The sequence below is a fragment of the Streptomyces sp. NEAU-YJ-81 genome (genome assembly GCF_017592595.1).
GTDB classification, from domain to species: domain Bacteria; phylum Actinomycetota; class Actinomycetes; order Streptomycetales; family Streptomycetaceae; genus Streptomyces; species Streptomyces hygroscopicus_B.
Genome location: NZ_JAGFNO010000049.1, coordinates 1 through 40,727, shown reverse-complemented (window position 1 = coordinate 40,727; position 40,727 = coordinate 1). Strand labels below are relative to the sequence as shown.

The window sequence follows — 40,727 nt, the reverse complement described above, 5'->3', positions numbered from 1 at the left end:
TCCCACACGCACGGCGCGTTCACGATCGAAGCAATCCACTGACACTTCCTGGCAGTACCACTGACGTTCTCGTGGCAGACGACATCGGCTACCGTCACTTGCGCTGCTTCAACGCCGACGTCGCTGCAACGCCTTGTGGATCGCTTCTTCCGCCGCGCGGCGGCCGCCGAGCTGGGTCTCGGCGTAGTCGTGGAAGAGCTCCTGGTGCCCGAGGTAGAAGGCCTCGAAGTCCAGCGGGAGCTGCAGCGGAACGCGCACCGGCTGAGGCGCTCCTGCGTCCGGAGACGCGGCGCTTTCGGACGTGCTGTCACCGATCACATCGGCCTCCCGGCAGCGTCACGCATCGCGGGGACATGCATCGCACGGTTCCTCTTCGTCGAGGTTGGGGTGGACACGGCGCACAACAGGTGTACGTCGAAGGCTTCTTGGGCCTCGTGTTCCACCTAAGCGATTTCCGGGGCGGAACACGCATCCGCAACCCGAGAAAAACTACTCAGTGATCTCCATCAGGCACGGTAAGTAGTTTTATGTGAAATACATGACCTGTGATCAAAGCCCTGACCAGTGCAAATGCGGATGCGCCACTTGCGGGGATGGCCGGGAGCGGTCACGTAGGTGGCCGACGTCACACGTGAGCAGGCGTCGCACAGACCGGAACGAGCGGCATCGGTCGTCGTCGGGCGACAACGCCGGACACAGTGCCCAGGTTGCCGCTGAACCTCGGGCAGTGACTGACAAGGTCTCACCTCCCCGTCGTCCATCGGAGAACCGAAGAAATGCGGCTTCAGGATCGCGGGAGGTGACGGGCCTCGCAGGCGGCACATGCCTCGCTGCCCGGACGAGCGAGCTCGCGCAGCGCCTGGTCGAGCATGAGGTCCGCGCCGCCGGTCGGTATCCAGCACGACTCATCGTGGATGACCCGGCGCCCGGGGCCGCCCGCGGCCGCGGGCAGGTGCTGCACGCTCCACCGGCCTCCCGGGGTGGCGGGGAAGGAGCAGGGTGGTCGGCCTGGCGGGCGTTCCCGCCGGGTCGGCACGCCGGAGTAGTCGATGTCCTCGATGGGAGTGACCAGGCGAGCGGGGACGCGAAAGACAACCTCGTCGGGTACGACGGTGATGCGGTCGGAGCTGCGCTTCGGCCCAGATGGGCAGGCGGAGCTCGTACCACCAGCCGCCTCCGGGGCCGGTACGGTGGATACGGCCGATGACCTGGGCCGTGACGCTCTGGCCGTCAGCAAGCTCGTGCCATGCCGGCGGCCCGGGAGCGTCCGGGTCCCGACTGTCGGGGCTGAAGGGGTCCGTCACCGCTATGCGGCGGGCGCGTCGACAGCTGGAGTGTCGTGGACGTACTTGAGCACCGTCCGTGCGGTGACGAGGTCCAGACCCTCCAACTTCGCCCAGAAGGGGTGCGTGACGACCTTGATGCTCAGCTCCTGCTGCTGGGCCCGCAGCCGGTGTACTTCCGCCCGGCCTTCCTCGGACCAGCCGTCAGTCGCGGGGCGCTGTCGCGGGCGCCAGTACTCCGGGTCGTGGAAGCCGGGATGGGGTTCGACGGACCACGGGAGGCGGTCGTACAGCGCCTTGAGGGCGTGGACGACCTGGTGAAGCTGTTCCTGCGCGGTGAGCAGGTCCTCAGGGAAGTCGTAGGCTCTGACCATGACCGAATCATAAACCTGTTCGATTCTTGGGGTGGTGGTGCAGCGCTCGGAGTGTCGTCGTGTGACTGAGCGCCGTAGTTGGCGAGTGAGCGCTTTAGCTGGCGGGCCCTGAGCGTTGTACTTGGCGGGCGCCGGTGGGGCGACTTTGGCCTCAGCGCCGACGCGCCTGCTCGCCAAGATGGGTCAGGGAAGAGCGCCGGTACTCATGCAGGTCCCAGCCTGCCCCAGCCGCGCACGGCAGCGAGTTCGCGCACCGTACAGATCACATCCACCTGGGTCGTCCCCGTGCCGCTGTCCACCGTCGCGACCACCCTGGGCCTGTCTTCAGCTGCCCGGCCCCCTCAGCGCCGACGCGGTACGGAACCAGAAGATCATTGAGCCCCCAGGTGTGCGACCACACCAGTCCGAGCTCGACCTCGCAGGTACTGGCTGATCGCCGCATGGATCCAGCACAGCGCTCAAGGCCGCCTGGGCAGCCGTGTTGCCGGGGCGGCCTTTCGAGGCGGGATGGCTGAGCTCAGTGGCTGGCTGACAGTTCGCCGCTGAGCTTGCCGTGGAGGTGGGCGCTCGGCTCGTTCAGGCCGGTGATCTCGACGGTCTTGCCGCGCTGGGCGTACTTGGTCTCGATCGTGTCAAGGGCGGCGACGGAGGAGGCGTCCCAGATGTGGGCGGCGGACAGGTCGATGATGATCTTCTTCGGGTCGGTGGCGTAGTTGAACTGGCCGACAAGGTCGTTGGAGGAGGCGAAGAACAGCTCGCCGGTGACCCGGTAGACCACGGTAGCGCGGTCGGGGTCGGTGACAGCGGTGACCTGGGCGAGGTGGGCGACGCGCTTGGCGAAGACGACCATGGCGGTGATCGAGCCGACGACGACACCGATGGCCAGGTTGTGGGTGGCCACGACGACCGCGACCGTGATCGTCATGACGGTGATCTCCCCGGCGGGGAGACGCTTGAGGGTCTTGGGGGCGATGGAGTGCCAGTCGAAGGTCGTGAACGACACCATGACCATGACGGCGACCAGGGCGGCCATGGGGATGTCGGAGACGACCGGGCCGAAGACGATGCACAGCACCATCAGGAACGTGCCCGCCAGGAACGTGGACAGGCGGGTGCGAGCGCCGGAGACCTTCACGTTGATCATCGTCTGGCCGATCATGGCGCAGCCGCCCATGCCGCCGAAGAAGCCGGTGACGATGTTCGCGATGCCCTGGCCGATGGATTCGCGGGTCTTGCTGGAGTGGGTGTCGGTGATGTCGTCGACCAGTTTGGCAGTCATCAGCGACTCCATCAGGCCGACCAGCGCCATCGCGAAGGCGTACGGCGCGATGGTAGTCAGGGTGTCCAGGGTGAAGGGCACGTCGGGCAGGCCGGGGACCGGCAGGGAGGACGGCAGGTCGCCCTTGTTGCCGACGGTGGGTACCGCGATCCCGGCCGCGACCGTGACGACGGTGAGGATCACAATGGACACCAACGGGGCCGGGATCACGGTGGTGATCTTCGGGAAGAACACCATCAGTGCCAGCCCGGCCGCGATCAGCGGGTAGACGGCCCAGGGCACATCGGTCATCTCGGGGACCTGGGCTGTGAAGATCAGGATGGCGAGGGCGTTGACGAAGCCGACCATCACCGAGCGGGGGACGAACCGCATCAGCTTCGCCACGCCCAGGGCGCCCAGCGCGATCTGGATGACACCGGCGAGGATCACGGTGGCGACCAGGTAGCCCAGGCCGTGTTCACGGTTCATCGGCGCGGTCACGAGCGCGACGGCGCCGGTCGCGGCGGAGATCATCGCCCGGCGACCGCCGACGATCGAGATGGTGACGGCCATGGTGAAGGAGGCGAACAGGCCGATGGCCGGGTCGACTCCGGCGATGATCGAGAACGAGATCGCTTCGGGGATCAGCGCGAGCGCGACCACCAGGCCGCCCAGGACTTCGGTGCGCCAGACCTTGGGATCTTTCAGCCAATTGGGTTTCAGGCCGCGCAGGCGCGCGGCTGGGGACACAGCGGAACCGGACAAGGGGAGTTGAACCTCGTGCTCGGGCACGCCCCTTCGGCAAAGCCGGGGCGTGCGGGAACGGCGCGGAGCGCCGGGGCAGGCGCCCCGCGGGCGGCCCTGTGAAGAGGGGTGGGCCGGAAGTCGGCGTAGAGGACGAAGCGGAGGCGCGGGTGCGGCCGGGCTCACGTCCAGGGGCGAGGCGTCACGGCGGGAAGGCCGCGGCGGCGGGCGTCATGGGCTCGCGCACGCGGTTCTCCTGCAAGAATCGGATCTTCGCCGGGGGCGACATCGGCCCCGGCACGACAGCGGCGGGCAGCGGCATGAGGCCCTCGCCACCGGAACTCTACCCTAACGTTAGGGTAGAGATCGGCCGGGGATGACGGGGATGAGAAGGACCAAAGGATCACGGGCGTGGACGGCAAGCACATGCAGATCGGCGAAGTCGCCGCGCGGACCGAGCTGTCCCTGCGCACCATCCGGCACTACGAGGAGACCAGCCTCGTCGTCCCCTCCGCCCGGTCCCAGGGCGGCTTCCGTCTCTACACCGAAGCCGATGTCGCCCGCCTGATGGTCATCCGCCGCATGAAGCCGCTCGGTTTCACCCTGGATCAGATGCGCGACCTGCTGGAGGCCACCGACCGCCTCGACTCCGGTGCCGAGTTGCCGGCCGGTGAGCGGGAGGGCCTGCTGGACCGGGTGCGCGGCTACCAGGAAACTGCGCGGCAGCGGGTGGCGGATCTGCGGACCCAACTGGCGCGAGCGGAAGAGTTCGCCGCCACGCTGGACGAGCGCCTCACGTCGGCGCGGCGTCCCTGAGGACAAGGCTTCAGTGTCCGGCTCGTTCGCCGCTTCGGGAGGCTCCCGGTTCGGCCGGCGTTCCATGTCCATGGGACGGACGGCACCTTGCGGCCTGGGCGCGATGGGGACCGGCTTGGCGGTGACACGGTGGGGATATGGGCCGACCCGCACTAGAGGCCGGTCCGCGCGGTGAGAAGGGCGTCAGCATGTCGGAGTTCGAGCACGAGCTGGCCGAGGTCCAACGTGAGCATTGGCAGCAGACCTACGGCGAGCATCCGGGCATGTACGGCGTGGAGCCGTCCAAGCCCGCGGTCCGCGCCGCGGCGGTCTTCCGCCGCCGCGACCACCCTGGACCTGTCTCCAGCCGCCCGGCCGCCTCAGCGCCGACGCGGTACGGAACCAGAAGATCATCCAATCCACAGGTGTGCGACCACACCGGCCCAAGCTCGACCTCGCAGGTACTGGCTGACGGCCCCATGCACCCAGCACAGCGCTCATGGAACACCTGGTTGCCGATTTCGCCCGAATCGGGGGCAGAACCATGGCCCCGGCGCTACTCTGCCCGCCAACTACGGCGCTCAGGCTCGCCAACTACGGGGCTCAGTCACACGCGGGCAGTGAGCCGAAGCACGATAGTTGTCACAAAGGCGCGCTTGTTGTCATCGAGACCGCGGGGAGCTGACCACGGGAGCCGAGCGCACAGCCCGACCACGCCGACTTACCCCGTCGTCGGCCCCAGAGGGCGCCGCGCAGCTTCCCGCCCGCTTCCCGGAGCGGAACGTTCCGTCACTGGATGAGGAGGGTGCTGGGCACCCTGGTGCCGTAGCCGTGACTGTGGTTGCCTCAGGGGTTCGACTGGACACGGGGGGTGTCGCATGGATGCGGCAGGGAGCATGGCGTTATCAGCCGTACAGATACTGACCGGCATGGCGGCAGGGGCGGCTACGGCAGTGGGGGCCGAAGCGGGCCGGGCGGTGGGCGACCTCGTGCGGGCGCGGCTCGGCACTTCCGAGGACGGTCGTGCCGCCCTCGCCGGGATAAGCGCCGATCCGGCGGATCCCTTGGCGACACAGGGACTCCAGGAGGCGATCCGGGAGGCACTGGCGGCCGATCCCGATTTCCGGGACCGCATGGCGGCAGTGCTCGCCGGTCCGCCTCCGGCCGCTGCGCCTGTGTACACCGTCACCCCCTCGTACAACGGCAGCATCGTCATCGGAAGCGGCAGCACGGTGCGGCGCAGCCAGATCTCGCTGGGGCCGCTGACGATCACCAACACCCGCACCACCCGCGCCTCCCTCACCGGAATCGCCGCCATACTGCTCGCGCTGATGTCCCTGGCGGTCTACGGCGGAGTCCAGATGGTCACCGGCGACGACTCCTCCCGACATTCCAGCGGCACATCCTCGCGACACCCCCGCGATGCGGTGTCCTCCGCGCCGGCTTCCGGTACATCCGACGGGCCAGCCCCGGTCGTCCTTGACGCCGCGCGGGCCAAGCAGATCCTCCCGGGCCCGGCAAGCCTGCCGGAGGGCTGGAACCTCGCGAGCGACTCGCCGACGACGGAGCGGTGTCGTAGCACCCGCGTCGGTGGCCTCAGCCAAGGGGAGCGCCACGACATCTGCAAGTCGACCTCGCAGCTCGACCTGCGATCGGTGTACGACCCGGGGCCGGCTGTCAGCTTCGAAGAGGTGCAAATCGAAGTCCTGCCGTACACCAGCACCGACGCGGCGGCCGAGGGGTACCTCGGACTGAAAATGGAACAGGCCGACTTCGCCGGCGATACGGAGCCGGCGGAGCTGGCGCGGCCGCTCTACGGGGACGAGTCAGCCGCCGTCACGCTGACGTACACCGGCGTCACCGACGCCGTAGACAGGTCGCAGGGACGGGCGGTGGTCCGCTGCGGGACCGTAGTGGCCGCCGTCTACGTCATGAACGAGAACGGCAGCACTGTCGATCTCGGCGCGCTCAGCGCCCTCACCCAGGCGGTGGCTGCCCGCGCCCAGCAGGCGCCGGACGGTGAGGCTCCCACTGCCGCCGTCGAACTGTGAGGCAGGTTCCCCGATCGATGCTTGCCCCTCCCCTCGCCATCCCCGCCTTTCCTCAAACGGACTGCGCCGACGGCGCCGCACGGCAGCCCGATGGCGGGAACCGACCAAGGGCCGCTGCCCAGCTCAGCTCGCGATTGGTGACAAGCAGCATGCCGACCCGGTGACAGCTACGCTGCGTCGCTGATACGTCGTCGCAGGTCAGCAGGTATCGGGGGTGACAACTATTGCGCTTCGGCACAGGCAGCCGGAGACCACCATCGCGGCCGCGCACACCAGCGGTGGTGCCGCTGGACTTTCGGAGCGGGTGCTCACGCACGGGATCGCGCGCACGCCGAGGCGACGTCTCGTCCGGGGAGCGGTCATCGCGAGCCAAGGCCGGCCAGCGCCCACTCGGGCGCGTCAGCGGCCTGAGCAGGGCATCCTGCTGCAGGCGTGTCTACGCTGGAAGGCCCCAGGGGGGCGGAGGAGGTGTCTCATGCGCCCTGTCTGGTCCGGAGCCGTCAGTTTCGGCCTGGTGACTTCTCTGAACCAACTTCTGCAACCGGCGTTCGGGTTCACCAGCTCACCTCCAAGACGAGGTTCACTCCTGACTCTTCCCTCCCAGTTCAGCCAACATAGGGCTGAGTCTTGCAGCGAGCCGGGAGTCCGTCTGCTCAAGTTCGTCGGTCAGGACAGTGACGGCTGCTTTCAAGGCCCGTCGTAGCTCTGACTCCGCGATCGAACGGACGAGCGTTGCTTCAAGTGGCGCAGTCATGATCGCGGGAAGCAGATGAGCGCCCTTCGCGTGGACAGCCGCATAGCCGAGACGTAGGCACGCCAGTGCCACGACGTGATCACGCAAGGCGCTGATCCAGTATTCGGCCTGCCATTCCCGGCCTCGCCGGATGCAGATGTGGGCGTGTAAAGCGTGATGCCAGGCGAGGCCAATCAGGGTGTCGCGATCGGCTTGCGGGAAGGGGGTCTGGGTTCGTTCCTCGCCGAAGATGGTCCGCCACTGCGGGCCTCGCGGGCCGAACTCCTCTTCGGGGCAGAACGTGAGGTCGACTTCCAGCCAGCCGGGCAGGAGGAACACGCGAATGATCCTGCGGTCGGCTGGCAGGTCCCAGTGATGCAGGGCGCCGAGTTCGCCGTGGAGCCACTGCGTCCATCGGCTCAAGGGCACCGTGAGCTCGCCATGGACTGCGAGAACCAGGTCAGTGTCCGACCATCGATCGCTGTGTCCGGTGGCTTGTGAGCCGGTCAGGGCCGCTCCAGTGACGGCCTCGTCAGCGTCGGCAAACTGGATCAAGCGATCTCTGAGGCAGTCCCGTTCTTCGACGGAGAACATGTGTGGGTCCTTTCCGCTGCTGCCACGGGAGCTCTCGCCTGCTGGTTGATCGTGTCGTTTGCCCGGAGGACCGGCTTGGAAGTTCGCGGGCAGCAGCGTCTTGTGCACGCAAGCAGGCGGCCGGACTCAGGTAGCTCGTGCGGGGCTCTCGCCGAACGCGAGGGCATGCCCAGGTCGACCATCTCTCGTTCTCGTGCTGTCTGCACATCGCGTTGAGCGATTTTGGGCTTGGTACCGGTGAGACTCACGCGAAGACATCTGCAGCTCTTTGAAACCGAATCGGTGATGCCAGAGGAATCACAGCGAAATGTTCCGGAGCGAGAGCCGCTCCGCCTACCGCCTCAGTACTGTGACATTGCATGACCGATACCGAGATCGAGATCACCGCAGACCTGGTCCGCGACCTGCTGCAGGAGCAACATCCAGACCTTGCAGGGCTGGCCATCCGCGAGGTGGCGGGCGGCTGGGGCAATCAAATGTGGCGCCTCGGGGATGAGTTGGCCGTGCGCATGCAGCGCATGGACCTCACCCCGGAGCTCCAGCTCAAGGAGCGGCGGTGGCTACCCGTGCTGGCTCCGCGCCTGCCGCTCCCGGTTCCGACTCCGGTGCGGTTCGGCGAACCGTCCGCGCGCTTCCCCAAGCACTGGACCGTGATGACGTGGGTTCCCGGCGAGCCGCTGGACCACGGCTCGATCAGCCGCGGCGACCACGCGGCCGACACGCTGGCGGGTTTCCTCCGGGCGCTCCATGTGGAGGCGCCCGCCGAGGCGCCGATCGCTACGGACCGCGGTGCCCATCCCAGGAACTGCACGGACGGCTTCGAGAACTTCTTCCAGGCCGTTGCCCCCGACGACATCGCTGCCGACGTCCGGGTCGTCTGGGACGACGCCGTTGCGGCCCACGCGTGGGAGGGCCCGCCGGTGTGGGTGCACGGCGACCTCCATCCCGCGAACGTCGTCGTCTCGGGCGGAACGCTCTCGGGCATCGTCGACTTCGGTGACATGTTCGCCGGCGATCCGGCGTTGGACCTCGCCGCCGCATGGGTGCTGCTGCCCGCGGGCACGGCCTCACGGTTCTTCGACATGTACGCGCATGCAGACGAGGCCGCGATCCGGCGCGCCCGCGGGCTGGCCGCTATGAAGAGCCTCTTCCTGATGCTCATGGGGCAGAACGGAGATCGGGGCCTTCCCGGCGGCAAGCCGAACTGGGGACCTGCAGGCCGGGCGGCACTTGATCGTGTTCTGAAGGGCGTTTGATGCGCGCTTCTTTGAACTTGTTCTCGATCTTGGTTGAGGGCCAATGCGGCAGCTCACCTTCGTGGGTTCATCGATCATCACGCGTCGTGGGGATGCCAAGGTCCACGGCCGTATGCTGTCCGTGGCCCCGATCGAGCTGGCGGAGCTTCTCTTCGGCGCCAGCCAGGCTGACCTGGAGACCTTCGACCTCGCCGAGCCAGCCTTCCGTCTCGGCTTCGGCGATTCGGGCGATCAGGTTGTCGCGGATCTCGGCAAGCCGTGCCCGTTGGGACGGGTCAGGTCGGAGGAGCGAGCATCTGACACAAGCGTGCTCGTGAATGCAGGCGGTGCCGTAGGCACGGGCGCAAGTGCCGACGGAGAGTTTGCGGCGTTCGAAGTGGCCGAGGAAGTCTTCCCATTCGGTGTCGGTTGGGGTTCGGTACTCCTCGGCCGGGCGCAGTGCTCTGCGGCGGGAGATGAACGCGCGGTGGGCTTCGATGGTCTCGCTGGGATAGATGGCGTGGTAGCCCATGGTGGTGTTGATGTTGGTGTGACCGGCGATGGCCTGTGCGATATGGGGCGGCAAGCCGGAGCGGATGGCGTCGGTGATGAACATGCGGCGGAAGTCATGTGGCGCGAAGTCCAGAGGCTGGCCGGTGGAGTCGGTGAGGCCGAGGAAGGCCAGGACTTCGGCGAGGGCCTTGCGGATGAATTCGCCGCTCATCCTGGAGTTTTCGCCGCTGCGGTCCCACTGGAAGAGCAAGGGGGTCGGCGGGTTCCAGACGCGTTCCTCGTAGTCGTAGGCGGACAGGAGAGGGATGACGCCGGTCTTCGGGTTGCGGACGCGGCGGATGATCGTGGCCAGGACGTCGGCGAGTTCGGGGCTGACGAGCAGGACGCGTTCCTGGTCCGTCTTGGACGGGGCGATCTGGAGCAGGGGGACGATCTCGCCGGTGGTGGGCAGGCGGTACTGGATCACCGCGTGATGGCTGAGTTCCAGCATCTCCTCGATGCGCATGCCCGTGTGGCGCAGGACCTCCACTGCGGCCCAAGCCCAGAAGGCCCGGTGTTCGGCGAGGTCGAAGTACCGAAGGGCTCCGTCCTGGTCGCGGGCGGTGGCGGTGGCGGCGTTTCCCGTGCGGACAAACATCGCGCCGTGGACGGTGAAGGCCGCGCCGGGCGGCGCCGCGAGAAGGGTTTCCAGGCCCGTTAGGTGGAAACGGTGGTGGTCGGCCGCTGCCTTCGCGAACGGTTCCAGGGCCCGGAGACGCTCGCGGGTGCGCTGATCCATGCGGGCTTTGACCCGCTTGACGCGCTTGCGGTCCGTGGTCTCGGCTTCCCTGATCGGGCACGGCGCGGCCCACGGCCCCCACCGGGCCGGCTCTTCCACCGCCCAGCGGGCGATGTCCAGGTAGAAGGCGCGCACCGTCATGAGCAGCGGGGCCCGGTCGGCGCGTTCGACCACCGTCTCCTTGATGGTGCCGTCCGGCTGCCTGCGCCGCTGGACGCGGGTGCGGAAGCGCTCCTTCCACGCAGCGGCGACGCCGGAGGACAGGTCGAGGGAATTGATACCCGGGTGGTGACGTTCCAGGTCCGACCAGAAGTTGCGGGTCAGGTTACGGGCGAGGCGGTCGAGGGTGCTGTAGTCCAGCTGCGGCCGGCGCTCTTCCAGGTAGTCGATCAGCAGCGCACGAATCGGAGCGCTAGCCACGCCGTGACGGTCGATGAGCTGCTCACAGCTGAGCTGACCTGTGATGCGGTGGAGGAAACGGAGGGTTACTGGGGCGTCGGCGGGCAGATGGCCCAGCTCTCGTAGCCACGAGTAGAAGAGGGTGCTGCTCACCGTGTCGTGGCTGGCAGCTCGAACTGTGGCCACGTACTCGAAGGCGTCTCCGGGGGTGATGTCCGCCAGGCCGCCCCCCTTTGCCAGCATGATGCGGGTCAGCACCAGGCGGGACCGGTTACCTCCGTGGGATGTCCAGTGTTTCGGAGGGACGATCCCCTCAAGACGCGTGAAGCCCTCGGGATCACGACTCCGTTCGGTCAGCGCGCGCAGGTGCCCGCTCGGGTTGCTGAACTGCCACTCCAGCGGCAGGCGGAGCACATCGGCGACAACCAGCAGCCACAGCCCGGCTCGGATACCGCACCACCGCGCGTCGGCCGCAGTACGGACCCAGACATGCCCCTCCTCCGCCCAGCGACCGGGCTCGGCGGACCCGGGAGACGCCTCCCACCTCTCCTGCCAGGTAGCGCCGGGGAAGCCCGACAGCCAGGCCAGGATCGCGCGCGCTCCACTTCTGCGCTCCCATTGCGTGTGTCGCTTCTCCGCTCTGAACGGCTGGCGGTCCAACGCGGAGATCACCTCCTCCGCCGAGGCACTCGTCATCGCCCAGCGGGTCCCCGCGAACCGGGCCGGGAATTGGACCTGGGCCTGGCGCATCACGCTGCCTACAGCATGGGGAGCACGAGGCTGGTCAGCCGCGCGCATCCGCGCGGCACCTGTCATGTCGTGCACACGGGACTTCACCGGGCGGCTCCGAACAGGTCACTCAGGGACTCGGCCCGGTACCCAGCCGCCGGTGGGGCCGGAACCCTGGCCACCTGAGCCTGGCGCTCGTGGTGGGCGCGGATCGCTTCGACGATCTCTTCTCGTCCGGCCGCGAGGTAGAGCTGAGTGGTGCTCAAGTGCGCATGCCCCAGAACCCACTGCACGTCCGTCAGAGCCAGTCCCGGGTCACGAGCCATCCGGTACGCGGCGGTGTGGCGCAGGTCGTGCAGCGTCCAGTTCGCACCCAGCAGCCCGTTGGCCCGGTTCAGCATCGCTCTTGCCGCGTGGTACGTCAGCGGCCTGAATGGCCGCCGCAGGGTCCACCACAGCGCCGCGTGCCCGGCCCGCGGCACACCCGCGCGCCATGCCTCGTCCTGGTAGAGCAGCAGCCACACGAACGCGTCCGGTGATGAAGGCAGTTGCTGGAAGACCGCTGACCCTTTACGGACGACTCCGAGCAACTGCTCGCCGGGCAGCGAGTCGCGCTGTCGGCTTGTCAGCAGCTCGCTCGCCCTGGCACCGTTCGATACCCAGAAGGCGAGCAAGGCTCGGTCCCGGTGGTGTCGCAGCGCGGCGAACAGGTCGTTGAAGCGGCCGTCGGGAATTCGGCGCGGCAGACGTTGGGGCACCGACGGCCGGTATCGGCCCCCGGCGGATTGTCGAGCGGACCGGCCCGCCGTGGCCGGGAGCCGACGGCGTTCCCGTGCGGCGGGGAACAGATTGATGATTGGTCCGGTGCCTTCCTCCAGATGGAAGGCGTAGAACGACCGCAGCACGGCCTCGCAGTGCGCTCGCGTCGATACCGAGTACAAGCGCCCCGGACCGGGACGGCCCGTTACCGCGTTCGGCACTACGGCTCCTCCCCGGACTGCTGGCGCGGACGCCGCAGAGTCGGACAGCCGACGGCGCCAGTGAGCCCGGACGAGTTTCGGCGCGACCTGCATCCAACGGGCGAAGTCCCGCGCGTCCAACCGCGTCGCCCGGTCCCACTCCACACCCCACCCGGCCAAGAACCGCCACCACCGCAGCAGGTCCATCCCATACGAACGGATCGTCGCCGCTGGCCTCGCGCACGCCTGAAGTTCGGCAAGGAACGCCGAAACCGGGACGACGACAACACCGTCCGCGTCAACCAGCACGTAGGGCCGAGTGGTGTCCGCGGTCTTCACCAGCTCACCGGTCTGCGGCGGCACGAAGCATGCCAAATCCCGGGCAGAACCACTTGTCTCATGCACGGCCCGGAAGCTAGCAGATACCCGCCCTGACCTGCGAATATTCTTCTCTTAGTTCAGTCAACGGGACGATTCCGATCAAGGTCATGCCCGCGACCGAGGACCACTCGATCAGCTTCCGGCAGATCCACACCGTCGACGGCGGCCGCATCCGCTACCGCAAGGTCTGCGAGATCGAAGACCGCGTACTCGACCCGGACGAGATCGGCCGGGCCTACGAAGCCTCCAAAGATCAGCTCGTACCCATCAGCGACCAGGAACTCGACGATCCCCTTGCCCACCGCCAAGGCCATCGATGTCGAAGCCTTCGTCGAGGCCGAACGACTGGACCCCATCCGCTTCGGCAAGCCCTACTTCCTCCAAGCCGACGGCGCCGTCGCCGCCAAGCCCTACGTGCTGCTCAGGGAAGCGCTCCAGCGCAGCGACAAGGTCGCCGTCGTCAAATTCGCGTGGCACAACCGCGAGAGGCTCGGCGCGCTCAGGGTCGTCGGCGACGCCATCGTCCTCCAAGTCCTCCATTGGCCGGATGAGATCCGCTCGGCCGAAGGACTCGCCCCCAGGGCCGTCGACATCTCCGACTCGGAGGTCGACGAAGCCATCACATTGATGGAGGCCATCGGCGGCACCGACATCAGCCAGTACCGCGACCAGTACCGCGAGGCGATGGAAGCCGTCATCGAGGCCAAGACCGCGGGCGTCGAGCCGCCCGAGATGGAGGCACCGGCCGAACCCAAGGGCAAGGTGGTCGACCTCATGGCCGCCCTACAGGACAGCGTGCGCGCCGCCAAGAAGAGCCGCGGCGAGGACACCGGCGACGAGGCCGAGGTGCACGAGATCAGCGGACGGCGGCCGACTCCGAAGAAGACCGTCGCGAAAAAGACCGCGGCCAAGAAGACAGGCGCCAGCGGGAAGAAGGCAGCCGCGAAGAAGTCCTCGAGGAAGAAGCCTGCGTCGTAACCGAGCAGGAAGTGCTGCCGGATCCGCGTAGCGGCGCGCCCCGCCCCTGCGACAGTGGGTAACACGGCGGGGCGTCGCGGGCAGTCCGGCCGCGAAGTCTCAGGTGGGGTTCAACGGGGTGATGCCGCTTCCCGCATAGAGCTCGGGCTGGAGCGAGAGGACCGTCACCGGCTCACCCGCCTTGGCCGCCTGCCAGGCGATCGCCGCGGGGTGCGTCACAGCCCAGTCCAGGCCCGGCCATGCCATCGCCTCAGCAGCATGATCTGAGGTGAAGGGAATGGCCCCCGCGAAGCGCAGGGTCACGGCATGCGCCCCGGCCCCGGATACATGCCGCTCGGCAGCCAGAACCGAAAGCGATGGGATCAGAACGCGGCCCGTGCCGCGTGAGGCTTCGATGTACAGGCCGGTGAAGAAAGGGTCCGCCCGGTATAAGGCGGTCAGCGCGGTGTGGTCCAGGACGGCCGTCAGACTCATGCGGCGGCGCCGCCCTGGTGAGCACGGATCCGCTCCCAGGCATCCTGCCCGACGCGCTGAACCTGCTCGGTGTAGTCGATACCGAGCTCGCCGGCGGCCTCGAGGGCCCGCTGCTCCCGCTCGGTCTCGGTCAGCTCACGGCCCGCAAGCTCTTCCAGCAGGTCCGTGATGGTCGTACCGCGCTCCTCCGCGAGGGTACGCAGCCGGTCACGGACTGCCTCACTGGTCTTGATGCTCGTCGGCTTACTCATACTTGATTCTACCGCCGGTAGAACCCAGCGCGGAACGGTCGGCACACACTATGAGCGTGCCCCCGCCGCTTGCGGCGCCGGGGGCACCATTGCATTCAGCGCTTCTTTGTCTTCTTCACCTGCAGCTTGTTCCATTTCCCGCGAGGCCGCTGGCAGCGGGAGTAGCCCACCATGGCCGGCCTCTGGCAAGGCCTGCCCGTTGCGGTGTCGGTCGATCCGCATTTCGCCTGTTTGCCCACGCTTTCCCCCTCCGTCCGGTTGGCCCGTCCGGTGCGGCCGGGCCGCTGGTTCAACGGTGCTGGCCGACGGGGTGTGGCGTAACCTCCGTTTGAGTGCGCGGCGGGTTTCGAGCGGTCGACGGCTTGTTCCACTCGCCTGGGGCGGACACAGCTACAGATGATCAGCGGCTTGCGTTGCAAGCTGCCCGCACGCGTCTTCCAACTCGCTGCCCGCCGCGGAAGGGCCGTGAGTCAGGGGGAAGATGCTGCGCAGTCCTCCAGCCGGGCGGCGAGTTCGAAGGAGGCTTTGGGGATGGTGCCGTAGTCGGCGTCGGATTTGGTCTCCAGGCGCTGGACCGCCACGGCGAGTGACTGGCACAGCGGCTGATCGACGACACGCGTGCTGGCCGCGACACCGGAGTGCAGGATCGCCATCGTGCGGTTGATCATGGACTGGGGGGTGTACCAGCTGCCGCGGTGTCCCTGGCTGGGGGGCCGGCGCAGGAGGCTGACCAGGTCGTCATGGGGGCTGGTCTGGTTCTCCAGGTGTTCCAGGCAGGCGGCTTCGTGTACCCAGTGCTCGGCATCGCGGAGTTCTCCGCGCTGCATGTGCATCAGGTACAGGCACAGGGCCGCGGTTGCGCTTCCGGCGCCGGCGGAGAACTGCCACCAAAACTGTGCTCCCTCCCTGTCCGCCAGGTGCAGCAGGCAGGCGAAGATCAGCGCGCTGGCGGGTTCGGCGCGGCATGACTGGGCCAGGAGCGCGATGTGGTGAGCGGCCCGGGAGTCGCGGATCACCAGGGTGGACAGCTTCCGCAGGTCGTGGGCGGCCTGTTCGTGCTGTGCCGTGCACAGGGGAGTGCGGTGGCGGGGGGCGTCCTCGGGGAGCCAGGGCTTGACCTGCTGAGCGGAGGATTCCAGCAGCAGCGCGCTGCGCCACCAGGTGTCGGCGATTTCGCGTTCGATACGCAGACGTGAGGCCGCGGTGTCCTCGTCGTCGTACTCGTGCTGCAGGATCTCGGCGTCGGCCAGGATTTCATCGAGGCTGCGCGGTGTCATGTCACTCCTCATCGTCGCAGTCCGTATCGAACGCTATGCCCAGTTCCCGGGCGATCTTCCGGCGCGCGAAGTGGCAGTGCGAACGCACCGTGGCCTCGGTGACTCCCATGATGCGGGCGACGGTATCGGTGGAGAAGCCGAGGACGTAGCGGAGCACCATCACGTCGAACTGCCGCTCGGGCAGCCTGGCTATCGCCGGGTACAGGCCCAGAGCGCTTTCGATGACTTCGAATTCCTGGCGGCTGGACTCCAGCACCGCGCGCACCACGAGCTGCAGCATGGCCGTCTCGGGCACTGCGGGCTTGCGGCCCTGGATCCGGAGATCCCCGGCGACGCTCTCCTTGAGCAGAGCCCACGCGGAGGCGGCGGGGTTCGCCTCCTCCATCAGGTGGGCCCAGTTCATCGCCAGGTGCATCAGCACCTGGTGGACCAGTTCACCGGCCGCGTGCGGATCGCCCAGATGCACGTGGGCGTACCGGCGGTAGGCCCGGTAGTACTGGTCGTGGAACGCCCAGAATGCCTTCGGGAGTTGTGGCAGCGGCACCATCAGGGCGGGCTTGGACTGCGACGTGTGGTGGTCGCTCACTCCGGGCCACCGTCCTCGCGGACAGCGCAGGCAGCCAGGGTGCCGTCGCGGCGTTCCGTCAAGGCTGCGGCTCCCACGCGCACCCCGGCCCCGAGCAGCCGGCGGGCCAGTGCCATGGCGTCCGGGGTGAATACGCGCAGCGCGATAGCCGAAGCCAGCACGCTGTTTGCGACATCGTGAGTCACGAGTGCAAGGCCCTTCTGGTCAACAAGGTGAGCAGCGCCTGGTCCCCCCTCGGGGCGCTGGAGAGCGTCCTTGCCCTCGATCACCAGCTAATCGACCACGAGGCCCCAAACGTTGAACGGCACACTCGAGATTTTTATACGCGAAGCAACCGGGCGGTTACTCTCGTTCGAATCCGCTCCCGCGCCACACGCCGACACCCCCGAGGTGAGGACCTTCCTGAGCTCGCGGCAGCACCCCCACCTGCACCCTCTTCTCACCGACCGCAATGTGGTTCTGACATCAAGTAACCATCGTTAATCGCACTCCACTTGCGTCTCACCAAAGCCGCGTGTTCCAGATCACAGATGCGACGGGTGGGACCCTGCGGACCAGGCCATCGCCGCACAGCCGGCCACTGGCCAGTCCACGCTCGGTCGGGATCGCCCCAGCAGTGTGGAGGCGCTGCCGCAGGTGGCCTGGCGAGCGACTTACACCGCGGCGCGGCCGTGGTTCTGGAGCGGCCATTGCGGCCCCGCTGCCGGGTCCCGGCACCATACGTACTGGCGCTCGGGTTCCACGGTCATGCCGAAGTCGCACAGGGTCGGCTGTCCTTCTGCCAGCCACCAGTCCCAGGCAGCCTCCAGCTCATCGACCAGGGGCCGTGGCCCGCCCTGACACGCGCGGGCCTCCCCGTTGGGGAGTGTGGTGAGTGTGGCCCAGGAGGCTGCGCCGTCGTGGAGCCATACGTTCACGCCGTCATCGTCCACGCCGGTGATCATCTGCACGTCGGGGAGGTGGATGCGCAGAGCGAACAGCAGATGCGCATCGTCCTTCAGCGGGCGCAGGTCCCGTGCGAAGGCGCGTTCGTCGTCGGCGGGGCCGGTGCCGCGCACGTGCGGCCAGCTGCTCGCGGGCGGTGTGCCGCGGGCGGGCATGAACATCGCCAGCCCCTGCATCCACCCCACAGTCGAGCGGTGGTCGTCGGCAACGGTCAGAGCGATGTGCCCCAGCCGCCCCCACGGGGTGACGATCCTCCCACCCGGCCGCATCTGCTCCACCCACGCCCAGGGCACCTGATCGACGGCGTAGGTGGAGACCACCCGGTCGTACGGCGCGCCGGGCGGCCAGCCATCGGCGCCGTCGGCGGCCACGACCGCCGCGTCGACGCCGGCTGCGCCGAGGTGTTCCTTGGCCTGCCGGGCCAGTTCGTCGTCCACCTCGACGCTGACCACGCGTCCGGGCCCCGCGCGCCACGTGAGGAGGGCCGCGTTCCAGCCCGTCCCTGCCCCCAGCTCGAGGACGCCGTGCCCCGGTTCGAGCATCAGGGAGTCGAGCATGTCCACCACGATCGACGGACACGACAGGCTGGAGGAGGGCGCGCCGTCGGTGATCTGGGTGACGGCCGCGTCGAAGGGCCGGCCGTACACCTCGGCGGCCCACCGGTCGGGGTCGGCACCGCGGTCGAGCGGCTGGTAGGTGTGGCCGTCCCAGCGCCACAGCCGGTCCGGCGCGAAGGCGTGCCGCAGTGTGTCGGAGACCGCCTGCCGAGTCCAGGGCGAGCGGGCAGGCCACAACCCGTGCTGGTCCATGGCCTCGTCCAGCCGCTTCCGCAAGGCGTCGTAGTCGGCCACGCGGCTACTTCCGGTGCGTCCCGGCCGGCGGCGGAGGCGGCGGCAACTGCCCGTCCGAGTTGTTCGGCGGCGGAGTTCCCTGCCCCGGGTCAGGATCCGGTTTGCGATGTTTACTCACGAGCTGCTCCATTCTGTAACCGCGCCATGATGACGCGATATCAGGGGCGGCGGTAGAGCGCGCGGGAGAGCCGGCCGGGGTGACGACATGGCCGGCATCGCCTGGCGTCGTCTACCCGGCTCCCGGCGCGCCGGACATGCCAGCGCGCTGGGAGCCGATGCGCATCAGGCGCAGGTGTCGAGCATGCCGGTCAGCGCGGCATGCTCTTCCTCGTCCGTGGTGAGGGCGTAGGCGTGCTTTACCGAGATCCACGCACGGGCGTACGTGCAGCGGTAGCTGACCAGGTCCGGCTCCCAATCGGAGGGGTCCCTGTCGCTCTTTGCCCGGTTGGAGCGGGCCGAGACGGCGATGAGCTGCGAGTGGGCGAGATCGTTGGCGAAGGCCCGGCGATCCGCGGTCGTCCACTGCGAGGCGCCGGACCTCCATGCCTCTTTCAGCGGCACGACATGGTCGATGTCCACCTTGGACGCCGCGTCGAGCACCACGCCGTCGTACGCCGAGCGCCAGCTGCCGACCGTGGCCCGGCACTGCCCGTCCTGGGTGACCTCATCGCCGTCCCGGGCGAGGACGATCTCGCGGGTGTCGCAGGTGCCGTACTGGGTGGCCCAGTGAGGGAACTTCGCCCGGCTGTAGCCGGGCGCATCGTCCTCGGGTACGACGGTTAGCTCGGCCAGCTCCGCCCGGGCCTCCTCCGCCGTCGGGGGCTCTGGGAGCTCCGTCGCCGATACGGGACCGGCGATGGAAGACGCAGTGCTCGGGGTGCTCGGTACGGCCCAGCTCGAGGGAGCGGAGCCCACGAGGCCGGCGGTTGCCAGCGTGGCGGCCGCGGCAGCGGCCCAGCGACGAATCATCATGACCGTCACCGTGGCCCGCCCCGCTGGGCCGAACGCCCAATTCCCCCAGTCGTCACCCCAAAGTGGATACACGGCAGCGAGGCTCCATCTGCCCTCGAGCACGCAGGCATATCAACGGAGACCTCCCGCACCGACCTCCTGCTGCACGCCCCCTGGTGGCTCATGAACGGTCAGGGCCGGCTCATAGCAAGCTGCATGATCAACCGCCCTGGTAGAGGGGGTGATGGGAACGCTGCCGCGATCACAGCGAGCATGAAGGGGGCGCGGGCCGTGGGACGGAAAGTCCGCTGCCCTGGTGCGTCACACACCAGGGCAGCGGGGCAGTGGACCTTCATGGCACAGCTGTGAGCTGGTCAGCCGATGGGGTTGACGAAGGTGCCGGGGTGGGTGGCGCCGCGCTGGTCGACGAGGGTGTCGGTCTCCCAGGGCCACTCGATCTTGAGGGCCTTGGTCTCGTTGGGCGGGGTGATCTCGACCCAGGCCGGCTGGTAGAAGCCCTCTTCCTCCTTGGTGAAGGCGAGGTTGAGAGTGAACTCGGTGCTCTGGCCGGCCTCCACCTCCACGGAGCTCCACTTCTGCGAGGAGCGGACCAGGGACCAGCGCTCGCCGCCGTTGATCGAGGTCAGGTCCACACCGGGGAAACCACCGAGCTTGCAGGAGTAGGAGCCCTTGTTCATCAGGACGATGGTGGCGGTCGTTGAACCGTCCGCGCCCTCCTCCGGCACCGGTTGCGCGTCCTGGCCCGTGGCGAACGCGGCTTCCAGGTTTTCGGTGCGGCAGCGCTCGACGCCCGCGTGCGCCCTGCCGCCACCTTCGGTGGCGGCCTGCCCGCCGCCCGACTCATTCGCCGCGGTGCCCGCCTCCGAGCCCCCTTGGCCTTGGCGGCCGAGCCTGTCGGGTCTGGAAGACCTGCTGCTGTACCGGGAGCAGAGCCCCGGCTCTGCTCCCGGTGTGGATCCCAGCCCGGCCACGGTGGCGGCTGCGGTGGACGCCTCCCGCCTGGACTTCGACGCCTGCCGTTACGACCGCCTCGCCCGGGCCCTGCCCTCCCGCATCGTACTGGCCCAGGCTCTGGGCGCCGACGGGATGCCCGAGCGAGCTGCGACTGCTGTGGCCGAGCTGTACAACACAGCCACCAGGCTGTGCATCAAGCTCGGCGAGGACGGCCTCGCCTCCGTCACCGCCGATCGCGCTCTGACCGCTGCTCTCGGCGGTGCCGACGCGCTGACCATCGCTGAAGCCCACCGCATGGTCTCCAGCGCCTGGCGCCGCCAAGGCCACCTGGCCCGAGCCACCGACATCGCCGTCAGCGCCGCACAACAGATCGCCGACAGCCGCAGCGCACCGGACGCCGCGCGGCTGTCTGTCCAGGGCAACCTGTACGCCACAGCCGCCTACACCGCCAAGCAGGGCGACCGGCACACGGCCCACGCCCTGATCGACGAAGCGGAAGCCACTGCGGACCAGCTCGGCCGGGATGCCACCTTGCACGGCGCCGTCTTCGGCCCGAGCCAGGTTCTCCTCCATCGGATCTCCGTCTGCCACCTGCTTGGCGATGCCGGCCAGGCCATCGAGTACGCCCGCCGGGTCGACGTCGTCCGCCTGCCCACTACCGAGCGCCAGGCCCGGTACTGGATCGACGTCGCCCGCGCCTTCAATCAGTGGGGCAAGCCCGACCGCTGCTATCAAGCGCTCCTGGCCGCCGAGCAGGCCGCGCCTCAGGAAGTACGCCGCGGTGCCGTAGGGGCCATGACCGTCTCTTTGATGCGGCACGACCGCACCCTCCCCGGCCTCCGGGCGTTCGCCACACGGGTTGGAGCGCTGGCCTGAGGCGCTGAAACTGCTCGTATGGGGGCTCAGAAGTCAAATGCCGCCCGGCCTCGTGCACCACTCACCGTCAACTGCTGTGACCGTCCAGGCAGCAGCCGTGGCTTCCCAAGACGCAGCCCGTCTAACGCCGCACCCCGCGTGCCATGGACAGCACACGGCGGGCTGCTGGCCGTGAGGCCCCTCGCAAGCCGAAGCCGTCCGGGCCTGTAACCCCGGCCCGCACGGGGCCACTCGTACGAGTGGCGTGGATGCCGACGGCGAACCGGCCCTGGCGTCCGCAGCGTCGCGTAAGGCATGGACCGTATCGACGAGGTGCATGTGTGCGAGCCGGGCCTGGTGGTCCTGGACATCACGGCCGGGGATGAGGAGACCGCGGTGGCGGTGATGTCCCGGCTGGATGAGCTGTGGGCAACATCCGGCGTCGGGCCGGTGCGGCGGGTCGCGGGTGAGCCCGGAGTGCGGAAACGACTGTACGCGGACATCCGACGCCCCGGCTCCCCCGACCCGGTGTAACCGTCGTGACCTTGGCTCGAAGCGTGCTGGACCAGCCCTGGCCAGTGGACGGCGTCGTGGTACGAGGAAGGTCCTTGGGCGCCATGCGTCAGCGGGCGGGATCGTGCTAGGGCAGGCGTGGCGGTGGCCAGGCGGGGTTCCACCGCCAGGTAGTCCACGTCCTGGTGTCGGCGAACGGGCCCTGGCGTTCTTCGAGCACCGCAAAGACCTGGGCGCGGGCGGCGTCGACGGACTGGTGCTGGGCGTCGGGGACGATGCCTAGGCGGCGTACGTGTGCGTACTCGTCTTCGCCCTTCCACCGCCGGCGTGTGAAGTCGGGTTCGATGAGCAGGTCCAGAGCCAGGTCGAGGGTGTCGAACCGTCGTCGGCGCGGGTTATGGGATGCTCGAAGTTCACCTACCAGTTCCGCAGCCGGTGCGTGCCGCCGTCTTCAGCACATCACGGCGGGCTGGCTCTGCTCTCGGGCCGCCGCGTGATGCACGCTCACGCTGTACTTCCGGAGTGTTGGGCGGGACGGGACCGATATCTCGGGACACCCGCCATGCTGTCAGGGCGTGCTGGAAGCCTGCTTGGGATATTGGCTGCAGGCGGTGTGGCTACGGGAGATCGATGTGAGGTACCGGGTGCGTTCCGCCTCTGTGAGGCGACGGCCCACCCGATCGCACAGTGCCTTGATCCACGCGTCGACCGACGTATCCCACGACAGGGCCTCTCCTCCCTCGGTCACGGACCACAGCCGTTTCCCGTCTGGGGAGAAGGCAATGCTGCTCTGCGCGCCGGTACCTCCAGTCCCTGACCAGGAAAAGTCGGGGCGTGGGAGGGCGGTGTTGGCTAGCCGGTCGCCGGTCTTCACGTCCCATAGCCACACCGTGCCGTCCCCCGCCAGTGTGGCCACCCATCGGCCGTTGGGATCCGCCGCGAGGCCGTATCGTCCGGCTCCGTCCGATCGCCAGCGCAACTTGCCTGTTCGTGCGTCCCAGTGGTGCAGCACGCGGCCGTCGGTTACAGCGAACAGGGACTGGCTCCCCTCCGACAGCGCCAGAGAGTCGATGGAGGAACCGCTCAGGTCCAGTTGACGCACCCGGCGTCCGGACGGGAGTTCGTAGACGTTGACGTGGCCGTTCTTGGTTGCCCCTGCGGCGAGCGTGCCCTCCCTGCCAAGTGCTGTCTGGTACTCAGTCACGCCGGATTCTTTCCACTCGTTTTCCGTCAGGCGCGGCACCATACGCTCGACCGCCGTTGAGATTTTCCCTGACTTGGGGTCGAGCAGGAGGACGGAACCGTCGGAGGGCATGACCACGACTCGGCCGTCGGGTCGTGTGGCAATGCGGGTGGGGCCGAATGTGTCGGAGTGCTCGGGCAACCGGGCGGCGGCGATTCTGCGCAGTGCGCCTGATTGCTTCGTCCACGTCTCCACCGCAGTGCTGGAGGCGGCGTACAGGGTGTTACCGTCGGCTGCTAAGGCTAAGGCGTCGTATGTCATGTCGGCTCCGTCGCCCGGGATATCGGTTTCCGGGGACCACAGGTGAAGCGTGGATGGGGAGTCGGTGTCGCTTTCCTGGCTCCATGCGACATGTCCGTCCGGTCCCACGGCAAGGGCGGGCTGAGTCTCCACCGTCGCGCCGTCAGGAATCTTGACGCTGTGTCGATGCATGGTGGGTCCCGCTTTGCCAAGGGCCCACAGGGCGATGGTGTTGCCGTCGGCCGAAGCCAGGCGGTCGCCTTTACCTGGCGAAAAGGCCAGTTCAGAGGGTGCTTTGACTCCAGGGAGCATGTCGAGGACCGTCTCCGTCGGGTCTTTCTCCCCTACTGCCGTTCCCAGGGCGAGGCCTTGGCTCGTGCCCACCGCGATCCTGTTGCCATCTGAGACAGCCAAGCTGGTCGCTTCTTTGCCGGAGAGGGTCGGCCGTGCGCCACAGCCGCCCTCTTTGGAGCCCAACCCCGGGAACTTTCCCTTATTCAGTTCCGCGATGGACTCCAGGGCCAAGGCCCCAAACTTTATGAACCCAAAGCAGTTCCCGCTGGGCGACGCGGCAGAGACGTATCCGTTCGCGGGGTAGAGCACGTCGTCGGACGACTTGAGCTTCCGGAGTCTGTCGTCGTAGAAGCGATAGCCCATCGCGGTGACCACTGCCAGTTTGTTTCCCTTGTCCCAGAAGGCAAGGTCTAATGCTCCGGCTTGCAGACCCGTGTCGACGTGCAAGGCCGGCTCACTGTCTTCTGCTCTGTACAGCCTGAGTGTGCCGTTGTCATCGATGGCTGCAAGGTCATGGCTGGAGGGGCGGAATGCCAGCGCGTAGACCCTGCCGGCACTGGCGGACAGGCGCCGGGTGTGATGGGTGTGCAGGTCGTGGATGACGGTCTGGCCTGAACTGGTGCCGATGGCCAGCAGTTGGTCGTCGTCGCTGAATACCAGCGAGGTGACCTCGCCTGAGACCGAAACACGGCCTGCCGTGCGGGTCCCGTCGGACGTCCAGATAGTAACCGACCCCTTGGCGGTGCCGGCGGCCGCGTAGCGGGGCGAGGTGGTGAGAGCCAGTGCCGTCACTCTCCCGTCGCCGCGCACGAAGCGGACCAGATGAGGGCTGCCGGTTGTCAGCTGGTACAGCGCTGACATGGTCTCCGGGGTCTTTTTCACCTGGTATGCCTGAAGGGCCAGGAGCGATGCGACCTCAAGGTCATCGCTACTCAAGTTCAATGCTGTCGCGGCCAGTTGACGAGCGGTGGCAATGCGCGCCTGTTCCTGCGCAGTGTTCCGCTGCACGATGGCATAGACGGCCACTGCGGAGGCCAGGAGGGCGAGCGCGGTGATCGCGGCCACCATCGCTCGGCGGAAGTGTTGGAACTTCCGACGCTGGAGCACGTCCTCGCCGATGAGTTCGTCCTTGGGACGCTTGTGCAGGGGAGCAGCCAGGTCGGCTACGCATGCGCGGAACTGCGGCTCGCGCAGGTCGCCTGTGTGGTTTTGGCCCATCCACCGCAGGTCCACGTGGCGTGGTTCCTCGTTGAAGAAGCCGCTGAGCGCGGGTGAGAGGCACGTGGTCCGGGTCCAGTCGAAATCCTGCGCCGTGTGGTCCCAGTGGAGCTCGCCTCCTGTGACGACCAGTAACAGATTTCTTGCGCGAGGCCCCTGCCGCCACCAGGAGATCTCCTTGGCTACCCAGGTGGAGCGTGCGGACTGGGGCGACGCCATCAGCACGAGGAACTCGGAGTCGGCAAGAGCCTGCTCCACTGTGCTCCATAGGCCTGGATCGGCCGACAGGGCCGCGTTGTCGAGGAAGACCCGAAGAGCCCGCATGCTGTTCCAGGGCCTGGCGAAGTGATGCAGGGCATCGCGCAGATGCTGCGCTCGACGGGTGTCCGCTTCATGGCTGTAGGAGATGAATGCCGCGTAGCGCATCGTGGAGTTCCTACCTTCCGCACAACTACTGGGCGCTGCAGGCATTCTTGTCGAATGGTGTGTCAACAAACCTGAGAATACGCATTTGACTGATTAGGCATGTGAGGCCGGAGGCGCGCCCAGCCTTCCCGGGGAGCGGGCTACGGAGGGGGAGAGTGAACGGTACAGCCGACAGCTACGGGAGGACGATCTTCCAGTAGTGTTCCGGTCCTCGGAATGCTGGATCGCTGATCGGGCAGCGACGCAGGTTTCTCATGTCCCCCTCCCTGCGAGGTGCCAGGCGCCTGATGACGTAGACCGCGGGTAGGCCCTTGCTGATGCCCCGGATAGGCAAGGTGCCCAGAGGGCCTGCAGCCAGGTCCCGGTCACCGCCCACCAGCATCTAGCACGCGATGCCCTCCTATGGTGACCACTTTTCAGCGCACGCCTGCTCCCCCGCCGCTCCCTCAGGCACTGAGCCGACCCAGCGAGGCCATCCACTCCTGGCGAGGGGACAGCAGAAGACACACGAAGGCCGCTGCCTGGGGCGGAGATAAGGCTCTGGGGCCGCCTTCGTCCATCGAGCCGTGTCCAGCGTGCGTCGTCACCGCTGCGGGCATGTGGATTCGTACGGCAAGCCTGGCGCGTACTGCCGCCACTCCTTACGGGACAGGCCGGTACCGGTGATGCCGCAGGCCACTGTGGTCGGGTCAGCGGCGATGGCCGGCAGGTCACCCAGGTTCCACAGTTCCACCGTGCCGGAGTCCAGGGTGACGGCCAGCGTCCTCCGGTCACGGCTGAACCGGACATCCGCCACTTCCGCTGTGGTGTCCGTCAGCGCCGTCGTCCAAGTCAGCGGTCTCGAGCCGCCGGCGGCCCAGAGCCCTGCCCGGCCGGCGCTGCTTCCAGTGGCGACCAGGTGGCCCCCGGGGTGGAAGTCGATCTGCGAGAGACGATCGGAAAGCTGTGCGGTCGAAAGGAACCTTCGTCCGTTCCTGCGGTTCACCGACCATACGGACAGGTCTCCCCTATCGCTGGTCACCAGTTCGCGTCCGTCAGCGCTGAAGGCCGCGAATGAATAGCGCTCATGGAGCATCGAGTCCAGGTCTGAGGTACGCCGTGTGGCCAACCGGGTCGGGGCTGAGGGGTTCGTGACGTCCCACAGGACGTCGGGGAGGGCCAGTGTCTTGCCGTCCGGTCCGAAGACCGCCGGGGTAGCACCCAGGAAGGGCAGAGTCGGCAGGGGGCTCGGCCAGGGGCCGGGGTCTGCCGAGGCAGAGGTCCGCTCACGAGGTTCGTACGGGTCCAGAAGTCTGGTGCGCACCGGGTGTTGTGGGTCGCGGATGTCCCACAGGCCGGCCCAAGGCGAGTTGAAGGACACGGAACCGACCGCCGCGAGGATCGACCGGCGGGGGCTGAGTGCAACCGCCGACACTCCTGACTTCGTCGGGATCTCGGCCAAGCGATGCGGAGCGCTCAGATCGGAAGTGTCCCACAACGTGATCTTGCCGTCCTGGCTTGATTCGCCTGCCTGGCTGCCGACGGCCAGTATTGAGCCGTCGCCGTTGAAGGAGACCGCTCGAGCGGTCTGTAGTTGCCCGGTGAGCGGCGTCTTCCTGCGAGGACGGGCGGGATGGGAGGTGTCCCAGAGCCACACCTTGCCGCCGCTGGCCGCGATGGCCAGTGTGCGGCCGTCAGGGCTGAACGCCGACGCTGTGAGTTGGAAGGACTTCATGGTCAGAGTGGCGGCGCGGGCCGGTGCCCGGCTGCCGACCAGCCAGCGTGTGAGGGTGCCGGATTGGTCCGTCAGGCTGACGGTGCGGCCGTCACGGCTGAAGGCAATAGCGTCGACTGTTCTGTCGTGCTCCCCCAGCATGACCGGCTTGCCGGGACGGGCTGGATCGCTGATGTCGCGGAGGAAAGCCGTATCGTCCAGCACGGAGACGGCTAGGGAGCGACCGTCCGGGCTGAAGGCAGCCGATTCCACTTGATCCTTGTGGTCAAGCCTGGTCAACTGCCGGGGCGTCCCTGGGTGGCAGAGGTCCCACAGCGTGAGGGTGCTGCTGTCACTCACCGCGAGGAGGGGCGCGGCACGGCTGAACACGGCGCTCCCGAAATGCGGTCGGCGCGCCACCGCTCGGGGGTTGCGTATGTCACGGATGTTCCACGCGGTCCAGCCGGTGGTGTGGGTGATGCTGTCAGGGTTGAGGGAACCGTTCGTGGCGGTGACGTAGCCGGAGCCGGTGACCAGGGTGTGCCCGTCGGGGCTGAACATCACGGTCTGGGAGTCGACGGCGTGGAGCGGTCCGGTCAGCCGCCGGGGGGCGGAAGGCTTGGTCACGTTCCACAGCTGCAGCGTGCCGTTCGCTCTGCCCGTGACCACGGCCATGGTCTTGCCGTCCGGGCTGAAGGCCGCCGCTTCAGCGTCATCCAAGCCCCTCCAATTCAGTACCTCGCGGGGATGGGCGCGGTCCGTGAGGTCCCACAGCATCAGGCTGCTCCTGCCCCGCTTACCGCGGTCGGCGGGGTTCAGGCCGACGTTGGCGACGGTCGCCAACAGGCGCCCGTTGGCGCTGAAAGCCACGCTTTCGATGGGCTCGGTGTGACCGGTGAGCGTGGCGAGCCGCCGCGGGCGGACGGTGTCGCGGGTGTCCCACAGGCCGACGGAGCGGCCGGTGATGGTTGCCGTGGCCAGCAGGGTGCCGTCGGAGCTGTAGGACGCCAGGTCGGATTTGCCGACGCTCGTCGCGGAGCTGCCTGCCAGGCGTGTGTGTTGCAGCGTGGTGAACAGTCCCTCCCTCGCCTCCGTCGTTGGCTTGATACGCAGGCCAGCCATGCTGAGCCGCAGTGAGGTGCGAGGGTCGGTCTCGCGGATGTTCTCAGCCTCCGCCTGCAGTGCCCGCACTGTGGCCAGGCGGCGTTGCTCTTCGGCCTGGCGCCGCTGCTTCTCGGCCTCCTGCCGCCGCTGGTCGGCGAGGTTCGCCATGATCAGGGCAATCACCAGCAGCACCGTCAAGGCGGTCACGCCGGCGCGGCGCAACCGTACGGTGCGGGCGTGCTGCCGGACCTCCTCGCTGTCCAGTTCGTCCTTGGGGATGCCGTGGATGGCGGCCGCCAGCATCCCGGCCGCCTCCCGGAACCTGCCGTGGTCCAAGGAGAGCTCGGGCTCTGAGGCAGCCCAGCGCAGGTCCACCCAGAGGGGCTCCCCCTGGAACCAGCCCCGCAGGTCGCCGGGCAGGGCGGTGGTCTGCTCCCAGTCGAAGTCAGCTCGGTCGTTGTCCCACACGATCTCGCCGTCGGTGACGACGATCAACATCGTGTCGGCGCTTCGGTGTTCCTTCCAGAAGGAGATCTCCCGCTGTACCCAGGACGATCGGGCTGACTCTGTGGAGGCCAGCAGAATGAAGTAACGGGAGTTCTCCAAAGCCCGCTCGATGGTCGTCCACAGGTCGGGGTTGGCTGCGAGGCTGGCCTGATCACGGAAGACCCGCAGGGCACGCGGCCGGTTCCAGGGCTTGGCCAAGCGGTGCAGCCCGCGTTGCAGGGCAGGGGCGAGCACGCTGTCCGCCGTGTGGCTGTAGGACAGGAAGGCGTCGTAGGAGCTGCGGAACGCAGCGGACGGCTTCATGAGTGCGACGCCCGCCACAGCGTGTGCTCGCGCGAGACCGCGTCCTCCGAACCCCCGACGAAACTCGCCCAATCCTCCTCGGTCCGCACGTGCCGCACCCGCGAGCCGATCGTGGCCAGCTCATGGTGCGCCATCGCATATGCGGTCGCGAGGTTCTGGTGCTGTTTGGTCTGCACCCACGCCGCTCCGGCCGCGGCCAGCGCGGCCGCCAGACCGAGGAGATCGATGTCAATCACACCATCGGCCTTCAGCACTCCCGCGGTTAGGCCGAGGAGTTCAAGCGTGGCAAGGGTGACCGACCACAGCGTGGCCCTGCGCTCGTTCCAGCGCGCCTTCGTCCCATACCATTCCTGCTGGTCCCTGATCCGCGCCCGCAGATACAGCTCACGGCGCTGTTCCAGCGGAAGCGCCCGGGTCCGGCGCATGCCCTCGGTCACCTGCTCCGGACTGCCGTGATCAGGAATCAGCAGGACCGGTTCGACGTCGGCCTCGATCTCGGCGAAACGTGCGAGCAGCAGGTCCTCGGCCTGCTCATCAGTGAGCTCGGCGGCCCCCAGCGGACTGCCGCCCACCATGTACCGCCAGGTCAGGGTTTTCGTCGACTCAGCCAGTGCGCGCCCGGCGTACCACTGCCGGTCAGGACGTTCCTTGAGCATGTACACATCGCTCACCAGAGCCGCTCCGAAGGCCACCGAAGCCACCACAGCGGCTACGTCCGTGCCCCCGGCCCGTAAGGCCATCACGCCGAAGGCGGCGGCGATCACCAACGCGCCGAGCTGGAACCGCATCACACGGAGGTAACGGCGTTGTCCCCTCAGCGAATTGGCGTCGGCCGCACGGTGCAGCGCAGGAAAGTCGTCGTAGCCAACCGTCTCCGTCATGCATTCCCCCTCCGCGCGCCCCACCCCTAAGAATGCCCCAACTCCCCACCGCTCACTGCTCTTTTCTCCCGGTGAGCCGTGCCCCGACGCGCAAGAGGAGCAGGACCACTGCAGCTCCCACCGCAGCGTGGTAATCCAGGTCCGTCAGCAGTGCGAGATCGACGTTCTCCAGGAGGCGTTCCTGTGCCCGCCCGCCGCATGTGGCGACGGCGCTACCGGCCCCGGTGTCAGCGGTTGGTACCCGCCTCGCACCGCCGCAGACGAGGCTGCGAGTGCCCATACGTCCGCGTTCCGTCGTCCCAGGCCATCTCCCTCGAGCGATCTTCGATGCATCTGTCACGTGGCGCTCTGGCCGGTCCCGGTAGTTGTTGGGCCGCACTGTTCAAACAGGAGAGGTGGCGTCCATGCGGCTGCACATCAGGTCCACCGTTCTCACGCTCGCTGCCGCCGTCGCGGCTCTGGCCGGTACGGTGGCGCCGGCGTCAGCGGCACCCAGCGAGACGGTCACCACCACGCTGCGGGAAGCCATTGACGCACTGCCCGTGGCGGCGGAAGACCGCACCGGCTACGAACGCACGGCTTTCAAGCACTGGGGGGACGCGGACGCAGACGGCTGTAACACGCGCCAGGAAGTGCTGATCGCCGAGGCGATCGAGCCGCCCACGGTCACCGGCCGGTGCACCATCAGCGGCGGCATCTGGCACTCGTACTACGACGACACCGACGTGCAAGGCGCCCGCGGCCTGGACATCGACCACATGGTGCCGCTCGCCGAAGCCTGGGACAGCGGTGCCTCCAACTGGTCTGCGCAGGAACGCCAGGACTACGCCAACGATGTGGGCGACATGCGGTCTCTGGCCGCGGTGAGTGCTCGGGAGAACCGTTCCAAAGCCGATCAGGACCCCAACCAGTGGCTTCCCTCCGATCCGGGAGCACTCTGCCGGTACATCGAGGAATGGACCGTGGTGAAGTCCCGCTGGGGACTCTCAGCGGACCCGGGCGAAGTGACCGCGCTCACCGATCTCGCAGCCGGCTGCCGCGACACCCGGATCACCTACACACCCGCCCGCTCAAACCCGTAGCCGCATAGCCGTCGCGCAGAGGTACCATCCACCACCAACATGAAAACGCCCCAGACAAGGGAGCTTGTGGTGGACACCTCTGCCGACAACACCAACCTGAAAACCCAGTACGCGGCACAGATCAACACCGATCTCGAACGCAACACAGCCGACCACGAACGTCTCAGCTCCGAGATCACGGCACTACAGCAGCAGCTGTTGGTACTGGAAAACAACCGGGTACTCCTGCTCGGCATGCGGCAGAGCCTTGGCGACGAAGCCGCCGATGTTCCGGAGAACACCGGCGTCAGCGGCTCTGAGAATGGTGCATCCGCTGCACGGAAGTCCGCGGAGCGGTCGCCGACGCGCAAGCCGAAGAAGAAGACCGACACAGCGAGCGGCAAGCGGAAGGGGACGGAGTCGGGCGGGAAGCGCACCAAGCGGGTGCGAGCAGCGGGTGCGCCCACCCTCCGGGACCTCATCCACGGTGACCTCACCCAGCACGGTGAACCGCGCTCCGCAGCCGAAGTCACCGCCACCCTCACCCAGGCCCTTCCGGACCGCGAGATCAAGGCCACGGTCGTGCGCAGCACTCTCGAGTCGCTCGTCGCCAAGGGCGAAGCTCACCGCACCAAGCAGCAGAGGTCCGTCTTGTACTCGGCAACCGCCCCGGACGCGGCCGCTGGTGCGGCTGAGCGCAGCGCGGCATCTTCTTCCTGAGAGCTGTGGGCCGACCGCACAGGGCTCGAGAAGCCCCCCAGCCTCGATGAGGGCTCGTGAGGGATCGGCACGCGTGGGGCTGGTGGGCAGCCTTCTCCTGCACTGCGCTGCCGCTGATCCACCGCAACACTGCTCACACGTGTGGAGTTACTTGCCCCGTCGCACTACATCCTTGTCGGGTCGTGGGTGGGTTGGTGGGTTATGGTGCCCGCATGAGCGGACGGTTCACCGGCTGGCCGGAACGAGCCATGGACGTGCTGCTGCACCTGCAGGGCGAGCCATCACACGCGGTGCGCGAGCAGTACCGCGCGGATCGCGAACGTCTCGTCCGGCAGCCGATGATCGCGCCGCTCAATGATGTGGCGGACGTCGATCCCCGGTACGAGGACTTCTCTGTCTGGCACTACGGCACCAACTCCTGGTGGTGGCGGCATCAGGGGGCGGTGATCCGCCTCGGCCACAAGATCGAGATCGGCCTGCGGTTCGACCTGGACGGCCTGCGGATCCAAGGCGCTTGGTGGTATCCCGCCCCTGGCCAGGTCACCATGTTCCGCAAGGCCGTCGCCGCCGAGGGAAGCGGCCACGAACTCCGCCATCGTCAATGACTTGAGGGCGAAGGGCTACGCCATCTCCGGGGACGTGATGAAGCGCCCCCCAACGGGGCTATCCGTCCGACCACTCCCGCACGGACCTCCTGCGCCACCGCTCACTGATCGCTGCCCAACCCCCCGGCTACGACGACTGGCTCCACACCCCTGAAGCTGTCAGCAAAGTCCTCGCGGCCGCCGACGACCTCGACGCCATGCTCACGTGGCTGATCCGTCACGTAAACAGCTCCACCTGACTCCAGAAGAACCAGCGCCGACACACACCGTCCGCGAAACAGGCGCACGTCGCTGACAGGAGAGGGACGCGTACGGGACCCTGTCTCCCCAGGCCGTCGCCGAGCTCATACGCCTGCTCGCACAGGCGCGGTATACAGGGCGCGCTGAGCGCGGCCCGACGCAGCGCCGGCATGGACGTCGGGTCCCGTCGCTGTCTGTCCTCCCCTCCCCGTGTCGCCATCATCTGGGCCTGGCCGTGGCGATGAAGAGCCGGGTGCCGATGACGGCGTCGGGATCAGGACTGCGGAGGATGTCGATGTGCTCAATGTCGAAGCCGTACGTGTCGCGGAGGCTCGGCCGACTGCTCATGCCCACGGGGCTGATGTGCCTGCCGAGGTACACCCATGACGGTCATACGGCCTTCCTGTGGTCAACGGAAGAGCCGCGAGGCAGGAGCCAAAAGGGCTCCGACGGCCACCATCCCCGCGAGCAGCGGCACCGGTAGGTGGGCGCCCGGCGTGTACTTCAGGTGGCCGAGGTTCAATCCAGCTCCGCCCCCGCGCCTGATCCTCGCAGAGAGGCCAGCGGCGCGGAGCTGGCCCCAAGATGACCGTCAGGGCCCGCCGCGGCGGGCCCTGACGACCAGGGTGCAGTACGGGCTGCCGTCCGGGCCCTGGACAGGCAGCACCCCGGCACCGGTGAAGCCGCGTTCCTCCAGCAGACACCGCCAGGCGTCGGCGCCCGTAGCAGTAGTGGACGACCAGCAGACGGGCGACGCTGGCCAGGGTCGAGGGGGAGGCCGGCAAGGGGACGAGTGCCGCCGGAGGCCCTGGCGGCACTCGTCACATCTCAGGCCGATAGGACGTCGTACCCGAGCACCTGGCGCGGTTCAGTCCGGCAGGATGGCAGTGACCCGAATTTCCACCCGCATCTTCGGGTCTGCCAGGGTGGGCACTCCTAGACAGGTCCAGATCGGGGGCTGTCCAGGCCGGTAGTGACGGAATCGCTCAGCCATGGCCCGGAGGACGACCGCCGGGTCGAGGTCCACGTGGTACGAGTGCACGTCGACCACGTGTTCCCAGCTCGCGCCCGCGAGTTCCAGGACCCGCTCGACATTGCGAAATGCCTGGATGATCTCGTCCGCAAGCGATTCCGGGAACTCCCAGGCCTCGTTCCAGCCGCCCTGGCCGGAGATCTCCACCCGGTCACCGATCCTCACCCCCTGGAGAAGTGGAACAGCTCCAGGTTTCGCTCACCGTCACCGGGGGTGACAAAGTATTCGACCTTGCTCATGAAAATTCTCCTCGTCATCCGTGGGTCACCCGCGCGTCACCGGAACCGGGCTGCCGGTGGCCGGCGACAGCGGACACACAGTGGGCGGATAGCATGACCGTCCTGATCCTGGCCCTGATCGCAGGAGCCGTCGTCGGCCTGACGCTCGGCGCCCTCGGCGGCGGCGGCAGCGTCCTGGCGGTGCCCGCGCTGATCTACCTGCTCGGCTTCACCCCCGCCGCGGCCACCACCGCCAGCCTGATCATCGTCACCGCCACATCTCTGACCGCCCTGTACGCGCACGCCCGGGCCGGGCACGTGCGGTGGAAGGCCGGAGCGGCATTCGCAGCCGCCGGGATTCTTCCGGCGGCTGCCGCTGGAGCCGCAGTCACCCACATGCCCCAAGCCGTCCTCACCGTCGCCTTCGCCACTACAGCCGTCTTCTCCGCGATCAAAATGCTCCGGCCCGCTGACACCGCCCGTCCCGGAAGCGGCGGCGTACGGCCGGGCAAGGCAGCCGGGGCCGGTGCCGGCCTGGGCACGCTGACCGGCCTGCTCGGTGTGGGCGGCGGCTTTCTCGCTGTCCCCGCCCTGGTCACCGTCCTGGCCTTCGAGATGGAGGCCGCAGTCGGCACCAGCCTGCTGGTCATCACGGCCAACTCGCTGGCTTCCCTGGCCACTCGCTCCGGCGCCGCCGCCTCGCTCGACTGGGCGCTGATCGGCCCGTTCATCGGAACCGCGATCCTGGGCGCCTGGGACGGCAAGCGCATGGCCGCGAAGGTCGCCGGGCACCGCCTGCAGCACATTTTCGCAATGGTCCTGCTGGTCGTGGCCGCCTTCATGCTTGCCGACGCCGTGACGTGATGGCGGCTCGGGCCCGCGACAACTTCGACGGCCCGCATCCGCTTGGTATCCCCGGCCGCCTACCCGTGTCCCGGGATCCTGTAGACACCCCGGTTTTGATGTCATCTACTACTTACGACACGTCGTCAGCGGTTCACTCGCGTTCGCCTTCCCGGTCGGTGCAGATCTTTTGAGGGTCTGGCACACCTGCGGTTTTGTACGGATCGAGTCCCTTGTCGCCACGGAGCCCAGCGCGGCCGACCTGCCCGTCTGTCTCTCATGGCACCCGTTCGTCCGCGTCGGCGCCGAACGGCCGGGCGTAACTGACACGGCGTAGCGGTGCTGGATTACGAACCCGCAGGTCACGCTCGTGCCAGACACCCTCAAAAGATCTGCACCCTTCGCACATAGCGCTGCCGCAGCACCTCGGAAGCGGACGGTGACGGCTCAGCGGCAGGCATAACGGACATGCAACCAGTATGAGCGATGCAAGCCGTCCCGAGCTTCGCCCCGGCGAGAACGCTGGCGACGGACAGGGCGACAACGGCGACAGATGGACAGCGCACAGGCGGCAATCCGCCTCGGCCGGCTGCGCCTGGCGAGGCGGATTGCGGACTTGCGAACCGGGTTGGGATGCCCCTCGGGCGGCGGGTCAGCAGCCGTTGAGAACGGAGGACAGGGAGTTCTTCTCGGCGGAGTCGACACTGAGGCCGTAGTAGTACTTCACCTGGACCCAGGCACGGGCGTAGGTGCACCTGTAGGCGGTGCGGGAGGGCCACCAAGTACCGGGGTCCTGGTCGCCCTTGGACTGGTTGACGTTGTCGGTGACGGCGAGCAGCTGCGGGCGGGTGAGGTCGTTGGCGAGGGCCTGCCGCTTGGAGGTGGTCCAGTTCCAGGCGCCGGAGTCCCATGCCTCGGCGAGCGGGATGAGGTGGTCGATGTCCACATCCGAGGCGGCGGACCAGGTGGCGCCGTCGTAGGGGGAGTACCAGCTGCCGCTGGTGGCGGCGCAGGAGGAGTCGGTGACGACGCCGGAGCCGTCGCGCTTGAGGACGGTCTCGCGGGTGTTGCAGGCGCCGCTGATGGTGATCCAGTGCGGGAACAGGTCCCGGCTGTAGCCGGTTCTGGAGTGCTCGGTTGCGACGGTGAGGGAGGCCAGGTAGGAGCGGGCGGTGGCAGCGCTGACCGGCGTCGGCAGTGCGGCCTGGGCAGGAGTGGTGCCGAGGAAGGCGAGAGCGGCGGTCGCGGAGGCCACAAAGCCGGCGAGGATGCTACGGCGAGCGTTCTTGCGCATGGCGTATCGACTCCTGAGCCGAAGGGTGAGGTGAAGAAGCGCCCCCATCCTGGCCCGAGGGAATCTATGCGAGTAGAGCACCGAAGGTGAAGAACTGATAACAAACAGTCAACGGGTGCTGTGTGCCCAGTACGGGCGGCCGGCCTCCTCCAAGACCGCGACCGTGTTGGCGACCGTGGCACTGGTCCGAGCGGGCCGCGCTCGACCAAGGGGTGACCGTACGGCGCAGCCAGGGCTACACCCTGCGCGTCACCGCCGTCCCCGCCGTGCACCGCCAGCTCCTCGACCGCTGCCAGCCGCTCGACGGCGGCCAGGGCGTCCCGGCGGTCCCGGCCCAACGCAAGGCCCGCCGCGAGTACGAGAACCGGGTCAGCACCCTCGCACCGACCGGACCATGATCAATGTCAGCGCCAACCGCTGTACCGATGTTCCCGAGGCCGGTTCACGTCGTCGCCCCCCCCGGAGCGTCATCAGTGCAACACGATCTGTGACGCAGCGCTCCATGTACGCACGCGGTAGCTGTACGGGAACATGCCCTGATCAGGGCAGCTGGTCGTAGACGGTTCGGACGTAGGCGGCGCTGCGGTCGGAGCCGAGGATGCCCGGTCCCATCTTGTTCATGACGTAGGAGATGGCCATGCGCCGGTCGAGATCCGCGATGATCATCGAGCCGCCCCAGAACGCGATCCTGCCGTCAGGGATCCAGGGCAGGGCGCCCTTCTTCGGCAATGCGAAGCCGACACCCCAGCGAGACGGCAGGCCGTTGACGAGGTCGACGCCGTCCGCCTGCACGTCGAAGATGAGGTCGATCGTCTTCGGATCTGCAATATCCGCCCCAGGGCATTTTCGTCGTACTCCCGGTAGCCGTTTTCGGAGCGACCGGGCACGATCAGACCCTGCTGTTCGTAGTACCGCAGCAGCCGCGCAGTCGTTCCCGTGCGCTGCGCCGCCTCTCCGATGCGCATGCCCTCGATCTTAGGGCAAGGCAGCCTCCAGAAGGTCGTGACCTGCACGGTTTGACCTTGACATCAGTGTCAGGGATGGACACTGACGACGTTGGCGAGGTCCACCGGAACCGTCTCGGCGGCGTACCTCCACAGGGCATGTATCTCGTCCGTGTGGCACACCGGGCCCGCGCAATCAGTGGCATCGACGAAAGACATGAGCACCATGAACTTGACACCAGAAGCCGCAGCACTGCTGGAACGCTGGATGCAAGCGGCCAGCGGCATCGCTCCTGCGCTTACAGGGGAAGGCGACCTCAGCTGGGCGGAAGTGCGGGACAACTACGGCAAGGAACTCGCTGCCGCTCTCCCGGCACCGCAAGGCGTGACCTTCGAGAGGACCGAGCTCGATGGCGTGCCGACCATGCTGGTGGTGCCGGAGCAAGTGACCGATGACCGGACACTGCTCTACATCCACGGCGGAGGCTACGTACACGGGGCGGTCGAGGCCTATGTCGGACTGACCGGCCACTACGCCAAACGCCTGCGGGCACGGGTGTTTGTGCCCGACTACCTCCAGGCACCCGAGCATCCTTTCCCCACCCCCATCGACGACGTGTTCACCGCCTACCGGGCGCTCCTCGCGGCGGGGACCGCTCCTGAGAAGATCGCGATCTCGGGTGACTCCGCCGGGGGCGCGATGGTGATCACGGTCATGCGCAAGGCACGCGACGCGGGCATGCCGTTGCCCGTGGCGGGCGTCTCCCTCTCGCCCTGGGCCGACCTGACGCACTCCGGCTCCTCGGTCCAGAGCCGCAACGGCCTCGACCCATTGACAAGCGGAGAATTCCTGGAGAAGCTCGCTCGCGCGTTCCTGGGCAACGCGCTGCCGACCGATCCGGACGCCTCGCCCGTCTTCGCCGATGTGCGCGGCCTGGCCCCGACCTTGATCCAGATGGGTGAGAACGAAGTGATGCTCAGCAGCGGCATCACGCTCGCCGGACGGCTCGCAGAACAACGCGTCCGCACCACCCTCGAGGTATGGCCCCACATGTTCCACGTCTGGCACCTGCTGGCCGGCCACATTGCCGAGTCCGACGAGGCCCTCGACAACGCCGTCTCCTTCATCACGCGGGAGTACGAGCGAGCGCGCTGAGGCACCCCACCACGCATCCCGGTCACTCCGCCTCACGGCCCGTGAGGCGACTTCGAAGAACGGTCGTTCTCTGAAGGTTTTGGGTGCTGCGGTTGTCCGATTGCCGCTGGCCTTCTGCGTCGGTGCCCTCGGTGTCGGTGTGATCGCTCTGATCTTCGGTTTGGGCTTCGCCTTCGACGTGCGCGGGATGTCCACCCGTCAAGCTGCCCGGATGAGAGCACGGGTCCGCGAGGCCCGTCTGCGCAGGGGCAGCCTTGCTGAACCCGTCTACCCGGTCTCCCCGGAAGCGCGGATGCGGATGTCAGGGGGCTTCATAGCGTTCGCAGGAGTCGTCCTGTGCGCCGCCGGCTTCGCGTTGCTGCACTTGGGATAGCGTCTCCGGCTATCGCGAGCCCAACTACCGACAAGGACAGCCTCCTGGTGCACAACCCGTCGACGGCGAGTGCTGCCTGGATCTCGCCGATGACCGTGTGACATCGCGCGGTCTTGCACCGCGCTTGTGCCTCTGGGCGAGGCGCGATCACACACGGCGGCGTCGGGTTTCCGGGATTGTGCCCGGGCTGTCAATCACCTCGGTGAGACGGTCCAGGCGCCCGTACAGCGCGCGGACCAGCCGGGCGCGGTCCTGAACACAGCGCGCGGTGCCCTGCAGCGCACTGGACAGGCGGCGGCGGGAGTCCTCGAGGACGTCCTCGGCGAGCACCCGGGCCGGATGGTCTGCGGGCAGCTGGTCGGCGGCGCGGCAGACGTCGCCGGCCACCGCGCGGGCGGCGACGGTCAGCTGCAGCGCGATCTGCTGGTACTCACCCTCGTGCAGCCCCGGGTCACCATCCCAGCCGAGGACGGCGTCGACCAGGCGCTGATAGGTCTCCCGGTCGAGGGGAAGTTCTGCCTCGAAATGGCCCTGGGAGTCGTGCAGGACCCTGTGGGTGCTGGTCATCGGGCCTCGCTGCTGGTGCTCCGGGGGGGCGCCGCGGCCGCCCGGGGAGGCAGGGTGTCCCTGGCCGGCGCGGGCGAGCGGGCCGGGAAGAGGCGCTGCGCCCCGTGCCGGCGTTCGTGTGCGCACGTCAGGTCCCGCTTCTCCGCGCTGTGGCGTCGGCTTTCACGCTACGGAGGCGGTGGAGCGGGCCTCAACGAAATTGCGGATTGTTGCGCGGATTCACTCCAGGGCCTCGATCGCGGCGCGGAGGAGCGTGCGTGCGGCATCGCCATGGACGGTCATCCGGGACAGGCCGGTGAAGGCGCGGGCGTAGTCGGCGAGCTCCCGGGGCTGGCGGATGCTGATGCCGGCGGTGAGTGTCTCGACGACGGTGTGGTGGTCGTCGTAGAGGTAGAACGCCTCCAGCGGCCATACGGTGCGCTGGGCGCCGAGCGGGATGATCCCGAGGGAGACCGAGGGCAGTGGCATCACGGTGAGCAGGTGCGCGAGTTGGCCGGCCATCGTCTCGGGGGAGCCGATCCGCGTGCGCAGGACCCACTCCTCGATCAGGACGACGAACCGGTGGTCGCCCTCGTACAGGAAACGGCTGCGGGCCAGACGGGCGGCCACGGCCTCGGGGATGTCGTCGGGGGTGCCCTGGAAGCCGGTGATGGAGCGCATCAGGGCCTCGGCGTAGCCGGCGGTCTGGAAGAAACCGGGGATGACGTTGGAGGTGTAGGCGCGGCAGAGGCGGGCGGCGGCATTGCGGGCGAGGACGTCCTGCTGGGTGCGGCGCATCCCATCGCGGTGCTGGCGGCGCCATTCCAGGTACATCGAGTCCACCGCGCGGGCGGTGGCGATGAGGTCCGCTGTCTGGTCCTGGGCAGAGCAGGCGGTGCACCAGGCGCGGATGTCGGCTTCGGACGGTGCGGCCTTGGCACGCAGGATGCGCGAGGTCTTGGCCGGGTCCCAGCCACACCGGGCGGACAGCTCACGCCCGGTGATCCCGGCGTCCCGCACCAGATGGGCCAGGCGAACGGCGAGAGCTTCGCGGGCGGCCTGGGCGCTGGAGGACGGAGATGCCGGCATGGGCTGTCCGTTTGCTTTTCAGACGGTGTACTTCTCGTGCGGGACAGCCCGCTGCCACACCGCCTCGAACGCGTCCGCGCACAGGGCGACGACGTCCGGGTCCTCGGTGTGCTCCTTGCCGGCCCAGTCCCCTGTCCCGGTGAAGTGGTGGAACTGCACGAGCCGTCCGTCCAGGAGCCAGAAGTCGTTGCCGGGCAGAGCGAGGTCGCTCGCGTGCCGTCGGGGCAGCCAGCGTACGTCCTCCCCGGCCCGCAGGTTCAGCACGGTGATGGCGTGCTCGTAGCGGATGTAGTCGGTGACCGGCTCGGAGACGATCCGCGCCCGTCGCATCACCACGCCGCGGGCAACGGCGTCGGCCACCAGCGGAAGCCACTCGGGCCAGAACGACTTGGCCGGGTCCGTGTTGGCCACTCTGGTCTTCAGGAAGGCGGCGTAGTCCTCGGCCTCGTCACCGACCGCGTACTGGTCCCGCATCTCCAGGTGGACGGCGCTGCGCCGAGTGCCGGCGAGCAGGTCAGCGAACGTCCTTGCCTTCAGCGACATTGCACGCCTCCCTCAAGATCGACACCTTGCGGGCCGGGATCCGGATCACCCGCTCATGGGCAGGGATCCCCGTCGCATGCCCAGGCACCCACTGAGTGCTGCCGATCAGCTCCTTCAAGAGCCCCTCGGCCTCCTCCCCCTGCAGGACCAGATCGGCGCTCCCCTCCTCCACCCACACCGTCGGCGAACCCTCGCCTCCAGCATTCGGGTCCATCCCGACAAACCGTAACGTCATAACTGCTCCTCTTGTCGAGCCCGTTGCGCACGGTTGCGCCACGACCGTCCCGCGACCACCAGGAGCGGTCAATGCCGCCTCGAGCCGAGGTCCGGCACCCACGGCCCGGGCGTGAAGAACACCGGTATCGGATGACACGTGGGCTCGCCGATGCCCGCCCCGACCTGCTGCGCGGTGAACCCGCCGTCCGCGTCACCTGACGCGGTTGCCTCGAGGTCGAAGCTGCTCCTCAGCCATTCAGGTGAGGTGACAGGCCGCGTCCGCGTGCGAGCCCGGGCGGTGCGGTACGTAGAGCGGCATGGCCACTCCCCCCGATCCCCCGCCAAACGCTGAGACCGTGAGCCCCGAATCCCTGGCGAACCGCAAGGGCTACAACGACCGCTTCCTGGGAGGGGTTGTACCGCTGCCCGTGCCTGCCGATTCGGGCATCGAAACG

At 68.0% G+C, this 40,727-nt stretch carries 37 protein-coding genes and 3 pseudogenes; 12 read left to right on the top strand and 28 right to left on the bottom strand.

Annotated elements, in window-relative coordinates; genetic code table 11:
* Window positions 1-108: 108 nt before the first annotated feature.
* The 4 genes from J5X86_RS46745 to J5X86_RS46730 form a co-directional block, all read right to left on the bottom strand.
* Window positions 109-258, bottom strand: a complete 150-nt coding sequence (locus J5X86_RS46745; RefSeq protein WP_208522700.1) for a hypothetical protein — start codon at window positions 256-258, stop codon at window positions 109-111.
* 526 nt (window positions 259-784) lie between these two features.
* Entirely contained in the window at window positions 785-961 is a 177-nt protein-coding gene (locus J5X86_RS51590; protein ID WP_243983197.1) for a DUF6233 domain-containing protein, read from the bottom strand.
* 345 nt (window positions 962-1,306) lie between these two features.
* Window positions 1,307-1,657, bottom strand: coding sequence for a hypothetical protein (locus J5X86_RS46735; RefSeq protein WP_208522699.1), 351 nt, complete (start codon window positions 1,655-1,657; stop codon window positions 1,307-1,309).
* A 517-nt stretch (window positions 1,658-2,174) separates the two neighbouring features.
* A complete protein-coding gene (locus J5X86_RS46730) occupies window positions 2,175-3,665 on the bottom strand; it encodes a SulP family inorganic anion transporter (protein WP_308124953.1) in 1,491 nt (496 codons plus the stop codon).
* 405 nt (window positions 3,666-4,070) lie between these two features.
* Here J5X86_RS46730 and J5X86_RS46725 point away from each other — a divergent pair, with 405 nt between their 5' ends.
* Both J5X86_RS46725 and J5X86_RS46720 read left to right on the top strand, forming a co-directional pair.
* Complete coding sequence (locus tag J5X86_RS46725; protein WP_208522697.1) at window positions 4,071-4,475, top strand: MerR family transcriptional regulator; 405 nt, start codon at window positions 4,071-4,073, stop codon at window positions 4,473-4,475.
* Between the two features lie 908 nt (window positions 4,476-5,383).
* The gene (locus J5X86_RS46720) at window positions 5,384-6,505 is read left to right on the top strand and encodes a hypothetical protein (RefSeq protein ID WP_208522696.1); all 1,122 of its coding nucleotides are present in this window, start codon (window positions 5,384-5,386) and stop codon (window positions 6,503-6,505) included.
* A 580-nt stretch (window positions 6,506-7,085) separates the two neighbouring features.
* Here J5X86_RS46720 and J5X86_RS46715 read toward each other — a convergent pair.
* Entirely contained in the window at window positions 7,086-7,832 is a 747-nt protein-coding gene (locus J5X86_RS46715) for a hypothetical protein (RefSeq protein WP_208522695.1), read from the bottom strand.
* 359 nt (window positions 7,833-8,191) lie between these two features.
* Between J5X86_RS46715 and J5X86_RS46710 the strand changes: the two genes are divergently transcribed.
* The gene (locus J5X86_RS46710; protein WP_208522694.1) at window positions 8,192-9,088 is read left to right on the top strand and encodes an aminoglycoside phosphotransferase family protein; all 897 of its coding nucleotides are present in this window, start codon (window positions 8,192-8,194) and stop codon (window positions 9,086-9,088) included.
* Window positions 9,089-9,155: 67 nt separating this feature from the next.
* On the opposite strand, the gene J5X86_RS46705 is transcribed toward J5X86_RS46710, so the two are convergent.
* The 3 genes and pseudogenes from J5X86_RS46705 to J5X86_RS52295 all read right to left on the bottom strand — a co-directional run.
* Entirely contained in the window at window positions 9,156-11,507 is a 2,352-nt protein-coding gene (locus tag J5X86_RS46705; RefSeq protein ID WP_243983196.1) for a site-specific integrase, read from the bottom strand.
* Window positions 11,508-11,590: 83 nt separating this feature from the next.
* Window positions 11,591-12,466, bottom strand: coding sequence for a site-specific integrase (locus J5X86_RS46700; protein WP_308124954.1), 876 nt, complete (start codon window positions 12,464-12,466; stop codon window positions 11,591-11,593).
* Between the two features lie 54 nt (window positions 12,467-12,520).
* Window positions 12,521-12,754: pseudogene (locus J5X86_RS52295) on the bottom strand (site-specific integrase); the annotation flags it as partial.
* A gap of 179 nt (window positions 12,755-12,933) precedes the next feature.
* Between J5X86_RS52295 and J5X86_RS46695 the strand changes: the two are divergent.
* Window positions 12,934-13,804 (top strand): annotated as a pseudogene (locus J5X86_RS46695) (Ku protein).
* Window positions 13,805-13,903: 99 nt separating this feature from the next.
* Here J5X86_RS46695 and J5X86_RS46690 read toward each other — a convergent pair.
* The 8 genes from J5X86_RS46690 to J5X86_RS46655 all read right to left on the bottom strand — a co-directional run bounded on the left by J5X86_RS46690 (window position 13,904) and on the right by J5X86_RS46655 (window position 20,131).
* Window positions 13,904-14,278, bottom strand: a complete 375-nt coding sequence (locus J5X86_RS46690) for a hypothetical protein (RefSeq protein WP_208522692.1) — start codon at window positions 14,276-14,278, stop codon at window positions 13,904-13,906.
* Window positions 14,275-14,529 (bottom strand): hypothetical protein, encoded by a 255-nt coding sequence (locus tag J5X86_RS46685; RefSeq protein WP_208522691.1) that lies wholly within the window; start codon window positions 14,527-14,529, stop codon window positions 14,275-14,277. Before J5X86_RS46685 ends, J5X86_RS46690 begins: the two co-directional genes overlap by 4 nt.
* Before the next feature lie 470 nt (window positions 14,530-14,999).
* Window positions 15,000-15,806 carry a hypothetical protein gene (locus J5X86_RS46680; protein ID WP_208522690.1) on the bottom strand — a complete coding sequence of 269 codons (807 nt, stop codon included), beginning with the start codon at window positions 15,804-15,806 and terminating at the stop codon, window positions 15,000-15,002.
* Window position 15,807: 1 nt separating this feature from the next.
* Window positions 15,808-16,392 (bottom strand): sigma-70 family RNA polymerase sigma factor, encoded by a 585-nt coding sequence (locus J5X86_RS46675; protein WP_308124952.1) that lies wholly within the window; start codon window positions 16,390-16,392, stop codon window positions 15,808-15,810.
* Complete coding sequence (locus J5X86_RS46670) at window positions 16,389-16,553, bottom strand: hypothetical protein (protein WP_208522689.1); 165 nt, start codon at window positions 16,551-16,553, stop codon at window positions 16,389-16,391. The genes J5X86_RS46675 and J5X86_RS46670 overlap by 4 nt, the downstream gene beginning before the upstream one ends.
* Before the next feature lie 492 nt (window positions 16,554-17,045).
* Window positions 17,046-18,188: a methyltransferase domain-containing protein gene (locus tag J5X86_RS46665; RefSeq protein WP_308124951.1), complete on the bottom strand. Its 1,143-nt coding sequence runs from the start codon at window positions 18,186-18,188 to the stop codon at window positions 17,046-17,048.
* Between the two features lie 282 nt (window positions 18,189-18,470).
* Window positions 18,471-19,160 carry an HNH endonuclease family protein gene (locus J5X86_RS46660; protein WP_208522688.1) on the bottom strand — a complete coding sequence of 230 codons (690 nt, stop codon included), beginning with the start codon at window positions 19,158-19,160 and terminating at the stop codon, window positions 18,471-18,473.
* A 353-nt stretch (window positions 19,161-19,513) separates the two neighbouring features.
* Window positions 19,514-20,131, bottom strand: a complete 618-nt coding sequence (locus J5X86_RS46655) for a DUF4232 domain-containing protein (protein ID WP_308124950.1) — start codon at window positions 20,129-20,131, stop codon at window positions 19,514-19,516.
* On the opposite strand from J5X86_RS46655, the gene J5X86_RS46650 reads away from it, so the two are divergent.
* On the top strand, window positions 20,112-20,990 hold the full coding sequence (locus J5X86_RS46650) for an XRE family transcriptional regulator (protein ID WP_208522687.1): 879 nt from the start codon (window positions 20,112-20,114) through the stop codon (window positions 20,988-20,990). The two genes, J5X86_RS46655 and J5X86_RS46650, sit on opposite strands and share 20 nt — an antisense overlap.
* A 294-nt stretch (window positions 20,991-21,284) precedes the next feature.
* Window positions 21,285-21,503 carry a DUF6207 family protein gene (locus tag J5X86_RS46645; RefSeq protein WP_208522686.1) on the top strand — a complete coding sequence of 73 codons (219 nt, stop codon included), beginning with the start codon at window positions 21,285-21,287 and terminating at the stop codon, window positions 21,501-21,503.
* 547 nt (window positions 21,504-22,050) lie between these two features.
* On the opposite strand, the gene J5X86_RS46640 is transcribed toward J5X86_RS46645, so the two are convergent.
* The 3 genes from J5X86_RS46640 to J5X86_RS46630 all read right to left on the bottom strand — a co-directional run bounded on the left by J5X86_RS46640 (window position 22,051) and on the right by J5X86_RS46630 (window position 29,391).
* Window positions 22,051-24,903 carry a PQQ-binding-like beta-propeller repeat protein gene (locus J5X86_RS46640; RefSeq protein WP_208522685.1) on the bottom strand — a complete coding sequence of 951 codons (2,853 nt, stop codon included), beginning with the start codon at window positions 24,901-24,903 and terminating at the stop codon, window positions 22,051-22,053.
* A 583-nt stretch (window positions 24,904-25,486) separates the two neighbouring features.
* The gene (locus tag J5X86_RS46635; RefSeq protein ID WP_208522684.1) at window positions 25,487-28,510 is read right to left on the bottom strand and encodes a TIR domain-containing protein; all 3,024 of its coding nucleotides are present in this window, start codon (window positions 28,508-28,510) and stop codon (window positions 25,487-25,489) included.
* The gene (locus tag J5X86_RS46630; RefSeq protein ID WP_078637961.1) at window positions 28,507-29,391 is read right to left on the bottom strand and encodes a DUF4231 domain-containing protein; all 885 of its coding nucleotides are present in this window, start codon (window positions 29,389-29,391) and stop codon (window positions 28,507-28,509) included. The genes J5X86_RS46635 and J5X86_RS46630 overlap by 4 nt, the downstream gene beginning before the upstream one ends.
* A 404-nt stretch (window positions 29,392-29,795) precedes the next feature.
* On the opposite strand from J5X86_RS46630, the gene J5X86_RS46625 reads away from it, so the two are divergent.
* The 3 genes from J5X86_RS46625 to J5X86_RS51580 all read left to right on the top strand — a co-directional run bounded on the left by J5X86_RS46625 (window position 29,796) and on the right by J5X86_RS51580 (window position 31,777).
* Window positions 29,796-30,473 carry an HNH endonuclease family protein gene (locus tag J5X86_RS46625; RefSeq protein ID WP_208522683.1) on the top strand — a complete coding sequence of 226 codons (678 nt, stop codon included), beginning with the start codon at window positions 29,796-29,798 and terminating at the stop codon, window positions 30,471-30,473.
* 69 nt (window positions 30,474-30,542) lie between these two features.
* Entirely contained in the window at window positions 30,543-31,172 is a 630-nt protein-coding gene (locus tag J5X86_RS46620; RefSeq protein ID WP_308124949.1) for a hypothetical protein, read from the top strand.
* A 248-nt stretch (window positions 31,173-31,420) separates the two neighbouring features.
* Window positions 31,421-31,777, top strand: a complete 357-nt coding sequence (locus J5X86_RS51580) for a hypothetical protein (protein WP_243983194.1) — start codon at window positions 31,421-31,423, stop codon at window positions 31,775-31,777.
* Between the two features lie 459 nt (window positions 31,778-32,236).
* Here J5X86_RS51580 and J5X86_RS52290 read toward each other — a convergent pair whose 3' ends face one another.
* Entirely contained in the window at window positions 32,237-32,365 is a 129-nt protein-coding gene (locus J5X86_RS52290) for a hypothetical protein (protein WP_279595788.1), read from the bottom strand.
* 520 nt (window positions 32,366-32,885) lie between these two features.
* Window positions 32,886-33,197, bottom strand: a complete 312-nt coding sequence (locus J5X86_RS46610; RefSeq protein WP_308124948.1) for a Rid family hydrolase — start codon at window positions 33,195-33,197, stop codon at window positions 32,886-32,888.
* A gap of 185 nt (window positions 33,198-33,382) precedes the next feature.
* Here J5X86_RS46610 and J5X86_RS46605 point away from each other — a divergent pair, with 185 nt between their 5' ends.
* Entirely contained in the window at window positions 33,383-34,132 is a 750-nt protein-coding gene (locus tag J5X86_RS46605; RefSeq protein ID WP_208522682.1) for a sulfite exporter TauE/SafE family protein, read from the top strand.
* Between the two features lie 631 nt (window positions 34,133-34,763).
* Here J5X86_RS46605 and J5X86_RS46600 read toward each other — a convergent pair.
* Window positions 34,764-35,405 (bottom strand): HNH endonuclease family protein, encoded by a 642-nt coding sequence (locus J5X86_RS46600; RefSeq protein ID WP_208522681.1) that lies wholly within the window; start codon window positions 35,403-35,405, stop codon window positions 34,764-34,766.
* A 212-nt stretch (window positions 35,406-35,617) separates the two neighbouring features.
* Here J5X86_RS46600 and J5X86_RS46595 point away from each other — a divergent pair, with 212 nt between their 5' ends.
* Window positions 35,618-35,803, top strand: coding sequence for a hypothetical protein (locus J5X86_RS46595; RefSeq protein ID WP_243983193.1), 186 nt, complete (start codon window positions 35,618-35,620; stop codon window positions 35,801-35,803).
* A gap of 142 nt (window positions 35,804-35,945) precedes the next feature.
* Here the strand turns inward: J5X86_RS46595 and J5X86_RS51575 are convergent, their stop codons facing one another.
* Together J5X86_RS51575 and J5X86_RS51570 are read right to left on the bottom strand one after the other, a co-directional pair.
* A complete protein-coding gene (locus J5X86_RS51575; RefSeq protein ID WP_243983201.1) occupies window positions 35,946-36,197 on the bottom strand; it encodes a hypothetical protein in 252 nt (83 codons plus the stop codon).
* Window positions 36,198-36,220: 23 nt separating this feature from the next.
* Window positions 36,221-36,370 (bottom strand): annotated as a pseudogene (locus tag J5X86_RS51570) (MerR family transcriptional regulator); the annotation flags it as partial.
* A gap of 196 nt (window positions 36,371-36,566) precedes the next feature.
* Between J5X86_RS51570 and J5X86_RS46585 the strand changes: the two are divergent.
* Window positions 36,567-37,505: an alpha/beta hydrolase gene (locus J5X86_RS46585; protein ID WP_208522679.1), complete on the top strand. Its 939-nt coding sequence runs from the start codon at window positions 36,567-36,569 to the stop codon at window positions 37,503-37,505.
* 520 nt (window positions 37,506-38,025) lie between these two features.
* Here the strand turns inward: J5X86_RS46585 and J5X86_RS46580 are convergent.
* The 4 genes from J5X86_RS46580 to J5X86_RS46565 form a co-directional block, all read right to left on the bottom strand.
* The gene (locus tag J5X86_RS46580; protein ID WP_208522678.1) at window positions 38,026-38,445 is read right to left on the bottom strand and encodes a restriction endonuclease; all 420 of its coding nucleotides are present in this window, start codon (window positions 38,443-38,445) and stop codon (window positions 38,026-38,028) included.
* A 219-nt stretch (window positions 38,446-38,664) separates the two neighbouring features.
* Complete coding sequence (locus J5X86_RS46575; RefSeq protein WP_208522677.1) at window positions 38,665-39,513, bottom strand: helix-turn-helix transcriptional regulator; 849 nt, start codon at window positions 39,511-39,513, stop codon at window positions 38,665-38,667.
* 18 nt (window positions 39,514-39,531) lie between these two features.
* Window positions 39,532-40,056: a DUF6879 family protein gene (locus tag J5X86_RS46570; protein WP_208522676.1), complete on the bottom strand. Its 525-nt coding sequence runs from the start codon at window positions 40,054-40,056 to the stop codon at window positions 39,532-39,534.
* On the bottom strand, window positions 40,028-40,291 hold the full coding sequence (locus tag J5X86_RS46565) for a hypothetical protein (protein ID WP_208522675.1): 264 nt from the start codon (window positions 40,289-40,291) through the stop codon (window positions 40,028-40,030). The genes J5X86_RS46570 and J5X86_RS46565 overlap by 29 nt, the downstream gene beginning before the upstream one ends.
* Window positions 40,292-40,727 lie beyond the last annotated feature (436 nt).

Excerpts from the sequence above, each read along its gene's own strand:
- J5X86_RS46735 (WP_208522699.1), bottom strand. The coding sequence starts at position 1,657 with ATGGTCAGAGCCTACGACTTCCCTGAGGACCTGCTCACCGCGCAGGAA.
- J5X86_RS46720 (WP_208522696.1), top strand. The coding sequence starts at position 5,384 with ATGGCGGCAGGGGCGGCTACGGCAGTGGGGGCCGAAGCGGGCCGGGCG.
- J5X86_RS46715 (WP_208522695.1), bottom strand. The coding sequence starts at position 7,832 with ATGTTCTCCGTCGAAGAACGGGACTGCCTCAGAGATCGCTTGATCCAG.
- J5X86_RS46710 (WP_208522694.1), top strand. The coding sequence starts at position 8,192 with ATGACCGATACCGAGATCGAGATCACCGCAGACCTGGTCCGCGACCTG.
- J5X86_RS46705 (WP_243983196.1), bottom strand. The coding sequence starts at position 11,507 with ATGCGCCAGGCCCAGGTCCAATTCCCGGCCCGGTTCGCGGGGACCCGC.
- J5X86_RS46690 (WP_208522692.1), bottom strand. The coding sequence starts at position 14,278 with ATGAGTCTGACGGCCGTCCTGGACCACACCGCGCTGACCGCCTTATAC.
- J5X86_RS46685 (WP_208522691.1), bottom strand. The coding sequence starts at position 14,529 with ATGAGTAAGCCGACGAGCATCAAGACCAGTGAGGCAGTCCGTGACCGG.
- J5X86_RS46680 (WP_208522690.1), bottom strand. The coding sequence starts at position 15,806 with ATGACACCGCGCAGCCTCGATGAAATCCTGGCCGACGCCGAGATCCTG.
- J5X86_RS46660 (WP_208522688.1), bottom strand. The coding sequence starts at position 19,160 with ATGATGATTCGTCGCTGGGCCGCTGCCGCGGCCGCCACGCTGGCAACC.
- J5X86_RS46645 (WP_208522686.1), top strand. The coding sequence starts at position 21,285 with ATGGACCGTATCGACGAGGTGCATGTGTGCGAGCCGGGCCTGGTGGTC.
- J5X86_RS46640 (WP_208522685.1), bottom strand. The coding sequence starts at position 24,903 with ATGCGCTACGCGGCATTCATCTCCTACAGCCATGAAGCGGACACCCGT.
- J5X86_RS46635 (WP_208522684.1), bottom strand. The coding sequence starts at position 28,510 with ATGAAGCCGTCCGCTGCGTTCCGCAGCTCCTACGACGCCTTCCTGTCC.
- J5X86_RS46630 (WP_078637961.1), bottom strand. The coding sequence starts at position 29,391 with ATGACGGAGACGGTTGGCTACGACGACTTTCCTGCGCTGCACCGTGCG.
- J5X86_RS46625 (WP_208522683.1), top strand. The coding sequence starts at position 29,796 with ATGCGGCTGCACATCAGGTCCACCGTTCTCACGCTCGCTGCCGCCGTC.
- J5X86_RS51580 (WP_243983194.1), top strand. The coding sequence starts at position 31,421 with ATGGACGTGCTGCTGCACCTGCAGGGCGAGCCATCACACGCGGTGCGC.
- J5X86_RS52290 (WP_279595788.1), bottom strand. The coding sequence starts at position 32,365 with ATGAGCAGTCGGCCGAGCCTCCGCGACACGTACGGCTTCGACATTGAG.
- J5X86_RS46605 (WP_208522682.1), top strand. The coding sequence starts at position 33,383 with ATGACCGTCCTGATCCTGGCCCTGATCGCAGGAGCCGTCGTCGGCCTG.
- J5X86_RS46600 (WP_208522681.1), bottom strand. The coding sequence starts at position 35,405 with ATGCGCAAGAACGCTCGCCGTAGCATCCTCGCCGGCTTTGTGGCCTCC.
- J5X86_RS46585 (WP_208522679.1), top strand. The coding sequence starts at position 36,567 with ATGAGCACCATGAACTTGACACCAGAAGCCGCAGCACTGCTGGAACGC.
- J5X86_RS46580 (WP_208522678.1), bottom strand. The coding sequence starts at position 38,445 with ATGACCAGCACCCACAGGGTCCTGCACGACTCCCAGGGCCATTTCGAG.
- J5X86_RS46575 (WP_208522677.1), bottom strand. The coding sequence starts at position 39,513 with ATGCCGGCATCTCCGTCCTCCAGCGCCCAGGCCGCCCGCGAAGCTCTC.
- J5X86_RS46570 (WP_208522676.1), bottom strand. The coding sequence starts at position 40,056 with ATGTCGCTGAAGGCAAGGACGTTCGCTGACCTGCTCGCCGGCACTCGG.
- J5X86_RS46565 (WP_208522675.1), bottom strand. The coding sequence starts at position 40,291 with ATGACGTTACGGTTTGTCGGGATGGACCCGAATGCTGGAGGCGAGGGT.